Source organism: Escherichia sp. E1130 (assembly GCF_005781065.1).
Lineage (GTDB): Bacteria > Pseudomonadota > Gammaproteobacteria > Enterobacterales > Enterobacteriaceae > Escherichia.
The window spans coordinates 115,344-169,783 of the sequence record NZ_VATL01000019.1 but is presented as its reverse complement, the minus strand read 5'-3'; the positions used below and the strand labels follow the sequence as shown (position 1 = coordinate 169,783).

The window sequence follows — 54,440 nt, the reverse complement described above, 5'->3', positions numbered from 1 at the left end:
GCCGCTCGGGAACCCCACCACGGGGTAATGCTTTTTACTGGCTTGCTCCCTCACTGGGAAGCGGGGCGCATCATATCAAATGACACGCCGCTGTAAAGGGTTACGTTGAGAAAAATGAACTGGTTGCGTAATTTTCATCCGTAACGGATTAAAGCCAACCAGTTCTATTTTGCCAGCGATTAAAGAATAATCGTCCGGTTACCGTAAACAAATACACGCTGTGCCAAAACCTGGTAAAGCGCGCGGCTTAATACGTTTTTCTCAACATCACGACCTGCACGCATCATGTCTTCGGCTGTGTAAGTGTGATCCACATGAATGACATCCTGCATGATGATTGGACCTTCATCCAGGTTGTCATTTACATAGTGTGCTGTTGCGCCAATAATCTTCACGCCGCGTTCATAAGCCTGGTGATAGGGGCGTGCGCCAATAAACGCAGGCAAGAACGAATGGTGAATATTGATGATCTTATTCGGGAAGCGCGCGACAAACTCCGGCGTCAGCACGCGCATATATTTCGCCAGCACCACATAATCAGGTTGATGCGCTTCAATGGCATCCGCCATCTTCTGATCGTGCTCGTTGCGGCTTAACCCTTCATGGCTCACCAATTCAAACGGAATATCAAAACGTTCCACCAGAGAACGTAAAGTCTCGTGGTTACCAATAACCGCAGCGATTTCAACATCCAGTCCGCCGTAGTTGGCTTTCATCAGCAGATCGCCTAGGCAATGCGCTTCTTTAGTCACCAGAATGACTATGCGGCGGCGACCTGCGGGATTCAGTTCACGCACTGAACCTTCTGGCAATGCGCTATCGAGATCCGCCAGCAGGGTGGAATCATTAAAAATACCTTCCAGCTCCGTGCGCATAAAAAAGCGCCCGGTACGGTGGTCAACAAATTCATTGTTCTGCACGATATTTAACTCGTGCTTGTAGCAAATATTAGTAATACGCGCGATCAGACCTTTTTGATCCGGGCAAATAGTACGCAGAACTTTACGTTGGAGTGAATGCATTGCTGGAAAAACCTTGTTGAGAGTGTTTGCTAAACCGTACCGTCAACCTTTATTGGCCGCAGCACTTTTTAAATTTTTTACCTGAACCACAAGGGCAGGGATCGTTGCGACCAAACTGCGGACGTGTACCATCAATATAGTACCATTGACCGTTTTCTTTCAAAAATCGCGAACGCTCAATAATCGCCCCGGATTTACCCTTCTCAGTAAAACGAGCGACAAAACTGACATAACCTACGTCGTCACCTTCGTGATATGAACGTTCAAATACGGTCAAACCTAACCATTCGGTATGTGCAAATCCGGCAATTAATTCAGCGCGTAACACCGAGGCGCCACAGGATGGATGCCAGGTTTTAATTAAATAATCTGCGTCGTGCATCACAAAAGCGCAGTAACGCGAACGCATGAGACGTTCGGGATCTGGTGCAACCTTTTCACCAGACACATAAGGGTGGCAACATAGGCTATACTCGACAGCACTACCACAGGGACAAAGCTTAGACACAAATAATCTCCCTGGAAACAATAACGGCGTTTTAACCGCCGGAGTAGCACTATGTTAACCGAGCGGTAGCGATGTGGCTACGGCTGCATTCCAGGGGACGCTTTCAGGAACAATGAGAAAAGTAAAAATAGGGCTGGCGCTGGGATCCGGTGCTGCACGAGGATGGTCGCATATTGGCGTCATTAACGCGCTTAAAAAAATGGGCATTGAAATTGATATCGTCGCAGGATGTTCAATTGGTTCGCTGGTAGGCGCAGCCTATGCCTGTGGTCGATTATCTGCGCTGGAAGAGTGGGTTACCTCTTTTAGCTATTGGGATGTTTTACGACTGATGGACCTCTCCTGGCAGCGCGGTGGACTGCTGCGCGGTGAGCGTGTGTTCAATCGATATCGTGAAATAATGCCAGAAACAGAAATCGAGAATTGTTCACGCCGCTTCGCTGCAGTCGCCACCAATCTAAGCACAGGGCGTGAATTATGGTTTACCGAAGGTGATCTCCATCTCGCTATTCGTGCATCCTGCAGTATTCCGGGCTTGATGGCACCGGTCGCGCATAACGGCTACTGGCTTGTTGATGGCGCAGTCGTTAATCCCATTCCTATCTCTCTTACTCGTGCGTTGGGCGCAGATATCGTAATTGCGGTTGATCTCCAGCACGACGCTCACTTAATGCAGCAAGATCTTCTTTCATTTAATGTCGGTGCTGAAAATGGCGAGAGTGAAGATGATCTCCCCTGGCATGCGCGGCTGAAAGAGCGGCTAAGTAGTATTACTGCGCGTCGAGGCGTCACGGCACCGACAGCAACAGAGATTATGACTACCTCTATTCAGGTATTGGAAAACCGCCTTAAAAGAAACCGTATGGCAGGGGACCCGCCTGATATTCTGATTCAACCCGTTTGCCCACAGATTTCCACGCTCGATTTTCATCGTGCGCAGGCTGCCATTTCGGCAGGACAATTGGCGGTAGAGAAGAAAATGGATGAGCTTTTACCGCTAGTTCGAACTAACGTTTTGACCTGATTTTTTATCTACACTTAAGTTAATTCTGACAGGCACTGATGGCAATAGCATGCCACTATTGAATAAAGCCAGTCAGGGGAGAGAACATGACGCAGCCATTGGTCGGAAAACAGATTCTCATAGTTGAAGATGAAGCGGTATTTCGCTCGCTTCTGGATTCGTGGTTTTCCTCATTGGGAGCGACAACGGTACTGGCGGCTGATGGGGTGGATGCCCTTGAGCTACTGGGAGGTTTCACACCCGATCTAATGATATGTGATATTGCAATGCCGAGAATGAACGGCCTGAAACTATTGGAACATATTCGCAACCGGGGTGACCAAACACCAGTCCTGGTGATTTCCGCTACGGAAAACATGGCAGATATTGCGAAAGCGTTACGTCTGGGCGTGGAAGATGTTTTGCTAAAACCAGTTAAAGATCTCAACCGTCTGCGCGAGATGGTTTTTGCGTGTCTCTATCCCAGCATGTTTAATTCGCGTGTAGAGGAAGAAGAAAGGCTTTTTCGCGACTGGGATGCGATGGTGGATAATCCCACTGCGGCTGCTAAATTATTGCAAGAATTACAACCTCCGGTTCAGCAGGTGATTTCCCATTGCCGGGTTAATTATCGCCAACTGGTGGCCGTTGATAAACCGGGGCTGGTGCTTGATATTGCAGCTCTTTCGGAAAACGATCTGGCTTTTTATTGTCTCGATGTAACTCGCGCCGGACATAATGGTGTCCTTGCCGCCTTGTTATTACGCGCGCTGTTTAATGGGTTATTACAGGAACAGATTGCCCACCAAAATCAGCGTTTGCCAGAGTTGGGAGCGTTATTGAAGCAGGTAAATCATTTACTGCGGCAGGCCAATCTGCCTGGTCAGTTCCCGCTATTAGTCGGCTATTATCATCGTGAATTAAAAAATCTCATTTTGGTTTCCGCTGGCCTGAATGCAACGTTAAATGCTGGTGAACACCAGATTCAAATCAGTAATGGCGTTCCGTTAGGAACATTAGGCAACGCCTATTTGAATCAATTGAGCCAGCGATGTGATGCCTGGCAATGTCAAATTTGGGGAACAGGTGGAAGACTGCGCTTGATGTTGTCTGCGGAATGAGCAAACGATTATATGGGATAAAATTGCATTACGCGCTGGTGTCGGCTGGTGGTACTATCGTCGCCATTCGTTTAAGTAATTGTCTTAATTATGTTAACTCGCCTCCTTTTCAGAACCAGGCCTCGCCAGGGTACTGATATACTGGGATGCGATACAGAAATATGAACACGTTCAATACACGAACAGTCCAGGAGAATTTAAATGGCTGCCATTAATACGAAAGTCAAAAAAGCCGTTATCCCCGTTGCGGGATTAGGAACCAGGATGTTGCCGGCGACGAAAGCTATCCCGAAAGAGATGCTGCCGCTTGTCGATAAGCCATTAATTCAATACGTCGTGAATGAATGTATTGCGGCTGGCATTACTGAAATTGTGCTGGTCACTCACTCATCTAAAAACTCTATTGAAAACCATTTCGATACCAGTTTTGAACTGGAAGCAATGCTGGAAAAACGTGTAAAACGCCAGTTGCTTGATGAAGTGCAGTCCATTTGTCCACCACACGTGACTATTATGCAAGTTCGTCAGGGGCTGGCGAAAGGTTTGGGACACGCAGTATTGTGTGCCCATCCGGTAGTTGGTGATGAACCTGTGGCTGTTATTTTACCTGACGTTATTCTGGATGAATATGAATCCGATTTATCGCAGGATAACCTTGCAGAGATGATTCGTCGCTTTGATGAAACTGGCCACAGCCAGATAATGGTGGAGCCTGTTGCTGATGTGACGGCATATGGTGTTGTGGATTGCAAAGGTGTGGATTTAGCGCCTGGCGAAAGTGTACCGATGGTCGGTGTGGTAGAAAAACCGAAAGCAGATGTAGCGCCGTCTAATCTTGCTATTGTCGGCCGTTATGTTCTCAGTGCTGATATTTGGCCGCTGCTGGCAAAAACCCCTCCGGGAGCAGGTGATGAAATTCAGCTCACCGACGCGATTGATATGCTGATCGAAAAAGAAACGGTTGAAGCCTATCATATGAAAGGGAAGAGCCATGACTGCGGTAATAAATTAGGTTACATGCAGGCCTTCGTTGAATACGGTATTCGCCACAACACACTGGGTACTGAATTTAAAGCCTGGCTTGAAGAAGAGATAGGCATTAAGAAGTAACATCTATCACGATGTTTTCTACGAAACGGCATTGAGTGATCAATGCCGTTTTTTTATAGCGTATTCTTATCAGAGAGTCTTAAAACGGACAATAAAAAATCCCGCCAATGGCGGGATTTTAAGCAAACAGAATCAAGAAAAGATTATTGCTTGATCAGGAAATCGTCGAGGGATTTACCTTGCTCATCCATTGCTTTTTTGATTACAGCTGGAGTACGGCCCTGGCCAGTCCAGGTTTTGGTTTCGCCGTTTTCGTCAACATAGCTATATTTAGCCGGACGCTGTGCGCGTTTAGCTTTGGTGCCAGATTTAACAGCAGCAATGCTATTCAGCAGTTCGTTCGGGTCAATACCGTCAGCGATCAGCATTTCACGATATTGCTGCAGTTTACGAGTACGCTCTTCAACTTCAGCAGCAGCTGCGCTTTCTTCTTCGCGACGTTCGTTAACAACAACTTCTAATTTTTCCAGCATTTCTTCCAGCGTTTCAAGTGTACATTCTCTTGCCTGCGCACGAAGAGTACGGATGTTGTTCAGAATTTTAAGTGCTTCGCTCATTGTAGTAATCTCAAACTTATATTGGGGTGGTTTGTTGAGGTAATAATAGAGCCTTAAATTCAGTTGTGCAATAGCCAGGAATGTAAGGAATTCAAAAATGTTCTTTATTTCGTACCGACAATAAATATCTTTTCATAAAATTAGCCAGAAATGACGTGGCATATAGCCCTATTTACATCGATGCTTTCACATCACTTAAGGTTAAAACTTCCTGATTCATGTCACATTTTATGTGGAGATTAACATGCGCTGGAACCTTTTCACTCTTGGGTATTAGCCCTGTTTATGAAAATCCCCTATTAAGCGAATGATGAAAAGTAGAACAGTCGCAATAAGTGCAAGGACTTCGTATTGCTCTTTCCTGGAGGCCAACTGGGGTTATTACGTGCGCAACAGGTTAAAGATTGTGAATAGTTACCAAGAGTCATTTACGCGTTTATAACAAGCAAGGCCGTGGTAAAGATAGCTCTGAAGGATTATGCCAGTCATTCGTAATGGATGACGAATATACTACTTCTGTGCTCACTGTTACGCTGTAAAACTGACGAATTATGATAAACTCCTGCCAACTTTATTTCATATCATTGAGGGCCTGTGGCTGATGGCGCAGCTATATTTCTACTATTCCGCAATGAATGCGGGTAAGTCTACGGCATTGTTGCAATCTTCATACAATTACCAGGAACGCGGTATGCGCACTGTCGTATATACGGCGGAAATTGATGATCGTTTCGGGGCAGGGAAAGTCAGCTCGCGTATAGGTTTGTCATCACCTGCAAAATTATTTAACCAAAATTCATCATTATTTGATGAGATTCGTGCGGAACACGAACAGCAGACAATTCATTGCGTACTTGTTGATGAATGCCAGTTTTTAACCAGACAACAAGTATATGAATTATCGGAGGTTGTCGATCAACTCGATATACCCGTACTTTGTTATGGTTTGCGTACCGATTTTCGCGGTGAATTGTTTGTTGGTAGCCAATACTTACTGGCATGGTCAGACAAACTGGTCGAATTAAAAACTATTTGTTTTTGTGGCCGCAAAGCAAGCATGGTGCTACGTCTTGATCTGGCGGGTAGACCTTATAACGAAGGTGAGCAGGTGGTTATTGGTGGTAATGAGCGTTACGTCTCGGTTTGCCGTAAACACTATAAAGAAGCGTTAGAGATCGGCTCTTTGACGGCGATTCAGGACAATCATCGGCACGACTAATAAATTTTTCTTTACTGACAGGGTGAATAGGGCGCTTTTATCCTGTCAGTCCGTTTTACTAACTTCTTCCGAGTCATCATCCTTTCTCTATTCTTAATCATCACTCAACGTACCACAGAACGATTTTAGTGCGTCGATGCCTCATTACCTACGAGGTAGAGTTATTTGTCGACAATCTCGCTTTGTGCTCGTTTTCCGACAATGCAAACATGATGAATTAATACAGCTGGATTATTTGAGTTTACATAGCCGTTCTTTGCCTGAAACAAAAAAACGGCCCCGAATGGGACCGTTTATGATGTTATACAGAGCTACCGATTAAGCGGATTTTTTCGCTTTTTTCTCTGCTTTAGCCGGAGCTGCTTCTTTAGCAACGGTTGCGCCTTCTACGTAATCACGACCGTAGTAGGTGTCCAGCAGAATCTGTTTCAGCTCGGAGATCAGCGGATAACGCGGGTTAGCGCCGGTGCACTGGTCATCGAATGCATCTTCAGACAGTTTATCAACGTTTGCCAGGAAGTCTGCTTCCTGAACGCCAGCTTCACGGATAGATTTCGGAATACCCAGCTCAGCTTTCAGCGTTTCCAGCCATGCCAGCAGTTTCTCGATCTTAGCAGCAGTACGGTCGCCCGGAGCGCTCAGACCCAGATGGTCTGCAATTTCAGCATAACGACGACGTGCTTGCGGACGGTCGTACTGGCTGAATGCAGTCTGCTTGGTCGGGTTGTCATTCGCGTTGTAGCGGATAACGTTACAAATCAGCAGGGCGTTTGCCAGACCATGCGGAATGTGGAACTGAGAGCCCAGTTTATGTGCCATTGAGTGACATACACCCAAGAAGGCGTTAGCAAACGCGATACCTGCGATAGTTGCCGCACTGTGAACACGTTCACGCGCTACCGGGTTTTTAGACCCTTCGTGGTAGGACGCTGGCAGATATTCTTTCAGCAGTTTCAGCGCCTGCAGAGCCTGACCATCAGAGAACTCAGAAGCCAGTACAGAAACATATGCTTCCATGGCGTGAGTTACTGCGTCCAGACCACCGAAAGCACACAGGGACTTCGGCATATCCATAACCAGGTTGGCGTCAACAATCGCCATATCCGGGGTCAGAGCATAGTCTGCCAGCGGATATTTTTGGCCAGTTGCGTCATCGGTTACAACCGCGAACGGTGTAACTTCAGAACCGGTACCGGAAGTTGTGGTGACTGCGATCATTTTCGCTTTCACGCCCATTTTCGGGAACTTGTAGATACGTTTACGGATGTCCATAAAGCGCAGCGCCAGTTCTTCGAAATGAGTTTCTGGGTGTTCGTACATAACCCACATGATCTTCGCAGCATCCATCGGGGAACCACCACCCAGCGCGATAATCACGTCTGGTTTGAAGGAGTTCGCCAGTTCTGCACCTTTACGAACAATGCTCAGAGTCGGGTCAGCTTCAACTTCGAAGAACACTTCAGTTTCTACGCCAGCTGCTTTCAGTACAGAAGTGATCTGGTCAGCATAGCCGTTGTTGAACAGGAAGCGGTCAGTCACGATGAGCGCACGTTTGTGGCCATCAGTAATCACTTCATCCAGCGCGATTGGCAGAGAGCCACGGCGGAAGTAGATAGATTTCGGAAGTTTGTGCCACAACATGTTTTCAGCTCGCTTAGCAACGGTTTTCTTGTTGATCAGGTGTTTCGGACCAACGTTTTCAGAGATGGAGTTACCACCCCAGGAACCACAACCCAGAGTCAGGGAAGGCGCGAGTTTGAAGTTGTACAGGTCACCGATACCGCCCTGAGAAGCCGGGGTATTGATCAGGATACGGGCAGTTTTCATTTTCTGACCGAAGTAAGAAACGCGTGCCGGCTGGTTATCCTGGTCGGTGTACAGGCAAGATGTGTGACCGATACCGCCCATAGCAACCAGTTTCTCTGCTTTCTCTACCGCGTCTTCAAAATCTTTCGCACGGTACATTGCCAGAGTCGGGGACAGTTTTTCATGAGCGAATGGTTCGCTTTCATCAACAACAGTCACTTCACCGATCAGAATCTTAGTGTTTTCTGGTACAGAGAAGCCTGCCAGTTCAGCAATTTTATAAGCTGGCTGACCAACGATAGCTGCGTTCAGCGCGCCATTTTTCAGGATAACGTCCTGAACAGCTTTCAGCTCTTTGCCCTGCAGCATGTAGCCGCCGTGGGTGGCAAAACGCTCACGTACAGCATCATAAACAGAATCAACAACAACAACAGACTGTTCAGAAGCACAAATTACGCCGTTGTCGAAGGTTTTGGACATCAGTACGGATGCAACTGCACGTTTGATATCAGCAGTTTCATCAATAACAACAGGGGTGTTGCCTGCGCCTACGCCGATCGCCGGTTTACCGGAGCTGTATGCTGCTTTAACCATGCCTGGACCACCGGTCGCAAGGATCAGGTTAATGTCAGGGTGGTGCATCAGTGCGTTGGAGAGTTCAACAGACGGTTGATCGATCCAGCCAATCAGATCTTTTGGTGCACCAGCAGCAATAGCAGCCTGCAGAACGATATCAGCAGCTTTGTTGGTTGCATCTTTAGCACGCGGGTGTGGTGAGAAAATGATGGCGTTACGGGTCTTCAGGCTAATCAGAGATTTGAAGATAGCGGTTGAAGTCGGGTTAGTTGTTGGAACGATACCGCAGATAATACCGATTGGTTCAGCGATAGTGATGGTACCGAAAGTGTCGTCTTCAGACAGAACACCGCAGGTCTTTTCATCTTTGTAGGCGTTATAGATATATTCAGAAGCAAAGTGGTTTTTGATCACTTTATCTTCAACGATACCCATGCCGGATTCGGCAACGGCCATTTTGGCGAGTGGGATTCGAGCATCTGCGGCAGCCAGAGCGGCGGCGCGGAAGATTTTGTCAACTTGCTCTTGAGTGAAACTGGCATATTCACGCTGGGCTTTTTTTACACGCTCTACGAGTGCGTTAAGTTCAGCGACATTAGTAACAGCCATAATGCTCTCCTGATAATGTTAAACTTTTTTAGTAAATCATCTGCTCGAATACGAGAGTATAGTCAGTGCGATGATGATTTGCTTAACCTTTGAAAATCAAAATCTTACTCGTGCTCACACTCACTGTGATTTACTAAAAGAGTTTAAACATTAGAGTCATTTATCTCTAATGCGTCACTTCCAGGTGGCGTAAGCAAGATTACTCACTTCTGGGTACCGATTAAGTGATCCAGATCAAAATTTCGCGAAGCTGACACCTTTCAGCTCCGCTTTTAGCCATAATAGCTAATAGTTAATAAATTGTAGTATTAATTGTTGGCTACCTTAGCATGTTTTGTACGACTAGATAACAATAATGAATGATAGTAATTTTAGATAGTTAGGAGGTGAAAAATGCTGACAAAAGGCGTATTGTCAGCACGTATTTTTACCCTTGTTTAAAGATAACATTATCCGGCTTTTGCTTCGGAGCTAACCGTGATTCAGACACTTTTTGATTTTCCCGTTTATTTTAAGTTTTTCATCGGGTTATTTGCGCTGGTTAACCCGGTAGGGATCATCCCCGTGTTCATCAGTATGACCAGCTATCAGACTGCGGCAGCGAGAAACAAAACAAATCTGACCGCCAACTTGTCTGTAGCCATTATTTTGTGGATCGCACTGTTTCTCGGCGACACGATTCTGCAACTTTTTGGAATATCTATTGATTCGTTCCGCATCGCGGGCGGCATACTGGTCGTGACAATTGCAATGTCGATGATCAGCGGTAAGCTTGGCGAGGATAAACAGAACAAACAAGAAAAATCAGAAACCGCAATTCGTGAAAGCATTGGCGTTGTACCGCTCGCATTACCTCTGATGGCAGGACCAGGGGCAATCAGTTCAACTATCGTATGGGGAACGCGTTATCACAGCATTGGTTATCTGTTCGGTTTTTTTGTAGCGATCGCGTTGTTCGCTTTATGTTGCTGGGGTTTATTCCGCATGGCACCCTGGCTGGTGAGGGTGCTGCGTCAGACTGGCATCAACGTCATTACCCGTATTATGGGGCTCTTGCTAATGGCATTAGGGATTGAATTTATCGTCAACGGTATCAAAGGGATTTTCCCGGGTCTGCTCAATTAATTCCTTTCATATGAAACGGAGTCATGATGCTCCGTTTCTTTCATCACTATTTTTACTGCAAGCCAACGTAGTTAACAAAAGAAATAGATAATTTTATCCCCATTTTACAGATAGTTATAAGACTATCCTTATCTGGCGATCCACAACATCATGTTATTTTCATCACATCATAATCCTGGGCCTTGCTGAAGAATAATTGAAATGATATTAGTAATTCTACTGGCTTTGGCAGAGAAAAGTGCTAAATAGCATTCATTTGTTAAATTATTGTGCGTATTTTCTATCTGGACTATAACCGGAAAAGGCAGTATTGCTTTCTCTAGTTATATCCCTTTGTTTTTAAATTATTTTATTGATTGGATAACGAGGGGTATACGTACTGGTATGGTTAGTAAAAGAGAATTGCGTAACAATTTTGCAAAATGTATTGGCGGGCAAGAAGGGCATTTGATACTTTTCGGCCAACCGTTTGGCGATTTTTATTGGCAATGAGAATGATTTGCGATTAAAAGACGCTGCAAAAAATAATGTGTCTCGACAGGGGAGACACAGTAAGAATCGACATAAGGTGGTCATCTGAATCACCAGAATAAATAAAGTCGGTGATAGCAATTAGTAACGATAAAGCAACCTGGCAGCAAAAAGTCTCCGAGCTGTACAGGTATCCTAATCCGGGATTACACATGCTGGTAAAAACCAGTAATTATAATGAGGGAGTCCAAAACACAATGACCAACATCACCAAGAGAAGTTTAGTGGCAGCAGGCGTTCTGGCTGCGCTTATGGCAGGGAATATCGCACTGGCAGCTGATGTACCCGCAGGAGTCACACTAGCGGAAAAACAAACGCTGGTTCGCAACAATGGTTCTGAAGTTCAGTCATTAGATCCGCACAAAATTGAAGGGGTTCCTGAGTCTAATATCAGCCGTGACCTGTTTGAAGGTTTGCTGGTTAGCGATCTTGATGGTCATCCGGCCCCTGGCGTGGCTGAATCCTGGGATAACAAGGACGCTAAAGTCTGGACGTTCCACCTGCGTAAAGATGCGAAATGGTCTGACGGCACGCCAGTCACGGCACAAGACTTTGTGTATAGCTGGCAACGTTCTGTTGATCCGAACACCGCTTCTCCCTACGCAAGCTACTTACAATACGGGCATATTGCGGGTATTGATGAAATACTGGAAGGGAAGAAACCAATTACCGATCTCGGTGTTAAAGCCCTCGATGACCACACATTAGAAGTCACCTTAAGTGAACCTGTTCCGTACTTCTATAAGTTACTGGTTCACCCATCTACTTCCCCGGTGCCAAAAGCCGCTATTGAGAAATTTGGCGAAAAATGGACCCAGCCAGGCAATATCGTTACTAACGGCGCCTATACATTAAAAGATTGGGTTGTTAACGAACGTATCGTTCTTGAGCGCAGCCCGACCTACTGGAATAACGCTAAAACGGTAATTAACCAGGTGACCTATTTACCGATCGCTTCTGAAGTTACCGATGTTAACCGTTATCGTAGCGGCGAAATCGATATGACTTATAACAACATGCCGATCGAACTGTTCCAGAAACTGAAAAAAGAAATCCCGAACGAAGTTCACGTTGATCCATACCTGTGCACTTACTATTACGAGATTAACAACCAGAAACCGCCATTCAATGATGTGCGTGTGCGTACCGCACTGAAACTGGGTATGGATCGCGATATCATTGTTAATAAAGTCAAAGCGCAGGGCGATATGCCGGCCTATGGTTACACGCCGCCATATACCGATGGCGCAAAACTGACGCAACCAGAATGGTTTGGCTGGAGCCAGGAAAAACGTAACGAAGAAGCGAAAAAACTACTGGCAGAAGCGGGCTATACCGCAGACAAACCGCTAACGATTAATCTGTTATATAACACGTCCGATCTGCATAAAAAGCTGGCGATTGCCGCCTCTTCACTGTGGAAGAAAAATATCGGCGTGGACGTTAAACTGGTTAACCAGGAATGGAAAACATTCCTCGATACCCGCCACCAGGGTACTTTCGATGTGGCCCGTGCAGGCTGGTGTGCAGACTATAATGAACCAACTTCCTTCCTGAACACCATGCTGTCGAACAGTTCGATGAACACCGCGCATTATAAGAGCCCGGCCTTTGACAGCATTATGGCGGAAACCCTGAAAGCTACAGACGAGGCGCAGCGCACGGCGTTGTACACGAAAGCAGAGCAACAGTTGGATAAAGATTCGGCCATTGTTCCGGTTTATTACTACGTGAACGCGCGTCTGGTAAAACCGTGGGTTGGGGGTTATACCGGTAAAGATCCGTTGGATAATACCTACACCCGAAATATGTACATTGTGAAGCACTAATGGCAATGCGTGGGGCAGGTGTATCCTGCTCCACGGTGTCTGCTTTTTATCGCATTACAGAAGGCACAGGCCAGAAGGTACGGCAATGTTAAAATTTATTCTACGTCGCTGTCTGGAAGCGATTCCGACGCTATTTATTCTTATTACTATTTCGTTCTTTATGATGCGCCTCGCGCCGGGAAGTCCCTTTACCGGCGAACGTACATTACCGCCAGAAGTAATGGCCAATATTGAAGCGAAATATCATCTTAACGATCCCATCATGACGCAGTATTTCAGCTATCTGAAACAACTTGCTCATGGCGATTTCGGCCCTTCATTTAAATATAAAGATTATTCGGTCAATGACCTGGTCGCATCCAGTTTTCCCGTTTCAGCAAAACTGGGAGCTGCTGCATTTTTCCTCGCAGTGGTACTGGGCGTTAGTGCTGGCGTTATTGCCGCATTAAAACAAAACACCAAATGGGACTATACCGTCATGGGATTGGCTATGACGGGAGTGGTTATACCAAGCTTTGTCGTTGCGCCATTATTAGTCATGATATTCGCGATCATTTTGCATTGGCTACCGGGCGGTGGCTGGAATGGTGGGGCGCTGAAATTTATGATCCTGCCGATGGTTGCCTTATCACTGGCTTATATCGCCAGTATTGCGCGTATTACCCGTGGATCAATGATTGAAGTTTTACACTCCAACTTCATTCGTACCGCACGCGCGAAAGGTCTGCCCATGCGGCGCATTATTTTCCGCCACGCATTAAAACCTGCGTTGCTACCGGTACTTTCTTATATGGGACCCGCATTTGTTGGCATTATCACCGGTTCTATGGTTATCGAAACCATTTACGGTTTGCCGGGCATCGGACAATTGTTTGTTAATGGTGCCTTGAACCGTGACTATTCATTGGTGTTAAGCCTGACCATTCTGGTTGGTGCTTTAACCATTTTGTTCAATGCCATTGTCGATGTGCTATATGCGGTTATCGACCCGAAAATCCGTTACTGATACTGGAGCTCGCGATGATGTTAAGTAAGAAAAACAGCGAGACGCTGGAGAATTTCAGTGAGAAGCTGGAGGTCGAAGGCCGCAGTTTATGGCAGGACGCACGTCGACGTTTTATGCATAACCGTGCAGCAGTGGCCAGTCTGATTGTACTGGTGCTTATTGCACTGTTTGTTATCCTGGCGCCGATGCTCTCGCAATTTGCCTATGACGACACCGACTGGGCGATGATGTCCAGCGCCCCGGATATGGAATCTGGTCACTACTTTGGTACCGACTCTTCCGGTCGCGATCTGCTGGTGCGCGTTGCAATTGGTGGGCGCATCTCATTAATGGTTGGTGTTGCTGCAGCGTTGGTGGCAGTAGTCGTAGGAACGCTTTATGGTTCACTTTCCGGTTATCTTGGCGGCAAGGTGGATTCCGTAATGATGCGCCTGCTGGAAATCCTCAACTCCTTTCCGTTCATGTTCTTCGTCATTTTGCTGGTGACCTTTTTCGGTCAAAACATCCTGCTGATTTTCGTAGCGATTGGGATGGTTTCCTGGCTGGACATGGCACGTATCGTGCGTGGTCAAACCCTTAGTCTGAAGCGCAAAGAGTTTATTGAGGCGGCACAAGTTGGCGGTGTATCTACGCCCGGCATTGTGATTCGCCACATTGTGCCGAATGTGCTTGGTGTGGTGGTGGTCTATGCCTCTCTGCTGGTGCCCAGCATGATCCTCTTTGAGTCTTTTCTTAGCTTCCTGGGACTGGGTACGCAAGAGCCATTAAGTAGTTGGGGCGCATTGCTCAGTGATGGCGCGAACTCGATGGAAGTCTCTCCGTGGTTGCTGCTATTTCCGGCAGGTTTCCTTGTGGTGACACTGTTTTGTTTCAACTTTATCGGCGATGGCTTGCGTGATGCCCTCGACCCGAAAGATCGTTAAGGAGTGTAGCCATGAGCGTAATTGAAACTGCAACCGTGCCACTCGCACAGCAACAGGCTGACGCACTGCTGAACGTGAAAGATTTGCGAGTGACATTTAGCACCCCGGACGGCGATGTCACGGCGGTCAATGATTTAAATTTTTCCCTTCGTGCCGGAGAAACTCTGGGTATCGTTGGCGAATCTGGCTCCGGTAAGTCGCAAACCGCGTTTGCTTTAATGGGGCTGCTGGCGGCTAACGGACGCATTGGTGGATCGGCAACCTTTAATGGGCGCGAAATCCTCAATCTGCCAGAACGTGAACTTAATAAACTGCGTGCTGAACAAATCTCGATGATTTTTCAGGACCCGATGACCTCGTTAAATCCATACATGCGCGTCGGCGAGCAGTTGATGGAAGTGCTGATGCTGCATAAAGGTATGGGCAAGGCCGAAGCGTTTGAAGAATCGGTACGAATGCTCGATGCGGTGAAAATGCCAGAAGCGCGTAAGCGTATGAAGATGTTTCCTCATGAGTTTTCTGGCGGCATGCGTCAGCGTGTGATGATTGCGATGGCGTTGTTGTGCCGACCTAAATTGCTGATTGCCGACGAACCGACTACTGCGCTGGACGTGACAGTACAGGCGCAGATCATGACGCTATTGAATGAACTGAAACGGGAATTTAATACTGCCATTATCATGATCACCCACGATCTCGGCGTAGTCGCGGGGATCTGTGACAAAGTTCTGGTGATGTACGCTGGGCGCACGATGGAATATGGCAACGCGCGCGATGTCTTTTATGAACCCGTTCATCCTTATTCTATCGGTTTACTCAATGCGGTGCCGCGTCTTGATGCGGAAGGTGAAACGATGTTGACCATCCCGGGTAACCCGCCAAACCTGCTGCGTTTGCCGAAAGGTTGCCCGTTCCAGCCGCGTTGTCCGTATGCGATGGAGATTTGCAGTAGCGCGCCGCCGCTGGAAGAGTTCACGCCAGGCCGACTGCGTGCCTGCTTTAAACCGGTGGAGGAACTGTTATGAATGCTGTAACCGAAGGAAGAAAAGTCCTCCTCGAAATTGCCGATTTGAAAGTGCACTTTGAGATCAAAGATGGCAAACAGTGGTTCTGGCAACCGCCGAAAACCCTTAAGGCCGTTGATGGTGTGACGCTCAGGTTATATGAAGGGGAAACGTTGGGCGTCGTAGGGGAATCAGGTTGCGGTAAGTCTACCTTTGCTCGCGCTATCATTGGTTTGGTCAAGGCCACCGATGGTCATGTTGCCTGGTTAGGTAAAGAGTTGCTGGGCATGAAACCTGATGAATGGCGTGCCGTCCGCAGTGATATTCAGATGATTTTCCAGGACCCGTTGGCATCGCTAAACCCGCGTATGACCATCGGCGAGATCATCGCTGAACCGCTGCGTACCTATCATCCGAAAATGTCACGCCAGGAAGTTCGCGGGCGCGTGAAGGTGATGATGATGAAAGTCGGCTTGCTACCTAACCTGATTAACCGCTATCCGCATGAGTTCTCCGGCGGTCAGTGTCAGCGTATCGGGATTGCGCGTGCGCTAATCCTTGAACCGAAGCTGATTATCTGCGACGAACCGGTGTCGGCACTGGATGTGTCAATACAGGCGCAGGTGGTGAATTTACTCCAGCAGTTGCAACGTGAGATGGGATTGTCATTAATCTTTATCGCTCACGATCTGGCCGTGGTAAAACACATTTCCGATCGCGTGCTGGTGATGTATCTCGGCCATGCGGTAGAGTTGGGGACGTATGATGAGGTTTACCACAATCCGTTGCATCCCTATACCAAAGCATTGATGTCGGCAGTCCCCATTCCAGATCCTGATCTGGAGAAGAACAAATCTATCCAGTTACTGGAAGGGGAATTACCATCGCCCATCAACCCGCCTTCTGGTTGTGTGTTCCGCACTCGTTGCCCGATAGCCGGTCCGGAGTGTGCCAAAACACGCCCGGTGCTGGAAGGCAGTTTCAGACATGCCGTCTCTTGCCTGAAAGTAGACCCATTATAACGTGTTAAGGGCTGGCAGATTGCCGGCCCTTTTTCATGGGAGGTACAGGTGACAGGACATCTTTCAGAGTATCGCCAACGGGTTTATCATTTCCTTTTTGATCAGCATACGAAAACCGGGCGACGCTGCGAGGCGCTGTTTGGTTTCCTCGCATTGTTAAGCGTTGGCGCTGTCTTCATAGAATCCGGTATTGGATCGCAATTCCAGCTAACTTACGACGAATGGCATATCTTTGTTTGGGTAGAATTCTTCTTTACTTTTGTCTTCACGATCGAGTATTTCCTGCGAATATTAAGCTGGCCGAATCCGGTACGTTATGTTTTTAGCTTTTGGGGATTTATCGATCTGGCCACCATTTTGCCGCTGTATTTCATCTGGCTATGGCCTGAAATTGGTTTTACTTATTTATTTGCCTGGCGAGCGATGAGAGCGATTCGTGCGTTGCGAATTTTGCGCCTGCTCCGCTTTATGCCTGCCTTAAACAGTCTATGGCGGGCGATAAATAATGCCCGCCATCAGTTGATTCTTTTTTATGCTTTTATTGCCATTGTGATGATCGTCGCTGGGGCGTTAATGTACGCCATAGAAGGTGCATCAAACGAATTTAACTCGCTTGGCACAGCCGTATACTGGGCGATAGTGACGGTAACCACCGTTGGTTATGGTGATATTACACCACATACTGCGGCAGGAAGGATGGTGGCTTCGGTATTAATCTTGATTGGCTACTCAGTCATTGCAATTCCGACGGGGATTATTACTGCGCAACTCACCAGTGAACTTGAACAGACTAAAAAACTTCTCTGTTGTCCTAAATGCAATACCCAACATCATGCACACGATGCGAAGTATTGTCGTATTTGTGGCAATGAACTGGGAGGAGGGGAAAGATAGATGTGTAAAAGGAAGAACGGATGTGACGCAGCTACGTCACATCCGATGGCAAGCGTTATTCCCGCCAGATAATATGGCAAAGTTTGTGATCTTTTTCGCGGCATAACAAAATACGGGCGAAAATATCGTTGATTTCGCCATCTTCACTGTCTGCCAGACCAATCACCACTTCGGCAAAAAAGTCCGGGTTCAAGTCGAAATCAACATGTTCCTGCCAGTCTTCTGCCGGGTCAAATAACTCTGCACCACCGCGCTCTTCAAACTGCAGATTGAACAACAGAACATCAGCCGGATCGAGATTATCAGCGGCCAGTTCAAGAAAAATATCGTAGGCCTGCTCAAGCGTTTCATCTTCAGTCAGGCGATTGTTTAAATCCATATCCATAGTCACTACCTGTTTAATCTCTGTTGGCGACGTTTTACAGCAACGGGCTGAAGAAGTAAAACAGTCGCTCGGCGACACGTTGCCAGAGTGGACGTTTTAACCACAGCCGCGCATCGAGCAGACGCGAACGCGAAATATAGTCGTCCTGAACGGCAGCCAGATCGGCACCAAAACCTTTATCGTCAATAGCCAGCGTGATTTCAAAATTCAGCCACAGACTACGCATGTCGAGGTTAACGGTGCCAACCAGACTTAATTCGCCATCGACCAGCACGCTCTTGGTATGCAGTAACCCACCTTCAAACTGATAAATCTTAACCCCAGCAGCAAGTAGTTCTGTAAAGAATGCGCGACTGGCCCAGCCTACCAGCATTGAGTCATTTTTCCTCGGCAAAATAATACTGACATCAACCCCGCGTTGCGCCGCCGTGCAGATTGCGTGAAGTAAGTCATCGCTGGGGACGAAGTAGGGCGTCGTCATGATTAAATATTCACGAGCTGAATAAGCTGCAGTCAGCAAAGCCTGATGAATCAGGTCTTCCGGGAATCCAGGGCCGGAAGCGATGGTATGAATCGTATGACCGCTGGCCTGCTCGAACGGCATAATATTGACATCAGGCGGTGGTGGTAAAATACGTTTTCCCGTCTCAATCTCCCAGTCGCAAGAGTAGATAATTCCCATCGCGGTGGCGATAGGGCCTTCCATGCGAGCCATCAGATCAATCCATTGTCCTACGCCCGCATCCTGTTTGAAGAAGCGCGGATCGACCATATTCATGCTGCCGGTGTAGGCAATGTAGTTATCGATCATGATCATCTTGCGGTGCTGGCGCAGGTCCATGCGGCGTAAGAATACGCGCATCAGGTTAACCTTTAAGGACTCGACCACTTCGATACCGGCATTTCGCATTAACTCTGGCCACGGGCTACGGAAAAAAGCAACACTCCCCGCAGAGTCGAGCATTAATCGGCAATGAATACCGCGTCGTGCGGCGGCCATCAAAGATTCTGCCACCTGGTCTGCCATACCGCCTGGTTGCCAGATATAAAACACCATCTCAATGTTATGGCGAGCGAGTTGAATGTCGCGGATTAACGCCTGCATCACATCATCAGACTCGGTCATCAGTTGCAGTTGATTACCCTTGACCCCGGCGATCCCCTGACGACGCTCACAGAGCTTAAATAACGGTCCAGCGACGCTGCTATTTTCTTCAGCAAAAATATGCTTACAGGCTTTAAGATCGTTAAGCCATTTCGCCGTGGAAGGCCACATCGCTCTGGCGCGTTCGGCACGGCGTTTGCCTAAATGCAGTTCGCCAACGGCCAGATAAGCAATAATTCCGACCAATGGCAGAATGTAAATGATCAACAGCCAGGCCATGGCGGAGGGAACTGCGCGTCGTTTCATTAGAATGCGTAAAGTTACGCCTGCAATGAGCAACCAGTATCCCAGAATGGCCAACCAACTCACCAACGTATAAACGGTTGTCATAGATTAGAAATCCTTTTGAAAGCGCATTGTTATGAGTTTACGCATATGGATTCATCTGGCAAATAAAAACGCGGTAAAAGCACTGGTCAGCGTCGGGACCGGGGGTATAATGACCGCTCTGTTATTGCATAGAGTAGTTAACATGAAGCGGAGTAGAACGGAAGTGGGGCGCTGGCGCATGCAGCGTCAGGCTAGCCGACGGAAATCGCGTTGGCTTGAGGGGCAGTCACGCCGAAATATGCGTATCCACAGCATCAGGAAGTGCCTTCTAAACAAACAGCGAAACTCGTTATTGTTTGCGATCTACAATATCTAAATGTTCTGGGCACCAACGCGGTGCCCATTAAGATTATCTTTCCGCCGTTAAAATCTATTTTTGCGCAGATTCATTGTTGTCAGTTTTGGTTTCGTCGTCATTGTTATCGCTGAAAATGCCATGCCCGGAATTCAGCAACATCGAGACGAGCATATCATTATTAATTTCTTCCCCATTGAGAATACGCGCCAGTATCTCGCTACCAAATAGCTGCGGTGAAAGAATAATATCCGGATGCACCATCTTAATCTTATTCAGGTTTTTGCTATCACTGACGGCAAGCACGGTTTTAACATCTTTGCTCATATCTTTCGCCGACAGAACGACAAAAGCATTATCGGCGTCATTATCACTTAACGCCAGAATAGCTCGACAGTGATCAATTCCCGCTTTTTTTAGTACTGAACTGTCATTGCTGTCACCGGGGATAACATCGGCATTGTCACCGAGTCTTTGTTCAAGCTGTTTTATGTCATCCTCTGGCAGGTTGCTGATAACCGTGACGTTTTGTCCGCGTTGATTCAGTTGCAGAATCGTGTTGATTGCCAGAATGGAATGCCCGCAAACAATAAAGTGATCTTTACGATGCATTGTATGATTGTTTCCTTTCACAAGTTTATTGAATCCTCCGCGGATAAGCGGGCCGAAAATCGAGGTCATGGAGGTGGCAAAAACGGTAATACCGGAAATAATGACCGAAATAGTAAACAGGCGCGCTGATTCAGAAACCGGGACGATATCGCCGTAGCCCACGGTTGACATAGTTTCTATCGAAAAATAGAACGCGGTCATTAGACTCTCTATTCGCGGATTAAAACCTTCGCTTAAATAAAGTGCGCCGTAGGTAGAGTAAAACAGTAACGTCGTAAAACTAATAAAAGCAAAAATTGTCCCGGCCGCAGCACTACTGTGAGAGAAGTCTTTACGCAGCACCAACAAAATTATCAAGGTAAAGATGCAAAAACCAATGCTGAATTTCAGCCATGGATAAAAGTGCAGAGTGTAAATCAGCGTTATCAGCAATAAAATGATACTGATAGCCCATGCCAGCTTTGCCCGAAATAGCAAGCCGATCGAGTTCAAAACAAGAAAGACGCCGAGCATAAACAGTGGCGCATTGGCCAGCAAGGAGAGGTCAAGTTCTGAAAACGCCTGGATATGGAAAATATCGAGCAGATTGACCGACATGCCATAAATTGTTTTAAAAATAAGCAATCCATTTGAAAGGACCGCCAGCGCGATAACATCGTGCCGCAGGGTCACCCATAAATTTACCGCTGTTTGCTTGAATGTAGCCCAGTGACTCACTGATACCTCTGTAACCACAATTTTGTTTAATTATCTTCACGCGTACAGAATGTGAAAAACATGCGGCACGTGAATGTGTTAAACCATAGTAGATGACTTTATCCGCAGCAATCAAAGGTTTTGATTGATCAAAACCGAATCAGGCAGAGAAATTTTGTCATTATTAGACGGAGATGCCGAGGGTATATAGGGAGATACAGATAAAGTTATTATCTGTTTGTGGTGGTGGATTGGGGGTATCGGTAAATATAAAGAAAAAACAAGAGCACGGTTTCTGTCACCGCGCCCCTGGATGTTGATATTCAGAACACTTTCTTAAAGGGTTTCACGGAAACTTGCTCATAGACTCCCGCAGCCACGTATGGATCGGCATCTGCCCAGGCCTGGGCTGCTTCCAGCGATTCAAATTCAGCAATAACGGTTGAGCCAGTAAATCCTGCGGCGCCTGGATCGTTACTGTCTACCGCTGGCATTGGACCGGCGGTCAGCAGACGCCCTTCATCATGCAGTAACTGCAAACGTGCTAAATGTGCCGGACGAACGGAAAGGCGCTTTTCGAGGCTATCGGCTTTGTCTTGAGCGTAAATAACATACAACACGGGCACAACTCCTTGTTCGGAAAAGTTATAAAGTACGTTATTTGAAAGGGCGAAGATCTGCAACGGAAAGATGATGTCTTTGTTAAGGCGTCACTAAAAGTAAGGTTAATAGCGCCAAAAATTGCGTTTTCACTGATCCTGATCGCCTTGTCTTATTGAATATGATTGCTATTTGCATTTAAAATCGAGGCCTGGTTTTTTTACTGAAACGATTATGACTTCAATGACCCTTGATTTACCTCGCCGCTTCCCTTGGCCGACGTTACTTTCGGTCTGCATTCATGGTGCTGTTGTGGCGGGTCTACTCTATACCTCGGTACATCAGGTTATTGAACTACCTGCGCCCGCGCAGCCGATTTCTGTCACCATGGTTGCCCCGGCCGAACTTGAGCCGCCACAAGCCGTTCAACCGCCGCCGGAACCAGTGGTGGAGCCAGAACCGGAGCCTGAGCCGATACCAGAACCGCCAAAAGAAGCACCGGTAGTCATTGAAAAGCCGAAGCCGAAACCTAAGCCAAAACCGAAGCCGGTGAAAAAGGTACAGGAGCAGCCGAAACGCGATGTCAAACCGGTAGAGTCACGTCCGGCGTCACCGTTTGAAAATACGGCACCTGCTCGCCCAACATCAAGTACGGCAACGGCTGCAACCAGCAAACCGGTCACAAGTGTCGCGTCTGGTCCACGGGCATTAAGCCGTAATCAGCCGCAGTATCCGGCGCGCGCGCAGGCACTACGCATTGAAGGGCAGGTTAAAGTTAAATTTGACGTCACACCGGATGGTCGCGTGGATAACGTACAAATTCTTTCAGCCAAACCGGCGAACATGTTTGAGCGCGAAGTGAAAAACGCGATGCGCAGATGGCGTTATGAGCCGGGCAAACCTGGAAGTGGGATTGTGGTGAATATCCTGTTTAAAATTAACGGCACCACCGAAATTCAATAAACAGAAAATCAAAAGCCTCCGACTTGGAGGCTTTTGATTATTACTCTACAGGTAAGGCACGAGGCTTTCCTTCAGGGTCGACGGCAACATACTTAAATAACGCTTCCGTCGCTTTATAGCGCTGCCCAATCGGTTCAGACGCCACTTTTTTCACCCATACTTCAATATTAATGCTGACTGATGTCGTCCCTTTTTGGAGACAGCGCGCATAGCAGCACACCACATCACCAACCGCAACTGGCCGTAAGAAAGTCATTCCTTCAACCCGCACGGTCACGACGCGACCGTGGGCAATTTCTTTTGCCAGAATGGCACCGCCAATATCCATCTGCGACATCAACCAACCACCAAAGATATCGCCATTGGCATTGGTATCGGCAGGCATGGCTAAAGTACGTAAAACAAGATCGCCCTGAGGGACGTTAGGTGTTGTAGACATGGTAAAACCGACATAAAAGGAAAATCACAGGCGCGATGCTACTATGATTTTCCAAATGAGAACAGAGGATATGCAGCGCCGGCCCCGAAGGGCCGGCAGACAGATTATGATTTATCTTCCTGCGGCATATGGCGGTAGATATAAATACCGCTTAACAGTGTGAAGATTAAGGTGAGGGCGGTCAGACCGAACACTTTGAAGTTGACCCAAATATTTTGCGGTAGCCAGAATGCGATGTAGATATTCGCCAGACCACAAAGAATAAAGAAGACTGCCCAGGCCAGGTTCAGCTTCGACCATACTGGCTGCGGTAGAGTGAGTTCTTTACCCAGCATCCGCTGAATCAGCGGTTTTTTCATTACCCATTGGCTAACCAACAAAGCACCGGCAAACAGAGCGTAGATGACGGTGACCTTCCATTTAATAAACTCATCATTGTGGAAGAACAGCGTCAGACCACCGAAAACGACCACCAGAACAAAGGTGATCAGGGCCATCTTCTCAACTTTCCGGAAGCGAACCCAGCTATAAATAAGCACAATTGCCGTGGCGACGATGAGCGCCGCAGTTGCCGCATAGATGTCATAAATTTTGTAGAACGCGAAGAAGACAACTAGCGGTAAAAAATCAAGAAACTGCTTCATTTTACGATTCCGTAATCAAATACTTCAGGTTATTGGCGAATCAACATGTACAGGCGGAACAGATAGATAAGCAATACGGCTGAAATCAGGTTGCTTAAAGTATTCGCCAGTACGGCACCAATTTCCGGGGTTAATGCGGCAAACGAAGAGGCAAACAGCAGCAACAGTGTTTTTGCCAGTAACCAGCTTAGTACTGCAGGTGCCACCAGACGCATATTCGCCCATGTCAGCCGCATACTGCTGCGCATAGAGGCGAAAACGCCCATTTTATCCTGCACCAACATCACCGGCGCCAGTGCCAGTAAAATGGCCATTAAAATCCCCGGAACGACCACCAGCATGATGCCAATCTGTACTAAAAGGGTAGTCAGAAAAATCAGAATAAATAACTTTGGCAATATCGGCGCACTGGCACCAATAGCGCGTAGCGCACTGACTCTCTGACCCGCAGACACCAGTTGGATGATTAATATTACGCCTCCGGCGAGTATGGCGTTACCGATTAATCCTGAAAAAGTGGACGCAGCGGAAGCACGCAGCAAAATTTGTTGCTGTTCCGGGGACATATTTTGCACCAGATCGAACAACCCACCGCCGCCACTAACGGGCGCGCCGTCATTGAGCTGCGCAAGCTGTGCGTCACTGGGTGAGAAAACATGTCCTAACACCACTGTGATAAATGCACAAAGCAACGATACCAACAGAATGGTCATAAATTGATTACGGAAGAAATTTCCGGTGTCACGGTATACGGACTGCGCCGTGATAGACATGCACTCTCCTTGAGTTTTATGCAGGTGTTAATTAGCGGGCAATTGTACCCTGGTTATCCCTTCAGTGGCAGCATCACGACTTGTATGGAAAAGCATATCTTTGTAAAGCGCAGGTAATCCACAGCGTGCGTGGGTGCGATCACAGGATCCATTGCTTTCTCCAGACACGACAAATTCCTGACAAGCAGAAGGGCTGTTTGCATAAATACCGCAACTTACCGCCTGCTTAAAAGGCCAATAAGGTAGCAAAAGAATACTTTCGGAGATGGAAAGCATTCAAATTGATTTGAATCATGTTAACCAGGATTTGCGATACAACTTCTAAATTAATTCAGATCAATAAATGGTCATTTAGCGAATGCAATGTGATCTATGTAGGATCATTTGTTACTCCAATGTAGGTATATTCGTCACGTTTTTATAACCATAACGACGGAGCGAACATGAAAAAATTAACAGTGGCGGCATTGGCAGTCAGTACACTTCTCTCTGGTAGCGTCTATGCTCACGAAGCAGGCGAGTTCTTTATTCGTGCAGGTTCGGCAACGGTACGTCCAACGGAAGGCGCGGATGGAACTCTGGGAAGCCTGGGTGGCTTTAGCGTGACCAATAACACCCAACTGGGCCTGACCTTCACCTATATGGCGACTGATAACATTGGTGTGGAATTGCTGGCGGCATCTCCGTTTCGTCATAAGGTTGGCACAGCCACAACCGGGGATATTGCGACAGTCCACCATTTACCGCCAACACTGATGGCACAATGGTATTTTGGCGATTCCGGCAGTAAATTCCGTCCTTACATTGGTGCGGGTATTAACTACACCACCTTTTTTAATAATGACTTCAATGACACCGGTGAAGGTCTTGGTTTATCCGACCTTAGTCTGAAGGATTCATGGGGCGTGGCGGGACAAGTAGGTGTGGATTATCTCATCAACCGTGACTGGTTGCTTAATATGTCGGTCTGGTACATGGATATCGACACTGAGGTGAAATATAAATCCAATGGCGCAGTGCTGCCTGCAGGACGCTATTCTGACAACGTACGCCTCGACCCGTGGGTATTTATGTTCTCTGCGGGTTACCGCTTCTAATTTTTTACCATCAATAAACCGCCAGATATTTTCTGGCGGTTTGTCTCAAATTAACTTCGTGTAGCTGCTTTCATCGGTTGTACAAAAGCTTTCAGTGCTTCCAGCATTTTTTCTGGCTCATTAATATGTTGCTCGATGATTTTTACAATTGCCGAACCAGAAATCGCGCCTGCGGCCCCTGCATCAATCGCTGCTTTTACCTGTTCCGGTGCTGAAATGCCAAAGCCCTGCAATGGAGGCGCGGCATTGTATTCTTTCAGCTTCGTGACCAGATGATTGAGCGGTAATGCCGCGCGGTTTTCCGCTCCGGTTACGCCCGCACGCGACAGCAAATAGGTGTAACCACGACCGTAAGAGGCTATCTGGCGCAGCAAATCATCGTCGGCATTCGGCGGGCAGATAAAGATCGGCGCGACATTATGACGCAACGCGGCCTGGCGGAAGGGCGCAGACTCTTCCACTGGCACGTCGGCAACCAGCACCGAATCGACGCCGACTTTTTCACATTGAGCGTAAAACTCATCAATGCCTTTGTTAAACACCAGGTTGGCGTACATTAGCAGGCCAACAGGAATGGTCGGATGTTTTTGACGAATCAGTGCCAGCATCTCAAAACATTGTGCCGGGGTCACACCTGCCGCAAAAGCACGCAGTGTGGCGTTTTGAATGGTCGGGCCATCTGCCAGCGGGTCGGAGAAGGGGATGCCTAGCTCCAAAGCATCAGCACCTGCTTCGATCAACGTATCGATAATTTTCAGCGACTGCTCAATGCCCGGATCACCGAGGGTGACGAAAGGAACAAATGCGCCTTCTTTGCGCTCCTTCAACTGGGCAAACAGAGATTCGTAGCGTTCCATCAGATTTCCCCTCGTGCTTTCAAAATATCGTGAACGGTGAAGATGTCTTTATCGCCGCGACCGGAAAGGTTAACCACTAGTAGCTGCTCTTTTTCTGGGTTTTCGCGCATCATTTTCAGCGCATGGGCCAGGGCGTGGGAGGACTCCAGCGCCGGGATAATCCCTTCGTGCAGGCACAGCGTTTTAAAGGCTTCCAGCGCTTCATCATCGGTAATCGACACGTAATCAGCGCGACCGATGCTGTTGAGATACGCATGTTGTGGGCCAACGGACGGGAAATCCAGTCCGGCAGAGATGGAGTAAGATTCTTCAATTTGCCCGTCTTCGGTCTGCATCATCGGTGCTTTCATGCCGAAATAGATGCCTACGCGACCATGTTTCAACGGTGCGCCATGTTCGCCGGTTTCGATGCCGTGACCGCCTGGCTCCACGCCAATCAGGCCGACATTGGTTTCGTTGATGAAATCAGCAAACATGCCGATGGCATTCGAACCGCCGCCAACACAGGCGATAACAGCATCCGGCAGGCGACCTTCTCTTTCCAGAATCTGTGCTTTCGTTTCTTCGCCAATCATCCGCTGAAACTCACGCACAATGGTCGGATAAGGATGCGGGCCAGCTGCGGTACCCAGCATATAGTGCGCGGTTTCGTAACTACCGGACCAGTCGCGCAGCGCCTCGTTACAGGCATCTTTCAGCGTCGCGGAACCGCTATGCACCGGGATCACTTCCGCACCCATTAAGCGCATACGAAAAACGTTAGGCGACTGGCGTTCAACGTCTTTGGCACCCATATAAATACGGCATTTCAGGCCGAGCAGGGCGCTGGCAAGGGCCGACGCCACACCATGCTGACCGGCTCCGGTTTCGGCGATGATTTCGGTTTTACCCATCCGCTTCGCCAGCAAAGCCTGGCCCAGAACCTGGTTGGTTTTATGTGCGCCGCCGTGCAATAAATCTTCGCGCTTCAGATACAGCGTGGTGTTCGTCCCGGCTGTAATGTTCTGGCATTTGGTCAGCGCGGTTGGGCGCCCGGCATAGTTTTTCAGCAGGTCGTTGAACTGGGCCTGAAATTCAGGATCTTTTTGCGCGCTGACAAAAGCTTCTTCCAGCTGGCGCAGAGCAGGCATCAGGATTTGTGGCACGTACATGCCGCCAAACTCACCAAAATACGGGTTAAGTAATGTTGTCATTGTTCCTTTCCTTAATATGCGCGCAGCGTCTGGAAAACCGAGGCCAAAAGGCGTGCGTCTTTAATGCCCGGTTGCGACTCTACAGCAGAATTAAAATCAAGCCCGGCGCAGCCGGTTTGTGCCGCTTCCACGCAGTTATCTGCGCCTAAGCCACCCGCCAGCAGGACGTTGCCAAGCGATTGACCATTTAACAGTGACCAGTCGAAACGTTGCCCGCTTCCACCCTGGCCGTTGTCGAAAATATATTTATCGACGTGCTGAAAATCGCGCGCGGGAAGAGTTTCACCGACGCTCAATGCTTTCCAGATGGCAACGTTAGCGGGCAGCACGTCACGCAGTGCGTCGATATATTGCTGATCTTCATTACCATGCAGTTGCACTGCTGCCAGCGATAACGCGTTAGTTTTGTCCACCACATCAGCAATATCGTGATTGCGGAACACACCAACATACTGCAACGGTGCCGCAGCCATCACTTCCTGCGCCTGTTCAACGCTGACGCAACGCGGTGATATCGCAACAAAAATCAACCCACCGTAAATCGCGCCCGCGTCATAAGCTGCTTTAGCATCTTGCCCACGCGTCAGGCCACATACTTTATTCTCACCCAGCAACACCCGGCGCACGGCGGCGTTCAAATCGTCATGGGCCATCAACGCCGAACCAATCAGAAAACCGTTAGCGAAGTGGCTTAACTCGCGCACCTGAGCGTAGGTATTGATGCCGGATTCGCTGATTACCGTCACGTTGTGCCCCAGTTTCGGCGCAAGCTCGCGGGTACGGTTGAGATCAATCGACAAATCACGCAGATCGCGGTTGTTGATGCCAACGACTTTTGCCCCCAATGCAATGGCGCGCTCCAGTTCCTCTTCATTACTGACTTCGGTCAGCACACCCATCTCCAGACTGTGGGCGACGGCTGCAAGCTGGCGATATTGTTCGTCATCCAGTACTGAAAGCATTAATAAGCAGGCATCGGCCTGGTAATAGCGCGCCAGATAGATCTGGTAAGGATCGATAATGAAGTCTTTACATAAAATCGGCTGCGGGGCGATTTGGCTGACGATGGGGAGGAAATCAAAGCTCCCCTGAAAATATTTCTCATCAGTCAGTACCGAAATTGCCGAAGCGTAATGCTTATAAATCGAGGCAATGCGTGCTGGATCGAAATCATCACGGATCACGCCTTTTGACGGCGACGCTTTCTTGCATTCCAGAATAAACGCCGTGCGTGCACCCTGCAGCGCATCATAAAAATGTCGCGTGCTCGGCTGAACCTCATTCTGAAAACTGGCCAGCGATTGCTGCTGTTTGCGGGCTTCTACCCAAATCGCCTTGTCTGCGACGATTTTCGCTAAAACGGTTTGCATCATTTACCCTCGTGCCGCCAGTGCGGTGACTCTGTCGTAAGCGGAACCACTACGCAGTACCTCAAGAACGGTTTGCGCATTGGCTTGCAGATCTTCATGGCCATGCAGGCGCATTAACATGGCGACATTCGCCGCGACGGCTGCTTCATGGGCGGCGTCGCCTTTACCTTGTAACAAGCGTGTTAAAATGTCACGGTTTTCTTCCGGTGTTCCGCCAGCCAGTTGCTCCTGGTGGTAGGGCGTCAGGCCAAAATCTTCAGCGGTCAGTTGATAGCTTTTAATTTCACCATCGTGCAGCTCGGCAACAATGGTCGGAGCGTGTAAGGAAACTTCATCCATTCCACCGCTGTGCACCACCGCTGCACGTTGATACCCCAGCACGCGCAAGGTTTCGGCAATTGGCAGCACCAGTTCCGGGCTGTAGACACCAATTAACGCCAGCGGAGGATGCGCTGGGTTAATCAGTGGCCCCAGCACGTTGAACAGGGTGCGAGTTTTCAGTTGCTGGCGAACCGGCATCGCGTGGCGGAATCCGGTGTGATATTTCGGCGCAAAGAGGAAACAGACGCCTAATTCATCCAGCGCCTGGCGCGATTTATCGGCGTTCATATCAAGATTAATACCGAATGCCGCCAGCAGATCCGACGAGCCAGATTTACTGGAGACGCTGCGGTTACCGTGTTTCGCCACTTTCAGCCCACAGGCCGCGGCGACAAACGCACTGGCGGTCGAAATATTGATACTGTTGCTGCCGTCACCGCCGGTGCCGACGATATCGGCAAACAGATAATCAGGGCGCGGGAACGGCGCGGCGTTTTCCAGTAGCGCCGTTGCTGCTCCGGCGATTTCGTTCGGGTGCTCGCCGCGAATTTTCATGCTCACCAGCGCCGCCGCGAGCTGTTCTGGCTTCAGCTCGCCACGCACCACCGCTGAAAAAAGCTGGTGGCTTTCTTGTTGGCTAAGCGTCTGCGCCTGATACAGTTTTTCCAGAATCGGTTGCAGCGTGTTGGTTGGCTCTAGTTTCTGCTGCGCCCAGGCCAGCGTTTGTTCCAGCAGGCGAGCGCCCTGAGTGGTAAGAATGGATTCCGGATGGAACTGGAACCCACAAACGCGATCCGCATCGTGACGCACCGCCATCACCATGCCATTAAAATGGGCGTTGATGGTTAAACCTGCCGGAATGTTACTGCCAACCAGCGAGTGATAACGCGCCACCGGCAGCGGGTTTGTTAATCCGGCAAACATCGCCTGACCATCATGTTCAATGCTCGACGCTTTACCGTGAAGAATTTCGCCCGCCTGACCGACATAGCCCCCGTAAGCTTCGACAATCGCCTGATGTCCGAGGCAAATGCCAATGATTGGCAGCTTACCGCGCAGGCGGGTGAGGAGTTCCGGCATACAACCGGCTTCGCTCGGCACACCGGGGCCAGGAGAAAGCATCAGTACCGGATTGCTCATCGTCGCCAGGCGTTCAATTAAGGTCTGCGCCGGAATATGGTTGCGGTAAATCACCACGTTATGACCATTGCTGCGCAACTGATCTGCCAGGTTGTAAGTAAAAGAGTCGATATTATCGAGCAGCAGAATGTCAGCCATCAGAATGTCTCCTGTGCATGATGCGCGGTGGCAATAGCGCGCAGTACAGCGCGGGCTTTATTACGGGTTTCGTCGGCTTCCGACTGCGGAACAGAATCAAGTACCACGCCAGCACCGGCCTGCACGGTGGCGACTCCGTTCTCTACCAGCGCCGAGCGGATCACAATGCAGGTGTCGAGATCGCCATGCGCGGTGAAATAACCTACTGCACCGCCGTAGCTGCCGCGTCGACGACCTTCCGCTTCGGCAATTAACTGCATAGCACGTACTTTCGGCGCACCGCTTAACGTCCCCATATTCATACAGGCACGGTAAGCGTGCAGGGCGTCGAGATCGTGGCGCAGCTCACCGACAACGCGGGAGACCAGGTGCATCACGTAAGAGTAACGGTCAACTTTGGTGAGATCGGCGACGTAGCGGCTGCCGGGGGTACAAATGCGTGCCAGATCATTACGGGCGAGATCCACCAGCATCAGATGTTCAGACAGCTCTTTATGATCGGTACGCATTTCCAGTTCGATGCGGCTGTCGAGGTCTCTGTCCAGTGAACCATCGGCACGACGACCGCGTGGGCGTGTTCCGGCAATTGGGTAGATCTCAATCTGGCGGCTGGTGGCGTCATACTTGAGCGAACTTTCCGGCGACGCGCCAAACAGGGTGAAATCATTATCCTGCATAAAAAACATGTACGGGCTGGGATTACTCTTTTTCAGCACGTAATAGGCCGCCAGCGGTGACGGGCAGGGCAGAGAGAAACGGCGAGATGGCACCACCTGGAAAATTTCTCCGGCGCGAATCGCTTTTTGCAACAAACGCACTACGCCACCGAACTCTTCATCGCTCTGGTTACATTCACAACGCATATGCGGCACGGAAACCACCGGCAGCGGCGGCGCGTCTTCGGTCAGTCGCTGGCGCAACTCGTGCAGGCGCGTAGTGAGACGCTGTTTTTCTTCTTCATTGGGAGCAAACAGGCTTGCCTGAATGCGGGTGCTTTTTTTCTGATGGTCAATCACCATCAGCGTTTCAGCGAGATAAAAACAGAAATCAGGGCAGTTATTTTCCGCTACCAGTTGCGGTAAATCTTCAAATCCCGCCACAAGGTCATAAGAGAACAGCCCGCCGAAGAACATTGCTTCTCGTTCTTCCTTCGGTACATTCAACAGATTCTGTAATAAGCGGAAAGCGTCAAAAACCGAAAGGGAGCATAAGCGGGCGTCTTCATCCAGCAGTGGACTGACAGGGGGGAAGCGCAGCACACGGCAGTTTGGTGATTGTTCATTTTCCACACCCGCAGGCAGGGCGTTATCCAGTAGTGTCAGCAGGGCTTCGCCATTGCCGGAAAGCGCCTGAATTGTGACAGTGTCACCTAAAGCTGTAATGCGCAGCGCACTGTCTACCAGCAGCAGGCTTTTTAAATCATCTTTGCTGTCGATATCTGCGGATTCCAGCAGCAGCGTTGCTGGACGATCCCCACACAACTGGTGAAAAAGCGCGGTGGGATTATCGCGATAAGCGCCTTCGCAGGTTAACAATTCGAGAGTCGGTTTTTGTGTTTGCATTGTTATTCTCTAATTTTGTTCAAAAAAAAGCCCGCTTATAAGGCGGGCTGGGTATCTGATTGCTTTACGCATGGTGAATACACTGCCCGTTTCAGGAAGTGCGCCACCAACCTTTCAGTACGAAAATCGCTTTCATTGTCGATACCCTTTTTACGTGAACTTGCGTACTAGTTAACTAGTTCGATGGTTAATTGTCAACAGCTCATTTCAGAATATTTGCCAGAACCGTTATGATGTCGGCGCCAAAAACATTATCCAAAACGGGAGTGCGCCTTGAGCGACACGAATTACGCAGTGATTTACGACCTGCACAGCCATACCACAGCTTCCGATGGCTGCCTGACGCCAGAGGCGTTGGTGCACCGTGCGGTCGAGATGCGCGTCGGCACTCTGGCGATCACCGACCATGACACCACAGCTGCAATCGCGCCAGCAAGAGAGGAAATTTCACGTTCGGGACTGGCGCTGAATCTTATTCCCGGCGTGGAAATTTCCACGGTCTGGGAAAATCATGAAATTCATATTGTCGGGCTGAATATTGATATTACTCATCCGCTAATGTGTGAGTTCCTCGCGCAGCAGACAGAACGGCGCAATCAGCGGGCGCAGCTAATTGCCGAAAGACTTGAAAAAGCGCAAATACCGGGGGCGCTGGAAGGCGCGCAACGACTGGCGCAGGGCGGTGCGGTGACGCGCGGTCATTTTGCTCGTTTCCTGGTGGAGTGCGGCAAAGCCAGTTCAATGGCGGATGTCTTTAAAAAGTATCTGGCGCGCGGGAAAACCGGATACGTTCCGCCACAGTGGTGTACAATAGAACAAGCTATTGATGTCATTCATCATTCTGGCGGTAAGGCGGTGCTTGCTCATCCTGGGCGGTACAATCTTAGTGCTAAATGGCTGAAAAGATTGGTTGCGCATTTTGCCGAACACCACGGCGACGCGATGGAAGTCGCGCAGTGCCAGCAATCGCCCAATGAACGTACCCAGCTGGCGACACTTGCCCGCCAGCATCATTTATGGGCATCACAAGGATCTGATTTTCATCAGCCATGCCCGTGGATCGAACTGGGTCGTAAACTCTGGCTGCCCGCTGGCGTTGAAGGCGTCTGGCAGCTATGGGAACAGCCGCAGAACACCACAGAGAGGGAATTATGAGCCAGTTTTTTTATATTCATCCTGATAACCCGCAGCAACGTCTGATCAACCAGGCGGTGGAGATCGTGCGTAAAGGCGGGGTGATTGTTTATCCAACCGATTCCGGCTACGCACTCGGCTGTAAAATTGAAGATAAAAACGCGATGGAGCGTATTTGTCGTATTCGCCAGCTGCCGGACGGTCACAACTTTACCCTGATGTGTCGCGATCTTTCTGAACTTTCGACCTATTCATTCGTGGATAACGTTGCGTTTCGTTTAATGAAAAACAACACGCCGGGCAACTATACCTTCATCCTGAAGGGGACGAAGGAAGTGCCACGCCGTCTGTTGCAGGAAAAACGCAAAACCATTGGGATGCGTGTGCCTTCTAACCCGATTGCGCAGGCGTTGCTTGAAGTATTGGGCGAACCGATGCTTTCCACATCGCTGATGCTACCGGGCAGCGAATTTACCGAATCCGATCCGGAAGAAATTAAAGACCGTCTGGAAAAACAGGTGGATTTGATTATCCACGGCGGCTATCTCGGGCAGAAACCGACAACGGTCATTGATCTTACCGATGATACGCCGGTCGTGGTGCGTGAAGGCGTGGGTGATGTGAAGCCTTTCTTATAAAAAATTGCGTTCCACGGATGGAAGATTATGGCAGGGATATATCGCTGCATTTTGCTGTTGATAGTTGGGCTTTTTTTCTCTTCGTTGAGTTATGCGAAAAACACGGAGATCCCTTCATATGAAGAAGGGATCTCGCTCTTTGATGTTGAAGCCACTCTGCAACCGGATGGGGTGCTCGACATCAAAGAGAACATTCATTTTCAGGCGCGAAATCAGCAGATTAAGCACGGGTTTTATCGTGATTTACCCCGACTATGGATGCAGCCTAATGGTGACGCGGCGCTGCTGAACTATCGCATTATTAGCGTCACCCGTGATGGCGTTCCTGAACTCTGGCATCTTGACTGGCATATCGGGTTAATGAGTATTGTCGTGGGCGATAAACAACGTTTCTTGCCTCAAGGCGACTATCATTATCAAATTCATTATCAGGTTAAAAATGCTTTTCTACGCGATGGTGACTTTGACCTGCTAATCTGGAACGTGACCGGTAACAACTGGCCGTTTGAAATTTATAAGACCCGATTTTCTCTCCAGTTCTCTAATATTGCGGGTAATCCATTTAGCGAAATCGATCTCTTTACTGGAGAAGAGGGCGACACATATCGAAATGGGCGCATCCTTGAGGACGGAAAAATTGAATCTCGCGATCCGTTTTATCGTGAAGATTTCACGGTTCTCTACCGCTGGCCTCATGCCTTGCTGGATAATGCCCCGGCACAACACACGACGAATATTTTTAGCCATCTTTTTTGGCCCTCAACATCGTCTCTTATCATTTGGTTACCGTGTTTGCTCCTGGCGTGTGGATGGTTATGTCTCTGGAAGCGCAGGCCGCAATTTACGCCGGTAGATGTGATTGAAACCGATGTCATTCCGCCAGATTATACGCCCGGCATGTTACGTCTCGATGCGAAACTGGTTTACGACGATAAAGGTTTTTGTGCCGATATCGTAAATCTGATTGTGAAAGGAAAAATTCATCTGGAAGATCAGTATGACAAAAATCAGCAAACCCTGATTCGTGTTAATGAAGGCGCGATCAGAAATAATGCGGTATTACTGCCCACCGAACAGTTATTACTGGAAGCGCTATTTCGTAAAGGCGATAAGGTCGTCCTTACGGGGAGGCGCAACAGAGTCTTACGCAGAGCATTTTTACGGATGCAGAAATTTTATCTGCCGCGTAAAAAGTCTTCGTTTTACCGACCTGATGCGTTTTTACAATGGGGTGGAATGGCGATATTGGCGGTCATTCTCTACGGTAACCTGAGTCCCGTAGGTTGGGCAGGAATGAGTCTGGTGGGCGATATGTTTATTATGATCTGCTGGCTTCTTCCTTTTTTATTTTGTTCCCTTGAGCTTTTGTTTGCCCGCGATGATGACAAGCCTTGCGTTAATCGTGTAATCATCACTTTGTTTTTACCACTGATTTGTTCAGGCGTGGCCTTCTATTCTCTCTATATCAATGTCGGAGATGTATTCTTTTACTGGTATATGCCGGCGGGTTATTTTAGCGCTGTTGTCCTGACCGGTTATCTCACTGGCATGGGGTATATTTTTCTGCCAAAGTTTACCCAAACTGGGCAGCAACGTTATGCCCACGGTGAAGCTATCGTTAACTATCTTGCGCGTAAAGAGGCGGCAACGCACAGTGGGCGGCGGCGGAAAGGGGAAACACGGAAACTGGATTACGCGTTGTTAGGTTGGGCTATATCGGCAAATTTGGGGAGGGAATGGGCGTTACGCATCGTTCCTTCGCTTTCTTCGGCGATTCGCGCTCCAGAGATTGCCCGTAACGGCGTTTTATTCTCATTACAGACGCACCTGAGTTGCGGGGCCTATACCAGTTTGTTGGGGCGGAGCTATTCCGGTGGTGGTTCTGGCGCTGGTGGTGGTTGGTAATAAAGCCGATGTTAATCGAAACAAGCTTTAACCATAAAGATCGTGTATGATGTTCCGCCTCAAAGGCAGGCCAGCTACGGCCTGAAGAGTTCAAACAGACTTTACTATCAGTGAGTCAGATGTAAGTTCTGACTCATTGTTGCACAAAAGCATACCAGACGCCTGGGAAGGCGACACCAAAAGGAAGCTCAATGAGCGAAAAGTTACAGAAAGTGCTGGCGCGTGCCGGCCACGGTTCTCGCCGTGAAATCGAATCTATTATTGAAGCCGGTCGTGTGAGTGTTGATGGCAAAATTGCTAAACTCGGCGATCGCGTTGAAGTTACCCCTGGGCTGAAAATCCGTATCGATGGTCATCTGATTTCGGTACGTGAGTCCGCTGAACAAATTTGTCGCGTTCTGGCCTATTACAAACCAGAAGGTGAGTTGTGTACCCGTAACGATCCGGAAGGGCGTCCAACGGTGTTTGATCGCCTGCCAAAACTGCGTGGCGCACGCTGGATTGCCGTAGGTCGTCTGGACGTTAACACCTGTGGTCTGTTGCTGTTCACCACCGATGGTGAACTGGCAAACCGTTTAATGCATCCAAGCCGTGAAGTTGAACGTGAATATGCCGTGCGTGTATTTGGTCAGGTTGACGACGCGAAACTGCGTGATTTAAGCCGTGGTGTGCAGCTGGAAGATGGTCCGGCAGCCTTTAAAACCATCAAGTTCAGCGGCGGTGAAGGGATCAACCAGTGGTTCAACGTTACTCTGACCGAAGGCCGTAACCGTGAAGTTCGTCGTCTGTGGGAAGCGGTTGGCGTGCAGGTAAGTCGCCTGATCCGTGTGCGTTACGGTGATATTCCACTGCCGAAAGGTCTGCCACGCGGCGGCTGGACGGAGCTGGATCTCGCCCAGACTAACTATCTGCGCGAACTGGTGGAGCTACCGCCAGAAACCAGCTCTAAAGTCGCTGTAGAAAAAGATCGTCGTCGCATGAAGGCAAATCAAATTCGACGTGCGGTGAAACGTCATAGCCAGGTGAGCGGCGGTCGTCGTTCTGGCGGACGTAATAATAACGGTTAATTTAAGATAAGTATAAAATAAAGGCCCTGCGGGGCCTTTTCTTCATTTGAAGCATGATAAATAGTCGCAGTATTTTAATTTAATTTCATACTTGCTTATGAATAATGCCCGGAAATAGCCACATTACTATTTAATTATCTGAGATAAACTCAACGTTAAGAGGTGGGTTATGATTAGATATAGTGGAATATTTCTATCGCTGTTAATGCTTTCAGGTTGTGCAACTGAAGCATTGAAAAACGAACAAGCTGAAACTGTTATTACTGTGGGTAACAAAGCGGTGGCAGCGAATGCAAGTTTCTTTAAACAATATTATGCTTCTCGTGAAAACTTCCTTGTTAATTTCTATGCAACTAATCCGGATTGTGCCCTGCGACCTGATTATGCCATAGATATAGGCGGTGATGGTAATGGAGGGAAATTATGCCAGCGTCCAGGGCCAAATACAAAACAAGTACAATTAGTCCCTTTCGAGAAAGAAAAATTACTGGCTTCAATGGAAGTCATTAATAGCATGAGCGCTTATGTAGAACTTCTGACTGAGGATATGGCAACAACGGAAAGTCAGCAAGTGGCATTACTTAAACAGGCTCTGGATCACGCAAACAACGCACAAACGCTACTTGGTGTTTCACATAGCAAAGATTTAGCTCAGTCTGCAGCGGCGGTTAAAGATTTAGTAAATTATTTCAATGAATTATATATAATAAAAGTCAATTCTGGAAAAATAGGTACAACGGTAGATGAAAACTGGGTAAGACTTATAAAGAATATGACAGTTTTGCGTAATGATATTTATACAAAAAGCAACAAGATTGAAAATTATACCTTTGCGAATGTGCATGATAATATGTTTTATTATAATACGGCATCTAAAAACTCTAAGAATACAGAGTTTAACACGCTGAAAAACAGGAAAGAGTTTCTAAGTTCAGTAATCAATGTGAATGAAACCAGGCTACAGGCATCGGCACCTGCCATGCCTGCGATTGAGGCTTTAAATGCCTTTATAGATAAGGGTGATTATCTGAAAAGCTTATACGTTAATAAAACACGCACGGCAGCTGAACAAAAAAGGTTAAATGAGATATTACGCGCACAGGTCATTAGTGGGTTAAAGGCGTCTGAGGGGCTGGCAAAATTACTTATTGCCAGCGGAATAATGTTATAGGAGGCTTTTTATGAACGATGTGCAAAATCGTAGGATACTGGCATTACTTGATATGCTGTATAATACCCTGGGCAATAAAACCACATGCAATGTTTGTCATAAATATTTTATCCATATCCTCACAGTTATGAACAACCTGACGATTAACTATGGTACTGAAACTTCGCCAGAGTTAGCCGAGATAAATTATGACGATGCTAATGCGTTAATTACTGAATTGATATTATTTATTGAAGATGTTGACGCTGAGAATCATGAAACATATCAGAGACATTTTAATGAGATTACACGCATTCTGAATTTTGCTATTGCCGCTTGAATATAATTATGATTAAAGCACCTCAAGAGGTTTCTTTTGAGGTGCTTTCACTTAGTAATCGATCCCTATCTGCGCTTTTACGCCAGCATCAAACGCATGTTTCACGGGGCGTAACTCACTTACCGTATCCGCCAGTTCAAGAATATCCCGATGACAACCACGCCCCGTGATAATCACCGTCTGCTGATCTGGACGTTCATTTAACGCCTGCACCACCTCTTCCAGTGGCAAATAGTCATACGCCACCATATAAGTCAGCTCATCGAGCAAAACCATATCCACTGAGGGATCTGCCAGCATCCGCTTTGCATGTTGCCAGACTTCACGGCAGGCGGCGGTATCAGACTCGCGATTTTGCGTATCCCAGGTAAAGCCCGTTGCCATCACCTGAAACTCAACGCCATGTGGCTCCAGCAAATTGCGCTCGCCGTTAGGCCAGGTACCTTTAATAAACTGCACGACCCCCACTTTTTTGCCATGGCCAACCGCGCGAGTTGCGGTACCAAATGCCGCGGTGGTTTTGCCTTTTCCATTGCCGGTAAAGACGATGACAATGCCACGCTCATCCTGCGCTTGCGCCACGCGAGCATCAACTTTCTCTTTAACACGCTGCTGACGCTGTTGGTAGCGTTCATCACTCATTGGGAAATTCCTGGTTTGCGGCCCGGTTGGGCGTCAAAGGTCATGCCGGTTTTACGGCGGCTGTCATCGCCCATCAGCCATAAATAGAGTGGCATGATATCGGCGGGTGTTTTGAGTTTCTGTGGATCTTCGGTGGGGAAAGCACTGGCACGCATTGCAGTACGTGTACCGCCGGGGTTAATGCAGTTGACGCGCAGGCGCTGCTGATATTCATCGGCCAGCACTTGCATCATTCCTTCGGTGGCAAATTTCGACACCGCATATGCGCCCCAGTTGGCACGCCCCTGACGCCCAACGCTTGATGAGGTAAAGACCAGCGAACCGGCGTCCGATTTGAGTAATAAAGGAAGCAGTGCCTGGGTGAGCATAAAGGTGGCATTAACGTTGACCTGCATGACGTCCTGCCAGACCTGCGGATTTTGCTCGCGCATTGGGCAAACATCGCCGAGCAATCCGGCGTTATGCAGCACGCCGTCCAGACGCGGGTAATTAACAGCAATACGCTGTGCCAGTTGTTGGCAGTCTTCGGACGTACAGGTCAGCAAATCGAGAAGAAACCATTGCGGCTGGCGTCCTGTCTCTTCGAACATGCTCTGGGCCACCTGACGTAATTTTTCTTCGTTCCGGCTCAGCAGAATGACCGTCGCGCCATAGCGCGCATAAGTTAAAGCGGCTTCACGACCAATGCCGTCGCTGGCGCCTGTCACCAGGATAATACGATCATTGAGTAAATCTTGTTTTGGTTGGTAATGCATGGCTACTCCCCGACGACATCAACAGTCGCGCTGCCAGTGTACTTTATGACTTTGGGGTTTTATGCCTGAAACAGGAGGGCATTTCAATCAGCCTGGGGCGATAACGCCGTAAAATGAATACTTTGTCATACTTTCGCCGCAATAACATCTCTGCGAGACGGCTTAACATGCCTGTTGTAAACTGTGAGCCAAAGCGTTGTTTAACCAAGGTGGGACTCGTGGAATTGTTGTCTGAATATGGTTTGTTTTTGGCGAAAATCGTCACCGTTGTGGTGGCGATTGCGGCTATTGCCGCCATTATTGTCAATGTTGCTCAACGTAATAAACGCCAGCGTGGCGAGTTACGAGTCAACAATCTCAGCGAACAGTATAAGGAGATGAAAGAAGAACTGGCTGCGGCGCTGATGGATCCACATCAGCAAAAACAGTGGCACAAAGCGCAGAAGAAAAAGCACAAGCAAGAAGCGAAGGCAGCGAAAGCAAAAGCCAAACTGGGCGAGGTGGCAGCCGAAAGCAAGCCACGAGTCTGGGTGCTGGATTTCAAGGGCAGCATGGACGCCCATGAAGTGAACGCGCTACGTGAAGAGGTTACTGCGGTACTCGCGGCATTTAAACCGCAGGATCAGGTCGTTCTGCGTCTGGAAAGCCCCGGAGGCATGGTACATGGTTACGGTCTGGCGGCTTCACAGTTGCAGCGCCTACGCGATAAAAATATTCCTTTAACCGTTACGGTAGACAAAGTGGCTGCCAGCGGCGGTTACATGATGGCCTGTGTGGCGGATAAAATTGTTTCAGCGCCGTTTGCAATTGTTGGCTCTATTGGTGTTGTGGCGCAAATGCCCAACTTTAACCGCTTCCTGAAAAGCAAAGATATTGATATCGAACTGCACACTGCCGGGCAGTATAAGCGCACGCTGACAGTGCTGGGTGAAAACACCGAAGAAGGGCGCGAGAAATTCCGCGAAGAACTGAACGAAACGCATCAGTTATTTAAAGATTTTGTGAAGCGTATGCGTCCGTCTCTGGACATTGAAATGGTGGCAACCGGTGAACACTGGTACGGACAACAGGCGGTAGAGAAAGGGCTGGTTGACGAAATCAATACCAGTGATGAAGTGATCCTTAGCCTGATGGAAGGTCGTGAAGTGATCAATGTACGCTATATGCAGCGTAAACGGTTGATCGATCGATTCACTGGCAGCGCGGCAGAGAGCGCCGACCGATTGTTGCTACGCTGGTGGCAACGTGGGCAAAAGCCGTTGATGTAAAAGATAAACGCGAGGATAAAACCTCGCGTTTTGCTTTAATCGACCAGATGGTATTTTTCCGAGAGCACATGGGCCAGGTGTTTGAACATATTAAACACCGCGGTGCTTTTCGCTGTCGGCAATCCTTGTTCATCGAAAAAATAATCGCCGCTAAACACCAGCACGCCATTACGCTGCGTGACGCCGGTGGCTTCAATCCCTGCGAGCGTATCCTCATGCTCACGTATGATTTTGTTAGCCTCTTTCAACAGCGTTTCGCGGTCGATGGGTTGTGTCTCTTTGTTCATTATTTACTCCTTAAACAAGGACATTAGTCTACGCCAGGCATGGCTTGCAGACAAATATACCACGCTGACGGCAAGAGCGCCTTACTGGCAACTTTGGATTTTGCATGCTAATAAAGTTGCGTAACGGATTTTATCAGGTACAGTGTGACGCTTTCGTCAATCTGGCAATAGATTTGCTTGACATTCGACCAAAATTACGTCGTGCTATAGCGCCTGTAGGCCAGACCTGTTAACTCAGTCACCTGAATTATCGTGAACAGAGTCACGACAAGGGGTTGATATCCGCAGAGAGCGAGTCCATATCGGTAACTCGTTGCCAGTGGAAGGTTTATCAATGTGCGACGCATTCCTGGAAGAATCAAATTAGGTAAGGTGAATATGGGTAAAGCTCTTGTCATCGTTGAGTCCCCGGCAAAAGCCAAAACGATCAACAAGTATCTGGGTAGTGACTACGTGGTGAAATCCAGCGTCGGTCACATCCGCGATTTGCCGACCAGTGGCTCAGCTGCCAAAAAGAGTGCCGACTCTACCTCCACCAAGACGGCTAAAAAGCCTAAAAAGGATGAACGTGGCGCTCTCGTCAACCGTATGGGGGTTGACCCGTGGCACAATTGGGAGGCGCACTATGAAGTGTTGCCAGGTAAAGAGAAGGTCGTCTCTGAACTGAAACAACTGGCTGAAAAAGCCGACCACATCTATCTCGCAACCGACCTTGACCGCGAAGGGGAAGCCATTGCATGGCACCTGCGGGAAGTGATTGGTGGTGATGATGCGCGCTATAGCCGAGTGGTATTTAACGAAATTACGAAAAACGCGATTCGTCAGGCATTTAACAAGCCAGGTGAGCTGAATATCGATCGTGTTAATGCCCAGCAGGCGCGTCGCTTTATGGACCGCGTGGTGGGGTATATGGTTTCTCCGCTGCTGTGGAAAAAAATTGCTCGTGGTCTGTCTGCCGGGCGTGTGCAGTCGGTGGCGGTCCGCCTGGTGGTTGAACGTGAGCGTGAAATTAAAGCGTTCGTACCGGAAGAGTTCTGGGAAGTGGATGCCAGCACGACCACGCCATCCGGCGAGGCATTGGCTTTGCAGGTGACTCATCAGAATGACAAACCGTTCCGCCCGGTCAATAAAGAACAAACTCAGGCTGCGGTAAGTCTGCTGGAAAAAGCGCGCTATAGCGTGCTGGAACGTGAAGACAAACCGACCACAAGCAAACCTGGCGCTCCTTTTATTACCTCTACGCTGCAACAGGCTGCCAGCACTCGTCTTGGTTTTGGCGTGAAAAAGACCATGATGATGGCGCAGCGTCTGTATGAAGCAGGCTATATCACTTACATGCGTACTGACTCCACTAACCTGAGTCAGGACGCGGTAAATATGGTTCGCGGTTATATCAGCGATAATTTTGGTAATAAATATCTGCCGGAAAGTCCGAATCAGTACGCCAGCAAAGAAAACTCACAAGAAGCGCACGAAGCAATTCGTCCTTCTGACGTCAATGTGATGGCGGAATCGCTGAAGGATATGGAAGCGGACGCACAGAAACTTTACCAGTTAATCTGGCGTCAGTTTGTTGCCTGTCAGATGACCCCGGCGAAATATGATTCCACCACGCTGACCGTTGGTGCAGGCGATTTCCGCCTGAAAGCACGCGGACGTATTCTGCGCTTTGATGGCTGGACGAAAGTAATGCCTGCGCTGCGTAAAGGCGATGAAGATCGTATTTTACCGGCAGTCGATAAAGGCGACTCTCTGTCGCTTGTTGAACTGACTCCGGCACAGCACTTTACCAAGCCGCCAGCCCGTTTCAGCGAAGCCTCGCTGGTTAAAGAACTGGAAAAACGCGGTATTGGTCGTCCGTCTACCTATGCGTCGATTATTTCGACCATCCAGGATCGCGGCTATGTGCGTGTGGAAAACCGTCGATTCTATGCGGAAAAAATGGGTGAAATCGTAACCGATCGTCTGGAAGAAAATTTCCGCGAATTAATGAATTACGACTTCACCGCGCAGATGGAAAACAGCCTCGACCAGGTGGCAAATCACGAAGCGGAGTGGAAAGCCGTACTGGATCACTTCTTCTCGGATTTCACCCAGCAGCTTGATAAAGCGGAAAAAGATCCGGAAGAGGGCGGTATGCGTCCAAACCAGATGGTTTTGACCAGCATTGATTGCCCTACCTGTGGCCGCAAAATGGGTATTCGTACAGCGAGCACCGGGGTATTCCTTGGCTGTTCTGGCTATGCGCTGCCGCCGAAAGAGCGTTGCAAAACCACCATTAACCTGGTGCCGGAAAACGAAGTACTGAACGTACTGGAAGGCGAAGACGCTGAAACTAACGCCCTGCGCGCCAAACGTCGTTGCCCGAAATGCGGCACGGCGATGGACAGCTATCTCATCGATCCAAAACGTAAGTTGCATGTTTGTGGTAATAACCCAACCTGCGATGGTTACGAGATCGAAGAGGGCGAATTCCGCATTAAAGGTTATGACGGCCCGATCGTTGAGTGTGAAAAATGTGGCTCTGAAATGCACCTGAAAATGGGGCGTTTCGGTAAATACATGGCCTGCACCAACGAAGAGTGTAAAAACACGCGTAAGATTTTACGTAACGGCGAAGTGGCGCCACCGAAAGAAGATCCGGTTCCGCTGCCAGAATTAGCGTGCGAAAAATCGGATGCTTATTTCGTGCTCCGTGACGGCGCTGCTGGAGTGTTCCTGGCTGCCAACACCTTCCCGAAATCTCGTGAAACGCGTGCGCCGCTGGTTGAAGAGCTTTATCGCTTCCGCGACCGTCTACCGGAAAAACTGCGTTATCTGGCGGAGGCTCCGCAGCAAGATCCAGACGGTAATAAGACAATGGTTCGCTTTAGCCGCAAAACTAAACAGCAATATGTCTCTTCGGAAAAAGACGGAAAGGCAACTGGCTGGTCAGCATTTTATGTTGATGGCAAATGGGTTGAAGGGAAAAAATAACCTTTAAGTCTGTCAGGTTTTTATAAACAAAGGGTCGCAAAAGCGGCCCTTTTTCATTGCATATTATTTTTTCTACATACCTATACACTAAAGCTATAAATGATATAGTGGTTATAGTTATCACTTTTTTTATTATTAAATCGTATTAGTCACCCGCCAGGTGTGGCGAAAAAACGATGTTCTGATGGCGTCTAATTGGATGGTTTAACATGAAATTACAACAACTTCGCTATATTGTTGAGGTAGTCAATCATAACCTGAATGTCTCCTCAACGGCTGAAGGACTTTACACATCACAACCCGGGATCAGTAAGCAAGTCAGAATGTTGGAAGATGAACTGGGCATTCAAATTTTTTCCCGTAGCGGTAAGCACCTGACGCAGGTAACCCCCGCAGGGCAGGAAATTATCCGTATTGCTCGTGAAGTGTTGTCAAAGGTCGACGCCATTAAATCGGTAGCCGGTGAACACACCTGGCCTGATAAAGGCTCGCTGTATATTGCCACTACCCATACTCAGGCACGTTATGCGCTGCCAAATGTCATTAAAGGCTTTATCGAGCGTTATCCTCGAGTTTCTTTGCATATGCATCAGGGCTCGCCGACACAAATTGCTGATGCAGTCTCTAAAGGTAATGCTGATTTCGCAATTGCCACGGAAGCCCTGCATTTATATGAAGATTTAGTGATGTTGCCGTGCTACCACTGGAACCGGGCCATTGTGGTAACCCCGGATCATCCTCTGGCGGGCAAAAAGGAAATCACGATTGAAGAACTGGCGCAGTATCCGCTAGTAACCTATACCTTCGGCTTTACCGGCCGTTCCGAACTGGACACAGCGTTTAACCGCGCAGGGCTGACACCGCGTATTGTCTTCACAGCAACTGATGCTGACGTCATTAAAACCTACGTTCGTCTTGGGCTGGGAGTTGGGGTCATTGCCAGCATGGCGGTCGATCCGGTTTCAGACCCCGATCTGGTGCGTGTCGATGCACATGATATCTTCAGCCACAGCACAACTAAAATTGGTTTTCGCCGTAGTACGTTTTTACGCAGCTATATGTATGATTTCATTCAGCGTTTTGCGCCGCATTTAACGCGAGACGTCGTTGATGCCGCCGTAGCACTGCGTTCCAATGAAGAAATTGAAGTCATGTTCAAAGATATCAAATTGCCAGAAAAATAATTACCCACGTTATTTCCGGCATCTTTTTATGTGACAAAGGTGCCGGAATATATTCTCTATTCCTTTTTATTTGTTAGTCGCTCACAATATAAATATCCACAAAATTTTTATGGCAAATCGAGCATAAAGTAGTGTCTATTTATCCGCGTTGCAAACTCCACTCTTCAAATATCTATTTCAGGTCAAAAGATTGAATTATTCACTGGAAACGATTCGTAAATTCGCTGGATTTTTGACTAAAGTTTCATTAGGATTTGTCCTATCATTTGATTAATTATACCAATCGTTTAGCATCTTTCTGATAAGTGATGGCGATTATATGAGGTTAGCAATGCCTTCTGGAAATCAGGACCCCCGCCGGGACCCTGAATTAAAACGCAAAGCCTGGCTTGCGGTATTTCTTGGTTCTGCGCTCTTTTGGGTGGTTGTCGCACTGCTGATTTGGAAAGTGTGGGGATAACTATGGTCGTTCAGGAGCAACATCAGGAGCCGTCACCATTATGTCAGCAGAATGACAATGCAACGGAAACGAAACGGGATTGTTCCGTCGTTATACCCCATAGCTGGAAACTAACACCGCAACAGCAAGCCTTTATAGAGATGTTTGCTGAAGATGATCAGCAGAAACAATAATTATCATCATTTTTGTTCCCCAATATATTAATGAATATAACGGCTTTTATTACACCACAGCAATAACAGGTTGAGTTATCTCAACATAAAGTAATAACTGTTAAGGGTGTAGCCTATGATCACTACAAATACGAAATACTGGTCCTGGATGGGCGCATTTTCTCTGTCGATGCTCTTCTGGGCTGAACTCCTCTGGATCGTTACTCACTGATCCCTGACCCCGCTGCGGCGGGGTTTTCTTTTGCTTTGCCACACGTTTTCTCCTCTTTTATCAATTTGGGTTGTTATCAAATCGTTACGCGATGTTTGTGTTATCTTTAATATTCACCCTGAAGAGAATCAGGGCATCGCAACCCTGTTATTAAGGAGGAGCTATGTCGTCAACCCTACGAGAAGCCAGTAAGGACACGTTGCAGGCCAAAGATAAAACTTACCACTACTACAGCCTGCCGCTTGCTGCCAAATCACTGGGCGATATCACCCGTCTGCCTAAGTCGCTCAAAGTTCTGCTCGAAAACCTGCTGCGCTGGCAGGATGGCAATTCGGTCACCGAAGACGATATTCATGCGCTGGCGGGATGGCTGAAAAATGCCCATGCCGACCGCGAAATTGCCTACCGTCCAGCCAGAGTGCTGATGCAGGATTTTACCGGCGTACCTGCTGTTGTTGATCTTGCGGCGATGCGGGAAGCAGTAAAACGTCTCGGTGGCGATACCGCGAAGGTGAATCCACTCTCACCAGTCGATCTGGTGATTGACCACTCGGTTACCGTCGATCGCTTTGGCGATGATGAGGCATTTGAGGAAAACGTACGCCTGGAAATGGAGCGCAACCACGAGCGTTATGTATTTCTGAAATGGGGGCAGCAGGCGTTCAGTCGTTTTAGCGTTGTGCCACCAGGCACTGGGATTTGCCACCAGGTGAACCTCGAATATCTCGGCAAAGCGGTGTGGAGTGAATTGCAGGAGGGGGAGTGGATTGCTTATCCGGATACGCTCGTTGGCACCGACTCGCACACGACCATGATCAACGGTCTTGGTGTGTTAGGCTGGGGCGTTGGTGGAATTGAAGCGGAAGCGGCGATGTTAGGTCAGCCAGTTTCCATGCTTATTCCTGATGTGGTGGGCTTTAAACTCACCGGTAAACTGCGTGAAGGCATTACCGCCACCGACCTGGTGCTGACCGTTACTCAGATGCTACGTAAACATGGCGTAGTAGGTAAATTCGTCGAATTTTACGGTGATGGTCTGGATTCACTGCCACTGGCGGATCGTGCAACCATTGCCAATATGTCGCCGGAATATGGTGCGACCTGCGGCTTCTTCCCAATCGACGCTGTCACTCTCGATTACATGCGGTTAAGCGGCCGTAGTGAAGACCAGGTTGAACTGGTTGAGAAATATGCTAAAGCGCAGGGGATGTGGCGGAACACAGGTGATGAACCGGTGTTTACCAGTACGCTTGAATTGAATATGAACGACGTAGTCGCTAGTCTTGCCGGTCCAAAGCGTCCACAAGATCGTATTGCGCTGCCTGATGTGCCAAAAGCTTTTGCCGCCAGTAATGAACTGGAAGTCAACGCCACGCATAAAGATCGCCAGCCGGTCGATTATGTTATGAACGGGTATCAGTATCAGTTGCCTGATGGTGCGGTGGTTATTGCTGCGATAACGTCGTGTACCAATACCTCTAACCCCAGCGTGCTGATGGCGGCCGGATTACTGGCGAAAAAAGCCGTCACCTTGGGGCTGAAACGACAACCGTGGGTCAAAGCGTCTCTCGCGCCTGGCTCGAAAGTGGTTTCTGACTATCTGGCAAAAGCCAAACTGACGCCGTATCTTGATGAACTGGGTTTTAACCTTGTGGGCTATGGTTGTACCACCTGTATTGGTAACTCTGGTCCGTTGCCCGATCCTATCGAAACCGCGATCAAAAAGGGCGATTTAACCGTTGGCGCGGTACTGTCTGGCAACCGTAACTTTGAAGGACGTATTCATCCGCTGGTTAAAACCAACTGGTTGGCTTCTCCGCCGCTGGTGGTTGCCTATGCACTAGCGGGCAATATGAATATCAACCTGGCTTCCGAACCTCTGGGGCACGATCGTAAAGGCGATCCGGTATATCTGAAAGATATCTGGCCATCGACTCAAGAGATTGCTCGCGCTGTTGCGCAAGTCTCCACTGAAATGTTCCGTAAGGAGTACGCGGAAGTTTTCGAAGGGACTGCGGAGTGGAAGGAGATTAAGGTTGTACGATCAGATACCTACGGATGGCAGGATGATTCGACCTACATTCGCTTATCGCCTTTCTTTGATGAAATGCAGGCAACCCCTGCGCCAGTGGAAGATATTCACGGTGCGCGAATTCTGGCAATGCTGGGGGATTCGGTTACCACTGACCATATCTCTCCGGCAGGCAGCATTAAGCCTGATAGTCCCGCGGGTCGATATCTACAAGGTCGTGGTGTTGAGCGTAAAGATTTTAACTCCTACGGTTCGCGTCGTGGTAACCATGAAGTGATGATGCGTGGCACGTTCGCCAATATTCGCATTCGTAACGAAATGGTGCCTGGTGTTGAAGGGGGGATGACGCGCCATCTACCAGGCAATGATGTTATCTCTATTTATGATGCGGCGATGCGCTATCAGCAAGAGAAAACACCGCTGGCGGTAATTGCCGGGAAAGAATATGGGTCAGGTTCGAGTCGAGACTGGGCGGCAAAAGGCCCGCGTCTGCTCGGTATTCGCGTGGTGATTGCAGAATCGTTTGAACGTATTCATCGTTCGAATTTAATCGGCATGGGTATTTTGCCGCTGGAGTTCCCGCAAGGGGTGACGCGTAAATCGTTAGGGCTGACGGGGGAAGAGAAGATTGATATTGCCGATCTGCAAAATCTGCAACCTGGCGCTACGGTTTCTGTGACAGTAACGCGAGCTGATGGTGTGCAGGACGTTGTGCCGTGCCGTTGTCGCATCGACACTGCAACAGAATTAACCTATTACCAGAACGACGGTATTTTGCATTATGTCATTCGTAATATGTTGAAGTAATTCAACTTTAGTTGCCGGATGTGGATTATCCGGCAAATATATTAAGTCTGTAGCGAACAGGGTTATTTGTTGAACAAATGGCCCATTTTCTCGGCTTTAGTATCGAGATAGTGTTCATTATTTGGGTTACGGCCAACAATCAACGGCACGCGTTCAACAATGTTGATACCCGCTTCGGTCAGAATTTCGACTTTTTTCGGGTTGTTGGTTAACAGACGGACTTCATTAACGCCCAGTAACTTGAACATGTCGGCGCAGAGGGTGAAATCACGTTCATCAGCGGCGAAACCTAACTGATGATTGGCCTCTACAGTATCGTAACCTTGATCCTGTAACGCATAAGCACGGATTTTATTCAACAAACCGATGTTACGTCCTTCCTGACGGTGGTACAGCAAAATACCACGGCCTTCTTCGGCAATATGCGTCAATGCCGCTTCAAGCTGGAAGCCGCAATCGCAGCGCAAGCTGAACAGGGCATCACCGGTCAGACACTCAGAATGGACGCGTGCCAGGACAGGAGTATGTCCTGAAATGTCGCCATAAACTAACGCGACATGATCGTGTCCGGTTGCCAGTTCTTCAAATCCCACCATCAGGAAATCGCCCCATGGGGTTGGCAGTTTGGCTTCTGCCACACGTTTAAGCTGCATGAAATTCTCCAGATAATGCTGGTTCTGTATTGGCTTATTTTGCCATAACGCGAAGGGGTTCTCCTAATCACGACGCGCCAATCGTTCACTGAATGGCACAAATCTGTCAATTTTTACTGGAGCAGGCATTTTCAGTTATGATTGTGGGAATTATAAAAAGGAGAGGCCATGCGTTCGATTGCCAGACGTACCGCAGTGGGAGCTGCACTATTACTTGTAATGCCGGTAGCTGTATGGATTTCTGGCTGGCGTTGGCAACCAGGAGATCAAAGTTGGCTGTTAAAAGCGGCCTTTTGGATCACTGAAACCGTTACTCAGCCCTGGGGCGTCATTACACATCTGATTTTATTCGTTTGGTTTCTCTGGTGTCTGCGTTTTCGCCTCAAAGCCGCAATTATGCTGTTTACCATTCTGGCTGCGGCGATCCTCATTGGACAAGGCGTGAAATCCTGGATAAAAGATAAAGTTCAGGAGCCGCGCCCCTTTGTGATATGGCTGGAAAAAACACATCATATTCCGGTTGAGGAGTTCTACACTTTAAAACGTGCGGAACGCGGAAGTTTAGTGAAAGAACAGTTGGCTGCAGAAAATAATATACCGGGCTATTTACGCTCTCACTGGCAGAAAGAGACGGGTTTTGCCTTTCCTTCCGGTCACACGATGTTTGCTGCCAGTTGGGCGCTGCTGGCCGTTGGGTTACTGTGGCCGCGTCGGCGAACATTCACCATTGCACTCTTGCTGGTTTGGGCCACGGGAGTCATGGGAAGCCGTCTGCTACTCGGGATGCATTGGCCGCGTGATTTGGTGGTGGCTACATTGATTTCGTGGGCGCTGGTGGCGGTGGCAACCTGGCTTGCACAACGAATTTGTGGGCCATTAACACCACCGCCGGAAGAAAATCGTGAGATAGCGCAACGAGAAGAAGAAAGTTAACGCTGGTTGATTTTCTGATTTTCGCCCTTAAATCACCAACAATGCACGTAGTTGCCATTTCGCAGTCGGCGTGAAAATGGTACTTTAAAGGGCTATTGCGGTAAGTTGACCATAATTTATGCGCTCTAACCACATAACGGGAAGTAATGTGAAATATTTACTCATTTTCTTATTGGTGTTGGCGATTTTCGTGATTTCGGTCACGTTAGGTGCGCAGAACGATCAACAGGTGACGTTTAACTATCTGTTAGCGCAAGGGGAGTATCGTATCTCTACTTTGCTGGCGGTATTGTTTGCTGCGGGTTTTGCTATCGGTTGGTTAATTTGCGGACTGTTCTGGCTGCGAGTTCGTGTTTCTCTGGCGCGTGCTGAACGTAAAATAAAGCGACTGGAAAACCAGCTTTCACCCGCGACTGATGTGGCGGTAGCGCCGCATGCGTCAGTGGCGAAGGAATAACCTTCTATGCTGGAGTTGTTGTTTCTGCTTTTGCCTGTAGCCGCTGCCTATGGCTGGTATATGGGCCGCAGAAGTGCGCAACAAAACAAGCAAGATGAAGCCAATCGCCTGTCACGTGATTACGTGGCGGGGGTTAACTTTCTGCTTAGCAATCAACAAGATAAGGCGGTGGACCTGTTCCTCGATATGCTCAAAGAGGACACCGGCACCGTTGAAGCCCACCTTACGCTCGGAAACTTGTTCCGATCCCGTGGCGAAGTCGATCGCGCAATTCGCATCCACCAAACCTTAATGGAAAGCGCCTCGCTGACCTATGAACAGCGCCTGTTGGCAATTCAGCAACTGGGTCGTGATTACATGGCTGCCGGATTGTACGATCGTGCGGAAGATATGTTTAATCAATTGACTGATGAAACTGACTTCCGTGTTGGCGCTTTGCAACAACTCCTGCAAATCTACCAGGCCACCAGTGAATGGCAAAAGGCGATCGATGTCGCCGAACGTTTGGTTAAACTGGGTAAAGATAAACAGCGGGTCGAAATAGCTCATTTCTATTGTGAATTAGCTCTTCAATACATTGCCAGCGAAGATCTCGATCGTGCCATGACGTTGCTGAAAAAAGGGGCGGCGGCCGACAAAAACAGCGCGCGCGTATCCATCATGATGGGGCGTGTTTTTATGGCCAAAGGCGAGTATGGCAAAGCGGTCGAAAGCCTGCAACGCGTTATTTCTCAGGACAGAGAACTGGTCAGCGAAACGCTGGAAATGCTGCAAACCTGCTATCAGCAGTTGGGTAAAACTGACGAATGGGCAGAGTTTCTCCAGCGAGCGGTGGAAGAAAATACGGGTGCTGATGCTGAACTGATGCTTGCTGACATCATTGAATCGCGTGACGGGAGCGATGCAGCTCAGGTTTACATTACGCGGCAGTTGCAACGTCATCCAACCATGCGCGTGTTCCACAAATTGATGGATTACCACCTCAATGAAGCGGAAGAAGGGCGTGCAAAAGAGAGCCTGATGGTGCTGCGCGATATGGTTGGTGAGAAGGTACGCAGTAAGCCGCGTTATCGCTGCCAGAAGTGTGGTTTTACCGCTTATACCCTTTACTGGCATTGTCCGTCCTGTCGGGCCTGGTCGACCATTAAACCAATTCGTGGTCTGGACGGTCTGTAGTTTTTAAAAAAAATCAACTTTAGTTACAACATACTAATGGTTGTTATCAACAAATGTGCTTCGGTAACGCCTGCATAAAAAAGCCTGACAGGGGAGAAATCGCAACTGTTAATTTTTTATTTCCACGGGTAGAATGCACGCCGTTTACCTTTTTCGCGCCACTTCCGGTGCCCATCATCAAGAAGGTCTGGTCATGACGTTAACTGCTTCATCTTCTTCCCGCGCTGTTACGCGTTCTCCCGTCGTTGTTGCCCTTGATTATAATAATCGTGATGCTGCGCTGGCATTTGTCGAAAAAATCGACCCACGCGATTGTCGTCTGAAAGTTGGCAAAGAGATGTTTACGCTGTTTGGGCCACAGTTTGTCCGTGAACTGCAAGAGCGTGGTTTTGATATCTTCCTTGACCTGAAATTTCACGACATTCCCAACACAGCAGCGCACGCCGTGGCTGCAGCGGCTGACTTAGGTGTGTGGATGGTGAATGTTCATGCCTCTGGCGGGGCGCGTATGATGACCGCTGCTCGTGAGGCGCTGGTTCCGTTTGGCAAAGACGCGCCGTTGTTAATAGCGGTAACTGTGCTGACTAGCATGGAATCAAGCGATCTGGCGGATCTCGGCGTGACACTGTCACCAGCGGATTATGCAGAGCGTCTGGCGGCGCTGACACAAAAATGTGGTCTTGATGGCGTGGTGTGTTCTGCCCAGGAAGCCGTTCGTTTTAAACAAGCGTTTGGTCAGGACTTCAAACTGGTTACGCCGGGTATTCGTCCGCAGGGGAGTGATGCTGGAGACCAGCGCCGCATTATGACGCCAGAACAGGCGCTGGCAGCTGGGGTTGATTATATGGTGATTGGTCGCCCGGTGACGCAATCTGCGGATCCAGCGCAAACGCTGAAAGCGATCAACGCCTCGTTACAGCGGAGTGCATAATGAGTGATTCCAACAGCCGTCTGGTCTATTCAACGGAGACTGGACGTATCGATGAACCGAAAGTGGCCCCTTTACGCCCTAAAGGTGATGGCGTTGTGCGTATTCAACGTCAAACCAGCGGCCGTAAAGGTAAGGGTGTTTGCCTGATTACTGGTGTTGATCTCGATGAAGCTGAACTGATAAAGCTAGCGGCAGAACTGAAGAAAAAATGCGGCTGCGGAGGGTCAGTAAAAGAAGGAATTATCGAAATTCAGGGTGATAAGCGTGATTTATTAAAATCAATGCTTGAAGCGAAAGGCATGAAGGTAAAACTCGCCGGCGGTTAACAAAAAAAGCCACGAAAATATTCCGTGGCTTTCGTTTATTTTACTGTGTGTATTATTCAGTTATTTCGTACTGAACAGAGTTAAGCGTATTATAATTGCGAGTCGCTAATCGACATTTATTTACGATTATTTACCGACCTGGTGACCGATAATACCACCGACTGCCGCACCGCCTAACGTACCCAGCGTGCTGCCATCAGTCAGTACTGCACCACCTAAAGCACCTGCACCCGCACCGATTGCGGTATTACGATCTCGTTTAGACCAGTTAGAACAGGCACTCAGAGACATAGCCAGCGTAATCGCCAGAACAGCCGCGGTCATTTTTTTGCTCGTTACAAACATAATACTCTCTCCTGAATTTATGATTCACGGAAGTAAGCTCTCTTTAACTATAATAGTTAAGACGCTTTCTGAAAAAGTTATTTTCCGTGAAATCCTCTCGCGCAGGGTTATATCACGCAGGTGACAGTCACTTCCTGTTATATCG

Annotated in this window: 54 protein-coding genes, 1 pseudogene and 1 other annotated feature; of the genes and pseudogenes, 32 read left to right on the top strand and 23 right to left on the bottom strand. The window is 48.6% G+C overall.

The features are described 5' to 3' along the window. Nucleotides 1-179: 179 nt before the first annotated feature. Together purU and FEK66_RS18490 are read right to left on the bottom strand one after the other, a co-directional pair. A complete protein-coding gene (gene purU / locus FEK66_RS18495; RefSeq protein ID WP_130208904.1) occupies nt 180-1,022 on the bottom strand; it encodes a formyltetrahydrofolate deformylase in 843 nt (280 codons plus the stop codon). Between the two features lie 49 nt (nt 1,023-1,071). Continuing rightward, the gene (locus FEK66_RS18490) at nt 1,072-1,530 is read right to left on the bottom strand and encodes a YchJ family protein (protein WP_130208902.1); all 459 of its coding nucleotides are present in this window, start codon (nt 1,528-1,530) and stop codon (nt 1,072-1,074) included. 112 nt (nt 1,531-1,642) lie between these two features. On the opposite strand from FEK66_RS18490, the gene rssA reads away from it, so the two are divergent. From rssA to galU, 3 genes are all read left to right on the top strand, one after another. Further along, nucleotides 1,643-2,554 (top strand): patatin-like phospholipase RssA, encoded by a 912-nt coding sequence (rssA, locus tag FEK66_RS18485; protein ID WP_130208900.1) that lies wholly within the window; start codon nt 1,643-1,645, stop codon nt 2,552-2,554. An 86-nt stretch (nt 2,555-2,640) separates the two neighbouring features. Further along, on the top strand, nt 2,641-3,654 hold the full coding sequence (gene rssB / locus FEK66_RS18480) for a two-component system response regulator RssB (RefSeq protein WP_130216020.1): 1,014 nt from the start codon (nt 2,641-2,643) through the stop codon (nt 3,652-3,654). A gap of 201 nt (nt 3,655-3,855) precedes the next feature. Further along, nucleotides 3,856-4,764 (top strand): UTP--glucose-1-phosphate uridylyltransferase GalU, encoded by a 909-nt coding sequence (gene galU / locus FEK66_RS18475; protein WP_130208896.1) that lies wholly within the window; start codon nt 3,856-3,858, stop codon nt 4,762-4,764. A 143-nt stretch (nt 4,765-4,907) separates the two neighbouring features. Here the strand turns inward: galU and hns are convergent, their stop codons facing one another. Further along, nucleotides 4,908-5,321, bottom strand: a complete 414-nt coding sequence (gene hns / locus FEK66_RS18470; protein WP_105289150.1) for a histone-like nucleoid-structuring protein H-NS — start codon at nt 5,319-5,321, stop codon at nt 4,908-4,910. 601 nt (nt 5,322-5,922) lie between these two features. Between hns and tdk the strand changes: the two genes are divergently transcribed. Next, nucleotides 5,923-6,540 (top strand): thymidine kinase, encoded by a 618-nt coding sequence (gene tdk / locus FEK66_RS18465; protein WP_130208894.1) that lies wholly within the window; start codon nt 5,923-5,925, stop codon nt 6,538-6,540. A gap of 318 nt (nt 6,541-6,858) precedes the next feature. Here the strand turns inward: tdk and adhE are convergent, their stop codons facing one another. Continuing rightward, entirely contained in the window at nt 6,859-9,531 is a 2,673-nt protein-coding gene (gene adhE / locus FEK66_RS18460; protein ID WP_130216022.1) for a bifunctional acetaldehyde-CoA/alcohol dehydrogenase, read from the bottom strand. Nucleotides 9,532-10,008: 477 nt separating this feature from the next. Between adhE and ychE the strand changes: the two genes are divergently transcribed. The 7 genes from ychE to FEK66_RS18425 all read left to right on the top strand — a co-directional run bounded on the left by ychE (nt 10,009) and on the right by FEK66_RS18425 (nt 17,865). Further along, a complete protein-coding gene (ychE, locus tag FEK66_RS18455; RefSeq protein WP_000616766.1) occupies nt 10,009-10,656 on the top strand; it encodes an NAAT family transporter YchE in 648 nt (215 codons plus the stop codon). A gap of 728 nt (nt 10,657-11,384) precedes the next feature. Next, the gene (gene oppA, locus FEK66_RS18450) at nt 11,385-13,016 is read left to right on the top strand and encodes an oligopeptide ABC transporter substrate-binding protein OppA (RefSeq protein WP_130208890.1); all 1,632 of its coding nucleotides are present in this window, start codon (nt 11,385-11,387) and stop codon (nt 13,014-13,016) included. An 85-nt stretch (nt 13,017-13,101) separates the two neighbouring features. Further along, entirely contained in the window at nt 13,102-14,022 is a 921-nt protein-coding gene (oppB, locus tag FEK66_RS18445; protein ID WP_001516507.1) for an oligopeptide ABC transporter permease OppB, read from the top strand. 14 nt (nt 14,023-14,036) lie between these two features. Continuing rightward, on the top strand, nt 14,037-14,945 hold the full coding sequence (oppC, locus tag FEK66_RS18440) for an oligopeptide ABC transporter permease OppC (RefSeq protein WP_000979659.1): 909 nt from the start codon (nt 14,037-14,039) through the stop codon (nt 14,943-14,945). Nucleotides 14,946-14,956: 11 nt separating this feature from the next. Next, complete coding sequence (oppD, locus tag FEK66_RS18435; protein WP_130208888.1) at nt 14,957-15,970, top strand: murein tripeptide/oligopeptide ABC transporter ATP-binding protein OppD; 1,014 nt, start codon at nt 14,957-14,959, stop codon at nt 15,968-15,970. Then, the gene (gene oppF / locus FEK66_RS18430; protein WP_135493830.1) at nt 15,967-16,971 is read left to right on the top strand and encodes a murein tripeptide/oligopeptide ABC transporter ATP-binding protein OppF; all 1,005 of its coding nucleotides are present in this window, start codon (nt 15,967-15,969) and stop codon (nt 16,969-16,971) included. Before oppD ends, oppF begins: the two co-directional genes overlap by 4 nt. 48 nt (nt 16,972-17,019) lie before the next feature. After that, nucleotides 17,020-17,865 (top strand): potassium channel family protein, encoded by an 846-nt coding sequence (locus FEK66_RS18425; RefSeq protein WP_135493832.1) that lies wholly within the window; start codon nt 17,020-17,022, stop codon nt 17,863-17,865. 55 nt (nt 17,866-17,920) lie between these two features. Here the strand turns inward: FEK66_RS18425 and FEK66_RS18420 are convergent, their stop codons facing one another. Continuing rightward, nucleotides 17,921-18,250 carry an HI1450 family dsDNA-mimic protein gene (locus tag FEK66_RS18420; RefSeq protein ID WP_000366958.1) on the bottom strand — a complete coding sequence of 110 codons (330 nt, stop codon included), beginning with the start codon at nt 18,248-18,250 and terminating at the stop codon, nt 17,921-17,923. A 34-nt stretch (nt 18,251-18,284) separates the two neighbouring features. Beyond that, nucleotides 18,285-19,745 carry a cardiolipin synthase gene (gene cls, locus FEK66_RS18415; RefSeq protein ID WP_130208884.1) on the bottom strand — a complete coding sequence of 487 codons (1,461 nt, stop codon included), beginning with the start codon at nt 19,743-19,745 and terminating at the stop codon, nt 18,285-18,287. A gap of 142 nt (nt 19,746-19,887) precedes the next feature. Here cls and FEK66_RS18410 point away from each other — a divergent pair, with 142 nt between their 5' ends. After that, nucleotides 19,888-20,061, top strand: coding sequence for a YciY family protein (locus FEK66_RS18410; protein ID WP_122983112.1), 174 nt, complete (start codon nt 19,888-19,890; stop codon nt 20,059-20,061). Between the two features lie 54 nt (nt 20,062-20,115). Here FEK66_RS18410 and kch read toward each other — a convergent pair whose 3' ends face one another. Beyond that, nucleotides 20,116-21,369 carry a voltage-gated potassium channel protein gene (gene kch / locus FEK66_RS18405; RefSeq protein WP_130259718.1) on the bottom strand — a complete coding sequence of 418 codons (1,254 nt, stop codon included), beginning with the start codon at nt 21,367-21,369 and terminating at the stop codon, nt 20,116-20,118. 302 nt (nt 21,370-21,671) lie between these two features. Further along, nucleotides 21,672-21,968: a YciI family protein gene (locus FEK66_RS18400; RefSeq protein WP_000967596.1), complete on the bottom strand. Its 297-nt coding sequence runs from the start codon at nt 21,966-21,968 to the stop codon at nt 21,672-21,674. Nucleotides 21,969-22,191: 223 nt separating this feature from the next. Here FEK66_RS18400 and tonB point away from each other — a divergent pair, with 223 nt between their 5' ends. Then, complete coding sequence (gene tonB, locus FEK66_RS18395) at nt 22,192-22,911, top strand: TonB system transport protein TonB (protein ID WP_064528843.1); 720 nt, start codon at nt 22,192-22,194, stop codon at nt 22,909-22,911. 40 nt (nt 22,912-22,951) lie between these two features. Here tonB and yciA read toward each other — a convergent pair whose 3' ends face one another. The 4 genes and pseudogenes from yciA to FEK66_RS26040 all read right to left on the bottom strand — a co-directional run. Further along, the gene (yciA, locus tag FEK66_RS18390) at nt 22,952-23,350 is read right to left on the bottom strand and encodes an acyl-CoA thioester hydrolase YciA (RefSeq protein WP_130208879.1); all 399 of its coding nucleotides are present in this window, start codon (nt 23,348-23,350) and stop codon (nt 22,952-22,954) included. 104 nt (nt 23,351-23,454) lie between these two features. Further along, complete coding sequence (locus FEK66_RS18385; protein ID WP_000808667.1) at nt 23,455-23,994, bottom strand: septation protein A; 540 nt, start codon at nt 23,992-23,994, stop codon at nt 23,455-23,457. 29 nt (nt 23,995-24,023) lie between these two features. After that, complete coding sequence (locus FEK66_RS18380) at nt 24,024-24,767, bottom strand: YciC family protein (protein WP_130208877.1); 744 nt, start codon at nt 24,765-24,767, stop codon at nt 24,024-24,026. 27 nt (nt 24,768-24,794) lie between these two features. After that, nucleotides 24,795-25,009: pseudogene (locus FEK66_RS26040) on the bottom strand (YkgJ family cysteine cluster protein); the annotation flags it as partial. 201 nt (nt 25,010-25,210) lie between these two features. On the opposite strand from FEK66_RS26040, the gene ompW reads away from it, so the two are divergent. Next, nucleotides 25,211-25,864: an outer membrane protein OmpW gene (gene ompW / locus FEK66_RS18375; protein WP_130259719.1), complete on the top strand. Its 654-nt coding sequence runs from the start codon at nt 25,211-25,213 to the stop codon at nt 25,862-25,864. A 50-nt stretch (nt 25,865-25,914) separates the two neighbouring features. Here the strand turns inward: ompW and trpA are convergent, their stop codons facing one another. From trpA to trpL, 6 genes are all read right to left on the bottom strand, one after another. After that, on the bottom strand, nt 25,915-26,721 hold the full coding sequence (gene trpA / locus FEK66_RS18370; RefSeq protein WP_130259720.1) for a tryptophan synthase subunit alpha: 807 nt from the start codon (nt 26,719-26,721) through the stop codon (nt 25,915-25,917). After that, a complete protein-coding gene (gene trpB / locus FEK66_RS18365; RefSeq protein ID WP_130258918.1) occupies nt 26,721-27,914 on the bottom strand; it encodes a tryptophan synthase subunit beta in 1,194 nt (397 codons plus the stop codon). The genes trpA and trpB overlap by 1 nt, the downstream gene beginning before the upstream one ends. An 11-nt stretch (nt 27,915-27,925) precedes the next feature. Further along, nucleotides 27,926-29,287, bottom strand: coding sequence for a bifunctional indole-3-glycerol-phosphate synthase TrpC/phosphoribosylanthranilate isomerase TrpF (gene trpCF, locus FEK66_RS18360; RefSeq protein ID WP_171020814.1), 1,362 nt, complete (start codon nt 29,285-29,287; stop codon nt 27,926-27,928). Further along, on the bottom strand, nt 29,288-30,883 hold the full coding sequence (trpD, locus tag FEK66_RS18355) for a bifunctional anthranilate synthase glutamate amidotransferase component TrpG/anthranilate phosphoribosyltransferase TrpD (protein WP_000763524.1): 1,596 nt from the start codon (nt 30,881-30,883) through the stop codon (nt 29,288-29,290). Next, nucleotides 30,883-32,445, bottom strand: coding sequence for an anthranilate synthase component I (gene trpE, locus FEK66_RS18350; protein ID WP_135406474.1), 1,563 nt, complete (start codon nt 32,443-32,445; stop codon nt 30,883-30,885). The genes trpD and trpE overlap by 1 nt, the downstream gene beginning before the upstream one ends. A 21-nt stretch (nt 32,446-32,466) precedes the next feature. After that, nucleotides 32,467-32,560, bottom strand: a sequence feature (Trp leader region). Beyond that, nucleotides 32,537-32,581, bottom strand: a complete 45-nt coding sequence (trpL, locus tag FEK66_RS18345) for a trp operon leader peptide (protein WP_001700591.1) — start codon at nt 32,579-32,581, stop codon at nt 32,537-32,539. It overlaps the preceding feature by 24 nt. A 137-nt stretch (nt 32,582-32,718) precedes the next feature. On the opposite strand from trpL, the gene rnm reads away from it, so the two are divergent. The 6 genes from rnm (at nt 32,719) to FEK66_RS18315 (ending at nt 38,679) form a co-directional block, all read left to right on the top strand. Then, nucleotides 32,719-33,600: an RNase AM gene (gene rnm / locus FEK66_RS18340; protein ID WP_001285663.1), complete on the top strand. Its 882-nt coding sequence runs from the start codon at nt 32,719-32,721 to the stop codon at nt 33,598-33,600. Next, entirely contained in the window at nt 33,597-34,217 is a 621-nt protein-coding gene (locus tag FEK66_RS18335; RefSeq protein ID WP_001516499.1) for an L-threonylcarbamoyladenylate synthase, read from the top strand. Before rnm ends, FEK66_RS18335 begins: the two co-directional genes overlap by 4 nt. Before the next feature lie 27 nt (nt 34,218-34,244). Then, nucleotides 34,245-36,122 (top strand): DUF2207 domain-containing protein, encoded by a 1,878-nt coding sequence (locus FEK66_RS18330; RefSeq protein ID WP_138211520.1) that lies wholly within the window; start codon nt 34,245-34,247, stop codon nt 36,120-36,122. Nucleotides 36,123-36,313: 191 nt separating this feature from the next. Continuing rightward, entirely contained in the window at nt 36,314-37,189 is an 876-nt protein-coding gene (rluB, locus tag FEK66_RS18325) for a 23S rRNA pseudouridine(2605) synthase RluB (RefSeq protein WP_135493834.1), read from the top strand. A 169-nt stretch (nt 37,190-37,358) separates the two neighbouring features. Next, on the top strand, nt 37,359-38,360 hold the full coding sequence (locus tag FEK66_RS18320) for a hypothetical protein (protein WP_130208867.1): 1,002 nt from the start codon (nt 37,359-37,361) through the stop codon (nt 38,358-38,360). A gap of 10 nt (nt 38,361-38,370) precedes the next feature. Next, on the top strand, nt 38,371-38,679 hold the full coding sequence (locus tag FEK66_RS18315) for a hypothetical protein (protein WP_130208865.1): 309 nt from the start codon (nt 38,371-38,373) through the stop codon (nt 38,677-38,679). A 51-nt stretch (nt 38,680-38,730) separates the two neighbouring features. On the opposite strand, the gene cobO is transcribed toward FEK66_RS18315, so the two are convergent. Together cobO and FEK66_RS18305 are read right to left on the bottom strand one after the other, a co-directional pair. Next, complete coding sequence (gene cobO / locus FEK66_RS18310) at nt 38,731-39,321, bottom strand: cob(I)yrinic acid a,c-diamide adenosyltransferase (protein ID WP_130259727.1); 591 nt, start codon at nt 39,319-39,321, stop codon at nt 38,731-38,733. Next, nucleotides 39,318-40,076, bottom strand: coding sequence for a YciK family oxidoreductase (locus FEK66_RS18305; RefSeq protein ID WP_130259728.1), 759 nt, complete (start codon nt 40,074-40,076; stop codon nt 39,318-39,320). Before FEK66_RS18305 ends, cobO begins: the two co-directional genes overlap by 4 nt. A 218-nt stretch (nt 40,077-40,294) precedes the next feature. Between FEK66_RS18305 and sohB the strand changes: the two genes are divergently transcribed. Beyond that, nucleotides 40,295-41,344, top strand: coding sequence for a protease SohB (gene sohB / locus FEK66_RS18300; protein ID WP_131161800.1), 1,050 nt, complete (start codon nt 40,295-40,297; stop codon nt 41,342-41,344). A gap of 35 nt (nt 41,345-41,379) precedes the next feature. Here the strand turns inward: sohB and FEK66_RS18295 are convergent, their stop codons facing one another. Further along, the gene (locus FEK66_RS18295; protein ID WP_135493836.1) at nt 41,380-41,631 is read right to left on the bottom strand and encodes a YciN family protein; all 252 of its coding nucleotides are present in this window, start codon (nt 41,629-41,631) and stop codon (nt 41,380-41,382) included. A gap of 378 nt (nt 41,632-42,009) precedes the next feature. On the opposite strand from FEK66_RS18295, the gene topA reads away from it, so the two are divergent. From topA to acnA, 6 genes are all read left to right on the top strand, one after another. Continuing rightward, nucleotides 42,010-44,607, top strand: coding sequence for a type I DNA topoisomerase (gene topA, locus FEK66_RS18290; protein ID WP_130208855.1), 2,598 nt, complete (start codon nt 42,010-42,012; stop codon nt 44,605-44,607). Between the two features lie 209 nt (nt 44,608-44,816). Continuing rightward, entirely contained in the window at nt 44,817-45,791 is a 975-nt protein-coding gene (gene cysB / locus FEK66_RS18285; RefSeq protein WP_064527218.1) for an HTH-type transcriptional regulator CysB, read from the top strand. 319 nt (nt 45,792-46,110) lie between these two features. Then, nucleotides 46,111-46,251 carry a YmiA family putative membrane protein gene (locus tag FEK66_RS18280; protein WP_212741620.1) on the top strand — a complete coding sequence of 47 codons (141 nt, stop codon included), beginning with the start codon at nt 46,111-46,113 and terminating at the stop codon, nt 46,249-46,251. A gap of 2 nt (nt 46,252-46,253) precedes the next feature. Then, entirely contained in the window at nt 46,254-46,424 is a 171-nt protein-coding gene (locus tag FEK66_RS18275; protein WP_130208853.1) for a hypothetical protein, read from the top strand. 115 nt (nt 46,425-46,539) lie between these two features. After that, nucleotides 46,540-46,635, top strand: a complete 96-nt coding sequence (ymiC, locus tag FEK66_RS18270; protein WP_130208851.1) for a small membrane protein YmiC — start codon at nt 46,540-46,542, stop codon at nt 46,633-46,635. A gap of 163 nt (nt 46,636-46,798) precedes the next feature. Beyond that, the gene (gene acnA, locus FEK66_RS18265; protein WP_135493840.1) at nt 46,799-49,474 is read left to right on the top strand and encodes an aconitate hydratase AcnA; all 2,676 of its coding nucleotides are present in this window, start codon (nt 46,799-46,801) and stop codon (nt 49,472-49,474) included. Between the two features lie 62 nt (nt 49,475-49,536). Here the strand turns inward: acnA and ribA are convergent, their stop codons facing one another. Then, on the bottom strand, nt 49,537-50,127 hold the full coding sequence (gene ribA / locus FEK66_RS18260) for a GTP cyclohydrolase II (protein WP_130208847.1): 591 nt from the start codon (nt 50,125-50,127) through the stop codon (nt 49,537-49,539). A gap of 168 nt (nt 50,128-50,295) precedes the next feature. Between ribA and pgpB the strand changes: the two genes are divergently transcribed. The 5 genes from pgpB to yciH all read left to right on the top strand — a co-directional run bounded on the left by pgpB (nt 50,296) and on the right by yciH (nt 53,950). Next, complete coding sequence (gene pgpB, locus FEK66_RS18255; protein WP_135493842.1) at nt 50,296-51,060, top strand: phosphatidylglycerophosphatase B; 765 nt, start codon at nt 50,296-50,298, stop codon at nt 51,058-51,060. A 148-nt stretch (nt 51,061-51,208) separates the two neighbouring features. Further along, entirely contained in the window at nt 51,209-51,517 is a 309-nt protein-coding gene (lapA, locus tag FEK66_RS18250; protein ID WP_130208843.1) for a lipopolysaccharide assembly protein LapA, read from the top strand. A 6-nt stretch (nt 51,518-51,523) separates the two neighbouring features. After that, the gene (gene lapB / locus FEK66_RS18245; RefSeq protein ID WP_130208841.1) at nt 51,524-52,693 is read left to right on the top strand and encodes a lipopolysaccharide assembly protein LapB; all 1,170 of its coding nucleotides are present in this window, start codon (nt 51,524-51,526) and stop codon (nt 52,691-52,693) included. A 193-nt stretch (nt 52,694-52,886) separates the two neighbouring features. Further along, nucleotides 52,887-53,624, top strand: a complete 738-nt coding sequence (gene pyrF / locus FEK66_RS18240) for an orotidine-5'-phosphate decarboxylase (RefSeq protein WP_135406482.1) — start codon at nt 52,887-52,889, stop codon at nt 53,622-53,624. After that, on the top strand, nt 53,624-53,950 hold the full coding sequence (yciH, locus tag FEK66_RS18235; RefSeq protein ID WP_135406484.1) for a stress response translation initiation inhibitor YciH: 327 nt from the start codon (nt 53,624-53,626) through the stop codon (nt 53,948-53,950). Before pyrF ends, yciH begins: the two co-directional genes overlap by 1 nt. 126 nt (nt 53,951-54,076) lie before the next feature. Here yciH and osmB read toward each other — a convergent pair whose 3' ends face one another. Next, nucleotides 54,077-54,295, bottom strand: a complete 219-nt coding sequence (gene osmB, locus FEK66_RS18230; RefSeq protein ID WP_000498252.1) for an osmotically-inducible lipoprotein OsmB — start codon at nt 54,293-54,295, stop codon at nt 54,077-54,079. Nucleotides 54,296-54,440 lie beyond the last annotated feature (145 nt).

Coding starts and splice junctions, on each gene's coding strand:
- purU (WP_130208904.1), bottom strand. CDS start 1,022: ATGCATTCACTCCAACGTAAAGTTCTGCGTACTATTTGCCCGGATCAA.
- rssA (WP_130208900.1), top strand. CDS start 1,643: ATGAGAAAAGTAAAAATAGGGCTGGCGCTGGGATCCGGTGCTGCACGA.
- rssB (WP_130216020.1), top strand. CDS start 2,641: ATGACGCAGCCATTGGTCGGAAAACAGATTCTCATAGTTGAAGATGAA.
- galU (WP_130208896.1), top strand. CDS start 3,856: ATGGCTGCCATTAATACGAAAGTCAAAAAAGCCGTTATCCCCGTTGCG.
- hns (WP_105289150.1), bottom strand. CDS start 5,321: ATGAGCGAAGCACTTAAAATTCTGAACAACATCCGTACTCTTCGTGCG.
- tdk (WP_130208894.1), top strand. CDS start 5,923: ATGGCGCAGCTATATTTCTACTATTCCGCAATGAATGCGGGTAAGTCT.
- adhE (WP_130216022.1), bottom strand. CDS start 9,531: ATGGCTGTTACTAATGTCGCTGAACTTAACGCACTCGTAGAGCGTGTA.
- oppA (WP_130208890.1), top strand. CDS start 11,385: ATGACCAACATCACCAAGAGAAGTTTAGTGGCAGCAGGCGTTCTGGCT.
- oppB (WP_001516507.1), top strand. CDS start 13,102: ATGTTAAAATTTATTCTACGTCGCTGTCTGGAAGCGATTCCGACGCTA.
- oppC (WP_000979659.1), top strand. CDS start 14,037: ATGATGTTAAGTAAGAAAAACAGCGAGACGCTGGAGAATTTCAGTGAG.
- oppD (WP_130208888.1), top strand. CDS start 14,957: ATGAGCGTAATTGAAACTGCAACCGTGCCACTCGCACAGCAACAGGCT.
- oppF (WP_135493830.1), top strand. CDS start 15,967: ATGAATGCTGTAACCGAAGGAAGAAAAGTCCTCCTCGAAATTGCCGAT.
- FEK66_RS18420 (WP_000366958.1), bottom strand. CDS start 18,250: ATGGATATGGATTTAAACAATCGCCTGACTGAAGATGAAACGCTTGAG.
- cls (WP_130208884.1), bottom strand. CDS start 19,745: ATGACAACCGTTTATACGTTGGTGAGTTGGTTGGCCATTCTGGGATAC.
- FEK66_RS18410 (WP_122983112.1), top strand. CDS start 19,888: ATGAAGCGGAGTAGAACGGAAGTGGGGCGCTGGCGCATGCAGCGTCAG.
- tonB (WP_064528843.1), top strand. CDS start 22,192: ATGACCCTTGATTTACCTCGCCGCTTCCCTTGGCCGACGTTACTTTCG.
- yciA (WP_130208879.1), bottom strand. CDS start 23,350: ATGTCTACAACACCTAACGTCCCTCAGGGCGATCTTGTTTTACGTACT.
- FEK66_RS18385 (WP_000808667.1), bottom strand. CDS start 23,994: ATGAAGCAGTTTCTTGATTTTTTACCGCTAGTTGTCTTCTTCGCGTTC.
- FEK66_RS18380 (WP_130208877.1), bottom strand. CDS start 24,767: ATGTCTATCACGGCGCAGTCCGTATACCGTGACACCGGAAATTTCTTC.
- ompW (WP_130259719.1), top strand. CDS start 25,211: ATGAAAAAATTAACAGTGGCGGCATTGGCAGTCAGTACACTTCTCTCT.
- trpA (WP_130259720.1), bottom strand. CDS start 26,721: ATGGAACGCTACGAATCTCTGTTTGCCCAGTTGAAGGAGCGCAAAGAA.
- trpB (WP_130258918.1), bottom strand. CDS start 27,914: ATGACAACATTACTTAACCCGTATTTTGGTGAGTTTGGCGGCATGTAC.
- trpCF (WP_171020814.1), bottom strand. CDS start 29,287: ATGATGCAAACCGTTTTAGCGAAAATCGTCGCAGACAAGGCGATTTGG.
- trpD (WP_000763524.1), bottom strand. CDS start 30,883: ATGGCTGACATTCTGCTGCTCGATAATATCGACTCTTTTACTTACAAC.
- trpE (WP_135406474.1), bottom strand. CDS start 32,445: ATGCAAACACAAAAACCGACTCTCGAATTGTTAACCTGCGAAGGCGCT.
- FEK66_RS18335 (WP_001516499.1), top strand. CDS start 33,597: ATGAGCCAGTTTTTTTATATTCATCCTGATAACCCGCAGCAACGTCTG.
- FEK66_RS18330 (WP_138211520.1), top strand. CDS start 34,245: ATGGCAGGGATATATCGCTGCATTTTGCTGTTGATAGTTGGGCTTTTT.
- rluB (WP_135493834.1), top strand. CDS start 36,314: ATGAGCGAAAAGTTACAGAAAGTGCTGGCGCGTGCCGGCCACGGTTCT.
- FEK66_RS18320 (WP_130208867.1), top strand. CDS start 37,359: ATGATTAGATATAGTGGAATATTTCTATCGCTGTTAATGCTTTCAGGT.
- FEK66_RS18315 (WP_130208865.1), top strand. CDS start 38,371: ATGAACGATGTGCAAAATCGTAGGATACTGGCATTACTTGATATGCTG.
- cobO (WP_130259727.1), bottom strand. CDS start 39,321: ATGAGTGATGAACGCTACCAACAGCGTCAGCAGCGTGTTAAAGAGAAA.
- FEK66_RS18305 (WP_130259728.1), bottom strand. CDS start 40,076: ATGCATTACCAACCAAAACAAGATTTACTCAATGATCGTATTATCCTG.
- FEK66_RS18295 (WP_135493836.1), bottom strand. CDS start 41,631: ATGAACAAAGAGACACAACCCATCGACCGCGAAACGCTGTTGAAAGAG.
- topA (WP_130208855.1), top strand. CDS start 42,010: ATGGGTAAAGCTCTTGTCATCGTTGAGTCCCCGGCAAAAGCCAAAACG.
- cysB (WP_064527218.1), top strand. CDS start 44,817: ATGAAATTACAACAACTTCGCTATATTGTTGAGGTAGTCAATCATAAC.
- FEK66_RS18280 (WP_212741620.1), top strand. CDS start 46,111: ATGAGGTTAGCAATGCCTTCTGGAAATCAGGACCCCCGCCGGGACCCT.
- FEK66_RS18275 (WP_130208853.1), top strand. CDS start 46,254: ATGGTCGTTCAGGAGCAACATCAGGAGCCGTCACCATTATGTCAGCAG.
- ymiC (WP_130208851.1), top strand. CDS start 46,540: ATGATCACTACAAATACGAAATACTGGTCCTGGATGGGCGCATTTTCT.
- acnA (WP_135493840.1), top strand. CDS start 46,799: ATGTCGTCAACCCTACGAGAAGCCAGTAAGGACACGTTGCAGGCCAAA.
- ribA (WP_130208847.1), bottom strand. CDS start 50,127: ATGCAGCTTAAACGTGTGGCAGAAGCCAAACTGCCAACCCCATGGGGC.
- pgpB (WP_135493842.1), top strand. CDS start 50,296: ATGCGTTCGATTGCCAGACGTACCGCAGTGGGAGCTGCACTATTACTT.
- lapB (WP_130208841.1), top strand. CDS start 51,524: ATGCTGGAGTTGTTGTTTCTGCTTTTGCCTGTAGCCGCTGCCTATGGC.
- pyrF (WP_135406482.1), top strand. CDS start 52,887: ATGACGTTAACTGCTTCATCTTCTTCCCGCGCTGTTACGCGTTCTCCC.
- yciH (WP_135406484.1), top strand. CDS start 53,624: ATGAGTGATTCCAACAGCCGTCTGGTCTATTCAACGGAGACTGGACGT.
- osmB (WP_000498252.1), bottom strand. CDS start 54,295: ATGTTTGTAACGAGCAAAAAAATGACCGCGGCTGTTCTGGCGATTACG.